Source organism: Proteus sp. fly-1089, assembly GCF_040138965.1.
Taxonomy (GTDB): Bacteria; Pseudomonadota; Gammaproteobacteria; order Enterobacterales; family Enterobacteriaceae; genus Proteus; species Proteus vulgaris_B.
Genome location: NZ_JBEETS010000005.1, coordinates 115,344 through 173,014 on the forward strand (window position 1 = coordinate 115,344; position 57,671 = coordinate 173,014).

Sequence of the window (57,671 nt, forward strand, 5' to 3'; positions counted from 1 at the left end):
ATCATCAAAACGAGCGTCTTACCGCGTGTCTCTTATTACAGATTATTTATCGAAAATAGTTAAAATTAACGATAAATTTCAGCATTAACAGTGAGGTAATCTTCACCAGTTGCGCCAACAACTTTAAAGCCTTTTGCTCCTTCATCTTTTGCGATTTGAGCAATTTTGGTGGTTAAGCCATCTAAAGTATCACTACCTGTGATTGTGATATACTCACCATTGACAGAAGGACTTTTTGATACGCTATCAGCAGCCATTGAACCAAATGAAATAGCACTTAAAGCGAATGTTGCAGCGATTAATGTAGATTTTTTCATAATAAACTCCAATTTAATTCTAATTTTGTAAGATATCGCGGAGTGTGTCTCTGTGATGTGGATCATATTATGCGCTTTAATTTAACTTTAAAATTAGCAATAATTGCTGTTCATTTTCAAAAAAATTGAATGTTATTTTTTAAATTATAAATTTTATTGTCACAAAAATTTCACAACATATTGATATATTTAATAGATTTATTTTTGACATGGTTTAAATTACTCACTTCAAAAACTAAGAAATATTATTTATCAAAAGAAAAAGTAGCACGAAAAGGAAAAAATGATGGCTGACACAATGTGGTCACTCTATATTGTTAGAAATCGTCTTGGCTATCTTTATACCGGGATCACAACAAATGTTGAGCGCCGTTTTCAACAGCATCAGGATGGAACTGGCGCGAAAGCATTAAAAGGAAAAGGACCTTTATTATTAGAATTTTATTGTCAGGTTGGCGATAGGCAACGAGCCTCTCAGCTTGAATACCAATTAAAGCAGTTAAAAAAATGGCAAAAAGAAAAGCTGATCACAGACCAGCCTTCAGACATTGCACTGTATTTAATACAGGATAAATAAAATGAGTTAAGCGGATCAGCTAAACTGGTCAAATAAAGGTGAGTAGTTGACTAAACCGTGGATCTCTTCAACATTGCCATTATCTAACGCATAAAGCTGAAATGCCTCTTCTGTATCAGGCCATTTGCAATGTAAGCCTTGAGATTTAGCAGGAATAAAACCCGATACTTGATAGTATTTAGGATCTCCCAACACTACGACTGCGCCATACCCAAATTCATTTAGGCTATCTAGCCCTTCATTAATCAGTTGGCGTCCAATACCTTGGTTTTGGAACTCTGGTGCAACAGCAAGTGGCGCAAGACCAACCCACTGACAATCTATTCCATCAACATCAACTGGTGTAAAACCGATATAGCCAACTAATTGGCCTTCATCGCTAATAGCCACCATGCCTAATGTTAATAGACCTTCTTCACGTAAATGCCCGACTAAATCAGCTTCAGGGCTTGTCGGAAACACTTGACGTAAAAGGCTATCAATAGCAGGAATATCAACAGGAATTTCAACACGTATTAGCATGAAGTTGAGCTCAGTTCATGGCTGTGCATTTTGTCTTCAGTTTCTTCTTGAAGTCCACTTTTTACAAATTCAGCCAGTTGTAATAAACCAAAACGCAACACAGATGGCATTGAGTCTAATTCAATTGCATCCATCAGGTTCTTAACATATAACCCGAGTTCTGTATCACCCTCAATTTGTAGACGGCGTTGGAAAAATAAGGTGTCAGGATCTTCTTTGCGAGCTGCAATTAAAATAAGATCATTAGCATTACCACTAAAGCTGACATCTTCTTTTTCTAAGCGACTAACCACTAATTTATCATCACGAACACTGATAAACCACTGTAAATGTAAGTCTCTTATCTCTACTTTTAGCCATTTATCTTCTAAAAAGTGTAAATCACCTTCTGCAAGAGATTCACGAAACTGCCAACTTAAAAACTGTTCTAAAATATCGCGTTGCAAAGCAAATGGGGTAACTTGTAAAGGGTAACGTAAAAAACGAGGCCCCTCTTTTACCAAATGGGTACGAATTTTGTTAAACACGTTCGGACTCCTATAAATAAATTTAGGGGCTATTGTGCCAGAAATGAACAGATATTCTGCGATCCTATATCAATATTCTGTTAATCCATTGTTCGCTTTTTGAGTTCATTGATTTTACTTAAGTAAAAAACAAACTTCTCTGCCTTAAATCAAAACCTTTTTTTATCTTACTCATTACAATTTCCGATCATTCTTAATTTCTAAAGGGAAGTGAAGATGGAATTGCTGTGCCCTGCGGGTAATTTACCTGCCTTAAAAGCAGCCATAGATAATGGTGCGGACGCCGTTTATATCGGCTTAAAAGATGATACTAATGCAAGACATTTTGCAGGTTTGAATTTCACAGAAAAGAAGCTACAAGAAGCAGTTAATTATGTTCATCGCCACCAGCGAAAACTACATATTGCAATAAACACCTTTGCTCACCCTAATGGATTTGAACGCTGGCAAAAGGCCGTTGATATGGCGGCATCTTTGGGTGCTGATGCGCTTATTTTGGCAGATATTGCGATGCTAGAATATGCGGCTGAGCGTTATCCTCATATTGAACGCCATGTTTCTGTACAAGCCTCAGCAACCAATACACAGGCAATTGAGTTTTATCAACGCAATTTTGATGTTGCTCGTATTGTTCTTCCTCGTGTTCTATCTATTCATCAAGTGAAACAATTAGCACAAACTAGCCCAGTACCTTTAGAAGTTTTTGCCTTCGGAAGCTTGTGTATTATGGCTGAGGGCCGATGCTATCTTTCTTCCTACTTAACCGGTGAATCACCCAATACGGTAGGTGCTTGCTCTCCTGCGCGTTTTGTACGCTGGCAACAGACACCACAAGGAATGGAATCTCGCCTTAATGATGTCCTGATAGATCGCTATGCGCCTGATGAAAATGCAGGCTACCCAACACTGTGCAAGGGACGCTATTTTGTTGATGACCATTGTTATCATGCATTAGAAGAGCCAACTAGCCTAAATACCCTTTCTCTATTACCTGAATTAATGGCAATGAATATTGCTTCTGTCAAAATTGAAGGTCGCCAGCGCAGCCCCGCTTATGTCACAGAAGTCGCAAGAGTTTGGAGAACGGCAATTGATCAATGTAAGAAAGATCCCCAAAGCTTTAGCACTGATCCTCGTTGGATGAATGCCTTAGGAAAAATTTCAGAAGGAACACAAACAACATTGGGTGCTTATCACCGTAAATGGCAATAATAAGGATAAGAAAATGAAATATGCATTAGGCTCTGTACTTTATTATTGGCAAAAATCTACACTCGAAGCGTTCTATGAAAAAGCAAAACAATGTGATGCTGATATTATCTATTTAGGCGAAACAGTTTGCAGTAAACGCCGAGAAACTAAACCTCAAGATTGGATTAATCTCGCCAAAGAAGTCGCGAAAAGTGGCAAACAAGTGGTTCTTTCTACCTTAGCGTTATTACAAGCACCTTCTGAGTTGAAAGAAATTACTAAGCTGGTTGATAACGGCGAGTTTTTAATTGAAGCCCATGATTTTGGCGTCATCAATATGCTTTATGAGCGCAATCTTCCTTTTGTTGCGGGTCACGGATTAAATTGCTACAACGCTTATGCGCTACGTTTATTGTATAAACAAGGCATGATACGTTGGTGTATGCCTGTAGAACTTTCTCGTGAATGGCTAAGTAACCTTCTAAACCAATGTGAAACATTGGATATTAGGAATAAATTTGAAGTCGAAGTCTTGGCTTATGGACATCTTCCTTTAGCTTATTCAGCACGTTGTTTTACTGCTCGTTCTGAAAATCGCTCTAAAGATGATTGTGAAACTTGTTGCCAAAAATACCCACAAGGCCGTGAAGTATTATCACAAGAAAATCAGCAAGTTTTTGTATTAAATGGTATTCAGACACAAAGCGGTTATTGTTACAACTTGGGTAACGATCAAACATCAATGGCAGATTTAGTGGATATTATCCGGCTTTCACCTGAATCTGACGCTATTTTTGATACCTTGCAACAATTTCGCCAAAATGCAGAAGGCCAACATCCTCTTACAACTATCCATCACCATGACTGTAATGGTTATTGGCGTAAACTAGCTGGATTGGAGTTGGTAGAATAAGTCTTTTATCCACTCTGTTTCATCTATAATAGAGTGGATTTGTCATGTTCTAAGTCAACTACTCTTAGCGTTAGCTGGCGCCTCATTTAAATAAATCTTGAGATATTTCTTGAATTAAAACCTATTTAGATCCACGGTGATGTAACCAATGTTTAAATTGGTGTGTAATATGTCTTAACTCACCATTACGTAGCATACCCACCAGCACACCTAATACCGTATAAATCACACCTAAAACAAGCATCATCACGATATCACCTAATATACTTTGGAATGACAGCCCCATTTGGTTAATCCCTGCCATCGCGTTTACAGCCCATGTAGACGGTAATGCAGATGAAATAGCAAATACCCAATCTGGCATTGCTTGTAATGGCCAGATCGTGCCAGAAATATAGAATACTGGCGTTGTTACAAAGGCTAATGTCAGATAAATCATCTCAACACTGCGTAAGCATTCTGTAATTAATTTACCTAACCCTAGGACCGCTAATAAGAATGGAAATGTCAGCATCCAGACTTGATAAAGTGGAGCCTCTTGGCGATAACCCAATACCCAAGGCCATAATGCAAAGAACACTGCCGATAAGAATAACCAGATCGGAATAAGTGCAGATAATGCCCCTAAATAAACTGCTAATGGTGGTTTTCCTTTTGGTGTACTTCTCACCGCAATACTGACACGCACACAGGCAATTAAAAGGGAGTGTTGCAATAACATAACTAATAGACCAGGAAAAATAATCGCAGCAAAACTAACACCAGGGTTATACATTGCGATCGTTTCACCTTGGATAGGTTTTAGCAAAATCGTTGATTGTTCAATGCTAAAACCAGCATTTCTCAAAATACGACCATTATAAGCATCTAATAGCTGCTGATAAGCCAACATTAATTCTTGCTGAATTTGCCCACTGGCAAGTCGGTTTGTGGCATCACCAAACACAGGAACAGTGACATCTTTACCATTAAGAAGTTTCTTTTCAAAATTCGTTGGCACAATAATGATGGCAAATAGCTCGCGCATGATCATATCGTGGCGAGCTTCATCTAAACTATCGTAATTCTTGATACTGAGCTTTGGTGTTGCATTTAATGAGCGAATAAGAGAGTAGCTCGCAGGGCTGTGATCTTGATTAATGACCGCAACGGGTAGATCCCATAATACGGGTTTAGCATAAACCAAACTCATAACGCAAAGTGACACAATCAATAGCATCCACATCGGTTTTTCTAACATACCGAGTAATACACGCTTAAAGGTTTGGAAATACATTTGCATCATGCAACACCTACCTGTAATTCTAATCGTTTAAAAATACGTTTACGAACTAAGAAGGCGATAGCAAAAGGATAAATCAGCAAGAGCGAACAAACATACAAAATACCTTGTAGTGATACTTCTCTTAAGAAGATATCAAACATCGCATTTAAAGCATGTGTTAAAGGCTCTAGATTAGAGATAATTTGTGCAGGCAATATCATGGAAAGTTCTGGTACCGCCATACCTGAAAAAGCTAAGGCAATACTCACTAACATACCTATCATACTGTATGCAGTGATCGCACTATTGGTAAACGCAAAAAGCAGTAACCCCACACTTTGTGCCGCGATAATATAAAAGAACCCAACAAGTACCATATAGAGTGGATTGCCATTTACTTTGGCACCTGAAAAATGCACCAATGCTGCAAGCTCTATAATTAATAATGTTAAGAAAAATAACGTATAAGGAGAAAGTTTACCAATCAATGCAAACGTAAAAGGCTTAATATTCAACAGCATATTTCCTCGTGACAACGAATAAATCGTGCAGGTCACGACAAATAACTGAAGCATATGGATCGTAGCGGCAAATTGCTGATAATAGATATAACTACCGCTGGCATTAAATAAGCTGTCATAAGAAAGCGTGACTTTTGCCAATGGCGGTACAGGCTTATTCATTTCTTGTGCTAAAACAGTGCGATACTGTGCATTAAGTTCTGCAATAAGGCCACTAAAATCCTGTATCGCGTAACTCCCCGCGGCATAATACAACCCATTGTAATACATCCGTGTAGTGGGTTGCTTTCCTGCTAATACATCACTTTCAAAATGGCGAGGAATGGTCAATATAGCGTAATCTTTTGCACTACCTAACCGCTCCATTGCTGTACGAGGGTTGCCATCTAGTGTATTTAATTGCGCATGGGAGCCAGCATTTAAGTCTCTGATCAGTGTTCTCGATAATGGGCTATTATCGTTATTGATCACTGAAACGGGCAAATTCAGCAATGTACCTTCAGAAAAGTTAGCACTAATTAACGTGAATAACATCAATGGAAACAGCCAGCTCAGCCAGTGAAAAACGGGGCTACGAACTGCCATATGAGTTTCTCGTGAAAATGCGCTACTAAAGCCACGCCAAGCTGCTTTTACTCTCATTATTCGCCCTTATTTATCCCAGCGCCATAACGCACTCATTCCAGGACGTAGTCCCTCAATCGGCGTCACAGGATACAGTCGAATTTCAAACGTTTTTAAATCGAAATCACCCGTTGCTCTTGTCGCTCTTTTTGTTGCGTAGTCACCCATCGGAGCGATATAGCGAATTTCCGCTTCGACTTCTTTGTTGCCCAGAGCAGGAATAATGATAGTAATGCGATCACCTTTGCGAATATCCGCTAAAATATCTTCGCGAAGGTTATAAACAAAATAGGCATCAGGAATGCGAATGAGTGTCGCAAGTGGGCTATTAGCATTAAAAAGCTCACCAATTTCTGCCGGAATTGGCCCAACCTCACCATCAACAGGTGCTTTGACGTGTAAATCGTCTTGTTGGATCTTCAGCTCGATAAGTTGTTGTTCTGCTTGTTGTACCGCAGCCATGTATTTATGACGTAACTCAATGCGATCGCCATTTTTAGCTTCATCTAATTCTGCTTGGGCAGCTCTTACTCGTTGTGATGCAACATCACGACTACGACGTGCATTGTCCAGCTCGGTTGCTGAGACATAACCTTGATTAGCTACTGCGTTAATACGCTGATAATCGCGTGTCGCATTACTAGCTTCTACTTTGGCTTGAGATAACACTGCTTCTAAATTACGAATGCTCTCTTCTCTTGTGCCATGTAGTGACAAATCTAATTGAGCTTGCGCTTGTGCTTTCGCCGCTTCGAGTGCCGCAACTTGTGCATTAAGTTCAGGGCTTTCTAATGTGATCATTAATTGCCCGGCTTTGACATCATCACCTCGCTCTATATGGCGCTCAATTACACGGCCTTTAGCTTTTGAGGCAACAATCACTTCTGGTGCATCGACTTCCCCTTGCAGTAATAAATATTGATTATGCGCGCGGAAAAGTACGGCTAATGCAATTAGTATTAGCATTAATAAAATAAGATAAATGGTTCTTTTTTTCATATAACGATTAGACCTTAATAGTGAAGTAGAACACTCACTGACAGAGTTATATTACACAATAACTCAGAATTTCTTTAAGAATTTTGTGCGCCAGATCACTGATGCAAAGGAATATTTTCTTTGAAAGCGCGATTAAGTTACTCTTATATCAAACTTTATCGCCTAATTAATAGCCCCGTTTTATCTGAACTTTTTATATTAATCAGATGAAAAAGAGAACGGTACTCAATACCTATGTATGAATTTGATCTTATTTTGCTGTTATTACAGCAAATGTGTGTTTATTTAATTATTGCTTGGTTTTTAAGTAAAACACCTCTATTTACGCCACTTTTACAGGTCACGATAAAGCTACCTCATAAGTTGATGTGCTACGTCATTTTCTCTATTTTTTGCATTATGGGTACCTATTTCGGATTGCACATTAATGACTCTATTGCTAACACTCGTGCGATTGGCTCCGTCTTAGGGGGATTACTCGGCGGCCCATATGTTGGCTTTCTTGTTGGCTTTACGGGAGGATTACATCGTTATTCTCTCGGAGGTATGACAGCACTGAGTTGTATGGTTTCTACTATCGCAGAGGGATTAATTGGTGGATTAGTTCACCGTTATTATGTCAAACGTGGCCAAATGCATCGAATATTTAATCCATGGACTGCGGCAGCGGTAACTTTCTTTGCCGAAATAATACAGATGAGTATTATTTTATTATTAGCCCGCCCGTTTAATGAAGCACTTGCCTTAGTTAAGGATATTGCAGCGCCAATGATTGTTGCAAACACTATTGGTGCGGCAATGTTTATTAGAATATTACAAGATAGACGGGCAATATTTGAAAAATACACCAGCGCTTTCTCAGCGCAAGCATTAAAAATTGCCGTTTGCACCGAAGGTATTTTGCGTAAAGGATTTAATCAAGACAATAGCACTCGAGTTGCAAAAGTCATTTATCAAGAATTAAGAGTCAGTGCTGTTGCTATTACTGATAGAGAGAAACTGCTCGCCTTTATTGGCATTGGCGCTGACCACCATTTACCTGGTACCCCTATTTCATCAGAACAATCGAAGCAGGCAATTAATAATAATGAAGTTGTTTATGCTGACGGGAATGAAACTCCGTATCGTTGCACTCTTTCTCCTCATTGCAAGCTAGGATCAACCTTAGTTATTCCGCTAAGAGGTGAAAATAACCAAGTCATTGGGACAATAAAACTCTATGAAGCTAAAAATCGCCTGTTTAGTTCAATTAACCGTACTTTAGGGGAAGGTATTGCCAGCTTATTATCTGCACAAATTCTGGCAGGGCAATATGAGCGAAATAAACAATCACTTTTAGAATCAGAGATTAAACTTCTACATGCACAAGTAAATCCACATTTTCTTTTTAATGCGTTAAATACACTACAAGCCGTTATTCGTCGTGATAGTGAACAAGCAAAACAATTAGTTCAATTTCTTTCTGCTTTCTTTCGTAAGAACTTAAAAAGACCGGAAGCAGTTGTGACATTAAGTGATGAAATCGAACATGTAAATGCTTATTTGCAAATTGAAAAAGCCCGTTTTCAAGATCGTTTACAGATTGATATTCACATTCCAGAAACTTTAGCCAATGCTCGTTTACCGGCTTTTTCGCTTCAGCCGATGGTCGAAAATGCAATTAAACATGGAACATCACAGTTATTAGACACCGGAAAGATTACAATTAGAGCGCACCAAGAGCATCATCTGATCATTATTGAAATCAGTGATAATGCGGGGCTTTATCGACCTCAATCTTCTTCCCATGAATTAGGATTAGGCATGAGGTTGGTGGATAAGCGATTAAAATTACGCTATGGCGAGCTTTATGGTGTTTTAGTCGAATGCCAAGCTGATGAATATACAAAGGTGAAAATTTGCTTACCTCTAGAAAAAAGCATGGATAACGTTACATAACAATGAATATATTAATCGTTGATGATGAGCCACTAGCTCGTGAGAATTTACGTTGTTTACTTGAAGTTGAAAAGGATATTCATATTATTGGCGAATGCAGTAATGCTATTGAAGCCATAGGAGAAATACATCGTAAAAAACCTGATGTTGTTTTCCTTGATATTCAAATGCCTCGCATTACTGGACTTGAAATGGTCACAATGCTAGATCCCGAACATCGCCCTTATATTGTTTTTTTAACTGCATTTGAAGAATATGCGATCCAAGCCTTTGAAGAACATGCTTTTGATTATTTACTCAAACCTTTAGAGCAGGAACGTCTCACAAAAACATTAAACCGTTTACGCCAAGGTAATAAACAAAATATTGATTTATTAACTCCGCCAGAGGAACGCTTAAAATGCATTCCATGTACCGGACATAGCCGTATTTGGTTAATGCCAATTGATGAAGCCATATTTGCCACCTCAAGACTCAGTGGTGTTTATGTCACGAATAATCAAGGCCAAGAAGGTTTTACTGAATTAACACTACGTACACTAGAAACACGCACACAATTAGTTCGTTGTCATCGCCAATATTTAGTCAATATGGATTATGTTAATGAGATTATTTTTGGTGATAATGGGCAAGCTGAACTGATCTTACACAATAACAGCCAAATTCCTGTTAGCCGTCGATATCTAAAACCGTTAAAAGAAGCGATTGGCTTAAGTTAATTAATAAAATCCCATAATAAATGAGTATTTAGATAATTATAAGTATTGTTCTAAATACTCATCAAAAACTTGTTGGTACTGCTTACGGTTAAAAATAAGTTGTTTAATCGGAGTAATTCCATGTTCATCAAGCTCTAGGTCATCTTCTCTATCTAAACCATCTTCATAAGTAATATTATTCCATTGCACATAATCTTTCGTAATATCTAAATCACAAGAAATCACAGAGCAATAATCACAACCACAACGGCAACGATATAGCACCAGCCTATTATTATCTAATTGGGTATAAAGTGGTTTAATACCTAAAAACTGCTCTATTTTGCTACAAATAATTTTATGGCGATCGTAATTAGGGGAACAAGCTTTATCAACCACAATAAGGTCTAAATCAAAGTCTGAAAAGCGCAAATCTGTTTGTTTATTGGATGTACTAATTTAAAATATAAAATCACTCATGAAAGTGATAAAAATCAGTGTGAATTATCACGCTATTTTTTAAATAAAACATTAATATTGGAACCTAATCATGGAGTAGCTCTTTTCTATCAAGCTGCTGTTTTTGAAAATGGTTATGGTGTTGAAAAAGATATTCCTCAAGATTTAAACAAAGCTAAAGAATATGCAAAATGGACTGCTGAAAATGGTAGTAAAGAATATCAAGAATATATAAAAAAATGGGATTACATTTTATTTTCTCTAGAATTAAAGACAAAATTAAAAGAATGTAAAAGAAGTGGGGTAGATGCATCTATATGCATCCGCAGAAGTAATAATGCACTCATGGAATATGCCAATAAAATGTACCCAATGGAATAACTATTTATCTCTACTTTATAAAAAAACCAGCCAACTTTCATTGACTGGTTTTATTTTTTATCATCAACTCAATTTAAAATTAAGTTAATTACCAACTCTTATTGGTTATGAGAACTGCTACGACGACGTGGAGTACCTTCGTTGTTACGACCACGGAAGTTACCGCGCTCGCCACCACGATCGTTGCTACGCTCACCACCGCGGTCATTATTACCACGACGTTGTGGTTGATCACCATTGTTAAAACGACGACCACCTTGTGGTTGACCATCACGACGGCTATTATTACGACGCTCACGGAAAGGCTGAGATTGAGCATCACCCACTAATTGCATATTCAGTGGTTTGTTCATGATACGTGTACGTGTAAAGTGGCCTAATAAGTCAGTTGGCATACCTTTTGGTAACTCGATTGTTGAGTGAGAACCATACAGTTTGATATTACCAATATAACGGCTGCTAATATCGCCTTCGTTAGCAATTGCACCGACGATATGACGAACTTCAACACCATCATCACGACCCACTTCAATACGGTATAAATCCATTTCACCAGCATCACGACGTTCACGACGAGGAGCACGTTCACGATCGTTATCACCGCGACGACGATCATCACGATCGTTAAATTCACGACGAGGGCGACGAACTGGATCAGGTGGCAGGATAAGCGCACGCTCACCTTGAGCCATTTTCAATAATACCGCAGCCAGTGTTTCCATATCTAACGCTTCTTCGCCTTGTGGAGCTAATTTAGGTAACAGAGCGCGATATTGGTCAAGGTTGCTTGTTTCTAATTGCTGAGCAATTTGCTGTGCAAATTTTTCCTGACGACGTTGGCTGATAAGTTCTGCATTTGGCAGTTCTACTTCAGGGATAGTCATCTTCATTGTACGTTCGATATTACGCAGTAAACGACGTTCACGGTTATCAACGAATAAAATTGCACGACCCGCACGACCCGCACGACCTGTACGACCAATACGGTGAACATAAGATTCTGAATCCATAGGGATATCATAGTTCACAACAAGGCTAATACGGTCAACGTCAAGACCACGAGCGGCAACGTCAGTTGCGATAAGAATATCTAAACGACCATTCTTCAGACGCTCTAAGGTTTGCTCACGCAGTGATTGGTTCATATCACCATTCAATGCAGCACTGTTATAACCATTACGCTCTAATGCTTCTGCAACTTCTAATGTTGCATTTTTGGTACGTACGAAAATAATCGCCGCATCAAAATCTTCCGCTTCTAAGAAACGAATTAATGCTTCATTTTTACGTGCACCAAATGTCATCCAGTAACTTTGGCTGATGTCTGGGCGAGTTGTTACGCTGCTTTGAATGCGAACTTCTTTAGGATCATTCATGAAACGACGTGTAATACGACGAATAGCTTCTGGCATTGTTGCAGAGAACAGCGCAGTTTGGTGTTCTGCTGGGATCTTACTTAAGATATTTTCAACATCTTCAATAAAGCCCATACGTAACATTTCATCAGCTTCATCTAAAACTAAACCTTTCAGTTTAGATAAATCTAATGTGCCACGATTTAAATGGTCTAATAAACGACCTGGTGTACCTACAACCACTTGTGGCCCTTGGCGTAATGCACGTAATTGAACGTCATAACGCTGACCACCATACAGTGCAACTACATTTACTTTTGGTAAATGCTTAGAGAAATCTTCGATGGCTTCAGCAACCTGAACAGCGAGCTCGCGAGTTGGTGCTAAAACTAAAATTTGTGGTGCTTTTAATGATTCATCAAGATTGTGTAATAACGGCAGGCTAAATGCAGCGGTTTTACCACTACCAGTCTGTGCCATACCTAAAACATCATTGCCGTTTAAAAGGAAAGGAATACATTGTTGCTGAATTGGAGAAGGCTTCTCGTAGCCTAAGTCATTCAGTGCAGTCAAAATAGGTGCTGATAAACCTAGATCAGCAAAAGTCATATCGGTTTCAGTAGTCATGTCACTGTGCCTCATTCATTATGGCAGCCAGTTGACATAACATACCGCATGGTTTGTCGGTCTTTATCATCTAAAATGTGAACTGGCTCAAATTATATTATTAAACGAACAAACAAGCCCTCATCCTATGCAGATGATGGCTTTCAAACTGATCAGAGAAATGTTCGTCAGCTATTGCTGGTCCGATTCCGCTAGGTCTTCTTGTTGGCCTAACAGTGCTAATTCCAACAATGCGTAGCGGTGCTCAACAAAGTTATGTGCGTTGTTGGCAACCGTCAGCTTGAATAACGCTTCTGCGCTATCCATGTCCCCCAGACTTAGGTAATACTTACCTAAATAGAAGTTAGTTTCACTAAGATGCTCAGCGAGCGAAGTGTTATCGGTTGAGGCTTCATGTAGTTTTGACATTAACGCTTTTTCATTAATGTTGCCTAAATAAAACTCAACTATATTCCATCCCCATTGCCCCGTTTTATCCGCCTGCTGGTATCGCTGTTTTAACTGTTGTTTAGCTAAATCAGTGTTTATCTCTTTTTCGACAAGATATAACCAAAGCGAACGAATGGGGTCATTTGGATCGACCTGATAAAACGCCTGCAGATCATCCTGCGCCAATTTCAATCGGCCACCGTAGTATAAAGCGATACCACGATTAAAACGCGCATTATTGTAAGTTGGATCAAGCTCTAAAACAGAATCAAACGCTTCATAAGCAGCATCATAGTTCGCTGCTTGCGTAAAATAGATACCTAGAAAATTAAAAATTTCTAGCATATCTGGTCTTATTGATAGCGCCATTGAAAAATCATTACGCGCTAAAGCTCGTAAACCGAGACTATCATACAGCACACCACGCTCATATAAAAGCTGTGCGTATTCATCTTCGGTTAATGAGCGACTCGCAAGAATTTGTTCTATACGAGCCAATATCACTTCTTGTTGTAAAGAAGGTTGTAATGGAGTGGCGAAAATCGCATTCTGACGCCATTCTGGACTAGTGCTGCATCCGGAAATAAAGATGAAAACAGCAATAGAACAACTGCGCAGAAATGTTTTCATTTCTCACTCCCAAAGTCAGACCTTTCAACAAAAAGCGTTCTGGACGTCCTACTTGTCAATCATAATAAGTCTCTACCGATACCTATGTCTAGATATCGGTAGTAGAATATCATTAATTCGCAGAATCTTCAGAAGAAGTTTCTGTTGCTTCCTGCTGATTAGCTTGAGCTTCTTTCATGCTTAAGCGAATACGGCCTTGGCGGTCAATTTCCAGCACTTTAACTGGAACTTCTTGGCCCATTTCCAAGTAATCACTCACTTTCTCAACACGTTTATCTGCAATTTGAGAAATATGAACAAGGCCTTCTTTACCGCCACCGATAGCAACAAACGCACCGAAATCTACGATACGAGTTACTTTACCGTTATAGATACGGCCCACTTCAACTTCAGCTGTGATTTCTTCGATACGAGCAATTGCCATTTTAGCTTGCTCATTGCTTGTTGCCGCAATCTTCACAGTACCATCATCTTCAATTTCGATAGTTGTGCCCGTTTCTTCCGTTAATGCACGGATAACTGAACCGCCTTTACCGATAACATCTTTGATTTTGTCTGAATTAATTTTGATAGTATGAATACGTGGTGCGAATTCAGAAATATCAGCACGAGGTTGGCTAATAGCATCTTCCATAACACCTAAAATATGTAGACGTGCGCTTTTCGCTTGGTTTAACGCAACTTGCATAATTTCACGTGTGATACCTTCGATTTTGATATCCATTTGTAATGCGCTGACACCGTTACGGCTACCCGCAACTTTAAAGTCCATATCGCCTAAATGGTCTTCATCACCCAGAATATCGGAAAGAACAACAAAGTTGTCGCCTTCTTTTACCAAACCCATTGCAATACCAGCAACAGATTCTTTAATTGGCACACCCGCATCCATCAGTGCTAAAGAAGCACCACATACAGACGCCATTGAAGATGAACCATTTGATTCAGTGATTTCAGAAACCACGCGAACAGTATATGGGAATTCTTCAATAGTAGGCATTACTGCTAATACACCACGTTTCGCTAAGCGGCCATGGCCAATTTCGCGACGTTTTGGCGAGCCCATCATACCTGTTTCACCAACAGAGTATGGAGGGAAGTTATAATGTAGTAAGAAGGTATCAGTATGCTCACCCATGATATCATCAATATTTTGAGCATCACGCGCAGTACCTAATGTCGCGGTTACTAAAGCCTGTGTTTCACCGCGTGTAAACAGCGCTGAACCGTGAGTACGTGGTAATAAACCTGTGCGGATATCTAATGCACGTACCATATCTTTTTCACGACCATCGATACGAGGTTCACCTGCTAATACACGGGCACGAACAATGTTTTTCTCTAAGCTAGAGAATAGATCGTTGATTTCACCTTCATCTAAGGTTTCATCTTCAGCTAATAACGTTGCAACAACTTCATCGCGAATTGCTTCGATTTGTTCATAGCGTTCTTGTTTTTCAGTAATACGGTAAGCATCACCGATGCGCGCTTGTGCTAATTCTGCAATGCGATCATGTAAAGTTTGGTTAACGGCCTCGGGTGCCCAATCCCATTTTTCTTTACCGACTTCTGCAACTAATGCATTGATATTTTCAATCACAACTTGTTGTTGATCATGGCCAAATACCACTGCACCTAACATTTCTTCTTCTGATAATAAATCAGCTTCTGATTCTACCATCAGCACTGCACCCGCAGTACCTGCAACCACCAAGTCTAATTTACTTACTTTTAGTTCATCAACGGTCGGGTTAAGAACATATTGACCATCGATGAAACCAACACGAGCACCACCGATAGGACCATTAAATGGAACACCTGACAGAGCTAATACAGCAGAAGCACCAATCATTGCAACAATATCTGGGTTAACTTGTGGGTTAACAGAAACAACAGTAGCAACAATTTGGATTTCGTTTAAGAAACCTTCTGGGAATAATGGACGTAGAGGACGGTCAATTAAACGTGCAATTAATGTTTCGCCTTCACCTGGGCGACCTTCACGACGGAAGAAACTACCAGGAATACGACCAGCAGCGTATGAACGCTCTTGGTAGTTCACTGTTAATGGGAAGAAATCTTGACCCGCTTTAACTTTTTTCTTTGCAACAACGGTAACAAAAACAGCAGTGCCGTCCATGTCAACCATAACAGCAGCTGTTGCTTGACGAGCCATCATACCCGTTTCGATTGAAACCGTATGTTGACCGTATTGAAATTTACGAACTGTAGGATTCAGCAAAATAATATCCTTTATCTTATTGTCGCCAGATGTTTAGCGACGATGAATGATCTTTTCTCCGCTACGTCCCCTCGCGACTAATGAAAATCTTTATTTACTACCTAGCAATAAAAACTTTCATTAGCCGCGCGAATTGTCGTAACTAGAGAGACTAAATAACAATCACCACATTAAAACATAACGACTAATATTAAAAATAGCACTTTCTAGTAGAAAAGGGGCCAACAGGCCCCTTTCCACTGAAACTCGCTTGATTAGCGACGCAGACCTAAACGTTCAATCAGTGCAGAGTAACGAGCAACATCTTTACGTTTCAGGTAGTCCAGCAGATTACGACGGCTGGAAACTTTACGTAGCAGACCACGACGGCTGTGGTGATCTTTTTTGTGCTCTGAAAAGTGACCTTGCAGGTGGTTGATTTCTGCAGTCAGCAGTGCAATCTGAACTTCGCTTGAGCCAGTATCGTTAGCATCACGACCAAATTCAGCAACGATTTGTGCTTTCGCTTCAGTACTTAGAGACATAATAAACTCCAATTTAATTAAAATTTTTAGGGTAGCCAATCTCTAATTCAGCTACCCAACTCAGCCACCTAAACAGATAGCCGCATTATTCTACGCTTCAAACACTTTTAGCGCAAGATTGCTATTAAGTGTTATCTTGTGCGCTATAGTCTACAACGACTCTTTTCGGAGCAACTAGGCCATCTTTAATGATAGCAAGACCAATGAATTTTTTTTCATCACCTTCAGTTACTCTCACCCATTCGCCTTCATTGATATCATGATTAACGCGAACAGGCTGTCCCAGCTTGAGATAACCCGCAATAATCGTGGTTAAATTCACGACAGGGAAATGGGCAACAGCGGTATCCATAGGCAATAACAGTGCATCAAGTGCTGTGAAAGGATCTTCTTGTGCAGTTTGTGCATTTTCTATCATCGCTCTTAATTGCTCTAACGTTACCATTCGCTCTTTAGGATAATCTGCAACTTCTAATCGCCGTAAGAAAATAACGTGGGCACCACATTGTAATTTCTCACCGAGATCATCAATGATAGTCCGGATATACGTTCCTTTAGAACAATGAATTTCTAGTTCTAATTCGTCACCTTCCCAGCGAATAAACTGAAGTTCATAAACGGTAATCGGTCTTGCTTCTCGCTCAACTTCTATGCCTTGTCTTGCATATTCATAAAGCGGTTTACCTTGATGCTTTAAAGCAGAGTACATTGAAGGAACCTGCAATGTTTCACCACGAAAGCTCTCTAAGGCATCGTCTAAAGCTTGTTGCGTAAATTGCACTGGGCGCTCTTGGATAACTTCACCATGCGCATCAGAAGTATCTGTTCGTTGGCCTAAGCGGGCAATAACACGATAACGCTTATCCGAATCCAATAGAAACTGTGAAAACTTCGTTGCTTCACCTAAACAAATAGGTAGCATACCTGTTGCTAAAGGATCCAATGCCCCCGTATGTCCTGCCTTACTGGCATTAAACATACGGCGGACTTTTTGGAGTGCGTCGTTAGAGGAAATATCTTGGGGTTTATCGAGTAGCAATACGCCGTTAATCTCACGCCCCTTACGACGACGCCCCATTATTCTTCCTCTTTATGACGACGCTCTTCGTCGTTTTTAACGACATTAGAAACTAAGTTAGACATGCGCATACCTTCAACTAATGAGTTGTCATAAGCAAATGTCAGTTCTGGCACAATACGTAAACGCATTGCTTTACCTAATAATGAACGAATAAAACCTGCCGCTTCATTCAAGGCAGTTAAGCCATCATCAACCATCTCTTCTTCGCTTTTTTCACCACCAGATAAGTTCAAGAAGGTGACAAACACTTTGGCATAAGCCAAATCGCGAGAAATTTCAACGCCAGATACAGTGGCCATTCCAATACGTGGATCTTTCACTTCACGCTGTAGAATGATGGCGATTTCTTTTTGCATTTCCTGAGAAACACGCTGACTACGGCTAAAATCTCTTGCCATTTTATCTCTCCCTGACAATAGGGTATTGCCCTGATTGCCACTATTAATTCAGATCTAAAATCAATGATATCTAAAGAGTATACATGAAGTGGTATTTAACAACCGCTTTCTCTGATTTCTTTCTTTAGAAATAAAATGTTTCTTTGTTGCTATTTTACCCTGTTATCCCACTTTCATAAATTACTGAAAGCCAATCTATTTCGGTTATGTTGAAAAATGAAGAGGAAAATAAAAGAGAATACAGCAAAGAAGGGAATAAGAAGGGAGCCGTTAAGCTCCCTTTTAAAACAAGACGTACTAGATTAATCAATAGAACGTTTGATTTCGATAACTTGGAAGACTTCAATCATGTCGCCAACACGAACATCATTGTAGTTTTTCACACCGATACCACATTCCATGCCGTTACGCACTTCGTTGACATCATCTTTAAAGCGACGTAATGACTCAAGTTCACCTTCGTAGATAACCACGTTATCACGTAGAACACGAATTGGGTTATTACGTTTGATGTTACCTTCAACCACCATACAGCCCGCAATTGCGCCGAATTTTGGTGATTTAAACACATCACGGACTTCTGCAAGACCCATGATTTCTTGTTTATATTCAGGAGCCAACATACCGCTCATTGCCAGTTTGATTTCGTCAATCAGGCTATAAATAACGGAGTAGTAACGTAAATCAACACTTTCTTGTTCAATGATACGGCGAGCAGATGCATCTGCACGAACGTTGAAACCAAGAATAATTGCGTTAGAAGCAGCCGCTAATGTTGCGTCAGTTTCGGTGATACCACCTACGCCAGAACCGATAATTTTCAGTTTAACTTCGTTAGTAGACAGTTTAACTAATGCATCAGTAATCGCTTCACAAGTACCTTGAACGTCTGTTTTCAGAACGATGTTCAGTTCAGAGGTTTTACCTTCTTCCATGTTAGCAAACATGTTTTCCAGTTTAGATTTCTGCTGACGAGCCAGTTTAACATCGCGGAATTTACCTTGACGATATAATGCAACTTCACGCGCTTTCTTCTCATCACGAACAACCGTTGCTTCGTCACCTGCAGAAGGAACGTTAGACAGACCTAAAATCTCAACTGGCATTGATGGGCCAGCAGATTGAACGTCTTGACCTAATTCGTTACGCATTGCACGAATACGACCGTATTCGAAACCACAAAGAACGATATCGCCTTTATTCAGTGTACCTTCACGAACAAGGATAGTTGCCACAGGGCCACGGCCTTTATCGAGATAAGATTCGATAACAACACCGCTTGCCATACCTTCTTTAACTGCTTTCAGTTCAAGAACTTCAGCTTGTAAAAGAATCGCATCTAGCAATTCGTCAATACCTAAACCTTGTTTTGCAGATACATGCATAAACTGAGTTTCACCGCCCCACTCTTCTGGCAGGATGCCATATTGAGACAGTTCAGTTTTCACGCGATCAGGATCAGCTTCGTGTTTATCGATTTTGTTCACAGCAACAACAACAGGTACGTTTGCAGCTTTTGCGTGTTGAATAGCTTCGATTGTCTGAGGCATTACACCATCGTCAGCCGCAACAACCAGAACAACGATATCCGTTACCTGAGCACCACGAGCACGCATTGATGTAAACGCGGCGTGGCCTGGAGTATCCAGGAAGGTGATTTCACCTTTATCTGTTTTAACGTGATAAGCACCGATATGCTGGGTGATACCACCCGCTTCGCCTGATGCAACTTTTGTTGAACGAATGTAGTCCAGTAATGATGTTTTACCATGGTCAACGTGACCCATGATAGTCACAACTGGCGCACGAGATACGGCACTTTCTTCGCCAGTATCACGATCACTCATGACTTGTTCTTCTAACTCGTTTTCACGACGTAAGATAACTTTGTGGCCCATTTCTTCAGCAACAAGCTGTGCAGTTTCTTGGTCTAAAACCTGGTTAATGGTTGCCATAGCACCCATTTTCATCATGGTTTTGATAACTTCAGACCCTTTTACTGCCATTTTGTTAGCAAGTTCAGCAACAGAAATAGTCTCACCGATAATAACATCACGGTTTACAACAGCGGCTGGCTTATTGAAGCCTTGTTGTAATGAGCTACCTTTACGTTTACCTTTCTTGTTAGTACGGCCAGCAGCACGTGCTTCTTCACGATCTGCTTTTTCAGAATGGCGGTTATTTTTCTTAGGACGAGGAGCCTTAGCATTGCGACCACGACCGCGGCCACCTTCAACTTCAGCATCACTTTCATCTTCTGCATCACGAGCATAACGTGATGTTGTTACATGATAGTCTGAGCCTTCAGTTTCTGGTGCTTTAGGTTCAGCAGTCCATTTTTCAGCATTCTCTTCAGCTAAAAGACGTGCTTTTTCTGCTGCAACTCGTGCTTCTTCTTCCGCTTTACGGCGCTGTGCTTCTTCCGTTTTACGCTTCAGTTCAGCCTGTTCAGCATTGCGACGTGCTTTTTCCTGATCTGCTGCTTTATCAGCTTTTGGTTTATCGTTTTGTTTCACTTTATCTTTTTCCGCTGCTTCGCGCTTAGCTAATTCCGCTGCTTCACGTTTTGCTTCTTCAGCTTCACGTTTCGCTTTTTCTTCGGCGTCTTTCTTTGCCTTTTCAGCTTCACGTTTTGCTTTTTCTTCAGCTTCGCGCTGTGCTTTCTCTTGTGCTTCGCGCTGGGCTTTTTCTTCGGCTTCGCGATGCGCCTTTTCTTCCGCTTCACGCTGGGCTTGCTCATCCGCTTGCGCTTTTTCAACGGCGTCACGGTTCACATAAGTGCGTTTTTTGCGGACTTCGATGGCTACTGATTTACTTTTGCCACCTGTACCAGGAACACTTAACGTACTACGCACTTTACGTTGTAACGTTAACTTTTCTGGTTGGTTGGTTGATACGTCTTTATCACGATTCAACCAAGCCAGTAAGGTTTCTTTCTCTTTTTGGGAGACAGAATCAGAGACGGTCTTCTTAATACCGGCATCAGCAAACTGCTGTACCAAACGTTCAACCGGTGTCTGAATCTCTTCTGCCAGTGATTTTACTGTTTCATCTGTCATTCTGTTCCTTCCTGCTCAGTTGTTACGCATCATTCCCAAACCAGCAGATATTACGTGCGGCCATAATGAGTTCGCCTGCGCGCTCACTATTTAAACCTTCAATATCAGTTAGGTCGTCGATACCCTGTTCGGCAAGATCTTCCAGTGTGCAGATACCACGGGCAGCTAGATCAAATGCTAAAGAGCGCTCCAAGCCTTCGAGAGCTAATAAGTCCTCGGCTGGCTGGTTATCGCCTAGGCTTTCTTTTTGAGCCAATTCAATCGTTGTTAGTGCTGCTTTTGCTCTTTCACGTAGAGCTTCAACGGTGTCTTCATCTAATCCGTCAATAGCCAGCAGTTCACTGATTGGCACATAAACTAACTCTTCAAGGGTAGAGAAACCTTCTTCAACTAAAACAGTTGCGAAGTCTTCATCAATGTCGAGATGCTTAGTAAATATTTCAATGGCTGCGTTTGCTTCTGCCTGATGTTTCGCATTCAGTTCATCAGCGGTCATGACGTTTAATTCCCACTTGTCATCACCACGATGTTTTTTCAGTAACTGAGCTGCCAGACGTACGTTTTGACCATTACGGCCAATAGCCTGAGCAAGGTTACTGCTTTCAACTGCAACATCCATTGTACATTTGTCTTCATCGACAACAATAGAAGCAACATCTGCCGGAGCCATTGCATTAATCACGAATTGTGCAGGATTATCATCCCACAAAACAATATCAATTCGCTCGCCGCCCAGTTCACTGGAAACGGCTTGTACACGCGCGCCACGCATACCAACACAAGCACCCACTGGGTCAATACGCTTGTCGTTAGTTTTTACTGCGATTTTGGCACGAGAACCTGGATCACGCGCTGCAGCTTTAATTTCAATGATTTCTTCGCCAATTTCTGGCACTTCAATGCGGAAAAGTTCAACCAGCATTTCAGGGCGAGAACGCGTCACGAAAAGTTGTGCACCACGAGTTTCTGTACGTACATCGTATAATACACCGCGTAAACGGTCGCCTGGACGGAAGTTTTCACGCGGCAACATATCTTCGCGTAAAATAACAGCTTCTGCGTTATTTCCTAAGTCTAAGGTGATGTTTTCACGGTTTACTTTCTTCACAACACCCGTGATAATTTCGCCTAATTGTTCGCGGAATTGATCAACAACCATCGCTCTTTCAGCTTCACGTACTTTTTGTACGATAACTTGTTTTGCAGTTTGTGTTGTTATACGGTCGAAAGTAACTGATTCAATCTGATCTTCAATATAACCACCTAGTTCGATACTAGGATCTTCATATTGAGCAGCTTCAAGTGTAATTTCACGAGTAGGCTGAGTCACTTCATCTACAGCGACCCAACGACGAAATGTATCAAAGTCACCTGTTTTACGGTCGATACATACGCGAACATCAATTTCTTGCTCGTATTTTTTCTTAGTTGCTGTCGCTAGTGCGGTTTCCAGTGCTTCAAAAATCTTTTCACGAGGAAGAGATTTTTCGTTAGAGACCGCTTCCACAACAGCCAGAATCTCTTTGTTCATCCTAGTTGCCTCTTCAAAACTTAAAAGTGGGGTACCAGGTTAGCTTTCTGGATGTTGCTCAGTGCGAACACTTCGTCTTTACCATCCACAGTAACCGTGATCATTTCGCCAGCGACAGACTTAATAATGCCCTGCCATTTACGGCGGTTTTGCATTGCAATTCGTAATACGATAGCGGCTTCTTCACCGATAAATTGCTCATAATGCATTGCAGTGAATAAAGGTCGTTCTAAACCAGGAGAAGAAATCTCAAGGTTATAAACTGTTTGAATTGGATCTTCAACATCCAGTACAGCACTGACCTGGTGGCTAACATCAGCACAATCATCAACAGTGATACCGTCTTCACTATCAATATAGATGCGCAATGTTGATTCTCGGCCACGAATAAACTCAAGACCGACAAATTCAAAGCCTAATGCTTCTACTGGTGCTGAAATCATCGCTGTTAATTTTTGCTCTAATGTGGACAAACCCACCCCCAAGGCATAAAAAAAGGGCCTATAGCCCAGTATTCTATTCTCTGATAACAAAAAACCCCGAAATTCGGGGCTTTATGCAACTGGACCCTGTAACTTGCCATTCGAGAATAACCTCTTCTTACAGCACATTCCACTCAGGATCATAATCGGTTCAAAAGATGATTAATGAGAAAAGTGCTGTATTATTAGAAGTGGTTGCGGGGGCCGGATTTGAACCGACGACCTTCGGGTTATGAGCCCGACGAGCTACCAAGCTGCTCCACCCCGCGTTCGAAAAACGTGGCAAATTTTACGCTGATAACAAGCAAAACGCAAGCTATCTGGAATAATGGTGCCGAGAACGGGACTTGAACCCGTACGCCCGTTTTATAGGCACTACCACCTCAAGGTAGCGTGTATACCAATTTCACCACCTCGGCACTTTAATGAGACTGTTATTGCGTAAATATTAACAATCTCATTTAAATATTTACTTAGTTTACTGCGGAATATCTGTATTTGCTGGCGCTACAGGCGCTGCCAATTGCTCAGCTTTTTTAGCTTCTTCTGTAGTCTGCTCGATAGACATCCATTTGCTGTCTTCACGCACAGTTTTATTGGCACTTAGATTACCTAAAATAAGGGCAAGTACAATAAAAGCTGTCGCTAAAACAGCGGTCATACGGGTCATGAAATTAGCTGAACCGCTTGAACCAAATACTGTACCGGAAGCACCTGCACCAAAAGAAGCGCCCATATCAGCACCTTTACCCTGCTGTAACAGGATCAAACCAACTAGCCCTGTTGCTACAATGATAAGAATAACAATGAGTGCCGTATACATTTGCGTTACCTTTTCTATGGAACTTATCGTATTAACGATAACCTTCGATTGCTTCACCCGCTTTAGTTCAAGACCTTACTAAGCGGGTGTGAATACTAACCAAAGCTGAACTGACAAGCAAGGTTATTTTGCTACAAAGTGATTGATTGAAGAAAAAATCATCAATTAGCCTACGTGCTTCACAGCGTCGGCAATACGATTAGCCATCGCTGTAACTTGTTCTTCATTTTCGCCTTCAACCATCACTCGAATTAAAGGCTCTGTGCCTGATTTACGTAACAGTACACGTCCTTTACCTGCAAGTTCTTCTTCAACCGCTTTAGCGACTTTCTGAACTTCAGGTGTTTGTAATGGATCATGACTTCCAGTGAAGCGAACATTCACTAAAACTTGAGGTAATAGTTTCATGCCACTGCATAAATCATGCAAGCTCATATGGTTACGAACCATTGCACTTAAAACTTGTAAGCCTGCAACAATACCGTCACCCGTCGTTGTTTTATCCAATAAAATAATATGACCTGAGTTTTCAGCACCTAAACGCCAACCTTTTTCTTGTAATTTTTCAAGCACATAGCGGTCACCCACTTTAGCTCGTACAAAAGGAATACCTAGTTGTTTAAGTGCAATTTCCAATCCCATATTACTCATCAGTGTACCAACGGCACCACCACGTAATTGGCCTTGGCGCAACGCTTCTCTTGCAATAATATAGAGAATCTGGTCACCATCAACTTTTAAACCTTGATGGTCAACCATAATAATACGGTCACCATCACCATCGAATGCTAAACCAACGTCTGCACCTTCTTCAAGTACACGTTGTTGCAACATACGAACATCGGTTGCACCGCATTCAGCATTAATATTAATACCTGTTGGTTCACAACCAATCGTAATAACTTCTGCGCCTAATTCACGAAATACATTAGGTGCAATGTGGTATGTTGCACCATGTGCGCAATCAACAACCACTTTTAAGCCATTTAGGTTATTTTCGTTAGGGAATGTGCCTTTACAAAATTCAATATAACGACCTGCCGCATCCACGATACGATTTGCTCGACCCAACTCTGCTGATTCAACACAAGTAATTGGCTTTTCCATTTCGGCTTCAATGGCTTCTTCTACTTCATCTGGTAATTTTGTGCCATCAATAGAGAAGAATTTGATCCCATTATCATAATAAGGGTTATGAGAAGCTGAAATCACAATCCCTGCTTCAGCACGAAATGTACGTGTTAAATAAGCAACCGCAGGTGTTGGCATTGGTCCCGTAAATGAAGCTGATAATCCCGCCGCGGCTAAACCTGCCTCTAATGCAGACTCCAGCATATAGCCTGAAATTCGAGTGTCTTTACCAATAATGATTTTACGAGAGCCATGACGTGCTAATACTTTGCCCGCAGCCCAACCCAGTTTTAATACAAAATCAGGTGTAATTGGACTATCACCTACTTTTCCACGGATACCATCTGTTCCAAAGTATTTACGTTCGCTCATTCATTATTTTCCTTTGCAGAAAGAGTCGCTTGTACGACTTTCATCGCATCAACTGTCTCTTTAACATCGTGTACACGAATAATTTGTGCGCCTAGCATTGCCGCAATAACAGCACAGGCCACGCTACCAGCAACACGCTCTTGTGGTGGCACATTCAATAGTTGTCCAACCATTGATTTGCGTGACATCCCAGCAAGTATAGGTAGACCAAAGTGATGAAGTTCACTTAAGTGTGCTAATAATTGGTAATTATGCGCTAAATTCTTACCAAAGCCGAACCCTGGATCAAGAATAATTTGATTTTTTTCAATACCAGCATCAACGCAACGTTGAATATTTTCTCGTAAAAAACAATCCACATCTATCATCACATTCTCATAATGTGGTGATTGTTGCATAGTTTTAGGGTCGCCTTGCATATGCATAATACACACAGGTAAACCCGTTTTAGCTGCGGCTTCAAGCGCTCTTGGTTCTTGTAAAGAGCGAATATCATTGATAATTGAAGCCCCTACATTTGCCGATTCAGTAATCACTTGAGCTTTGGATGTATCAACAGAAATCCAAACATCAAAACGCTGACGAATTGCTTCAACAACAGGAACAACACGCTGTAACTCTTCATCTATAGAGACATCATTTGCACCAGGTCTTGTCGACTCACCACCTATATCGATGATAGAAGCCCCTTCAGCAATTAATTTTGCTGCGTGGTTAACCGCATCATTAAGTGAATTATGAGTGCCACCATCAGAGAAAGAATCCGGAGTGACATTCAAAATCCCCATAACTTGAGGTGTTGATAAATTAAGCTCTCTTCCTCTAGCAATTAATTTCATTTCATTGATACCTTCATAAAAAAACCCCAGAAACCTGGGGTTTGTATTTATAGCTTACTCAATATGTATAACCCAATGAGGATTAGTGAGTATTTTTATCAGAAGGCGTATCACTTTCTGACTCAGGCTTATCTTTTGGCTCACTTGCCACATGCGTTTGTGTCGGCTGGGCTGTAGTTGTTGCATTACTATTGCCATTATTGCCTTCCCAACCAGCAGGTGGGCGAACATCACGACGATTCATCAAATCATCAATTTGAGGCGCATCGATAGTTTCATAAGTCATCAGTGCATCTTTCATTGAATGAAGAATATCAAGATTATCCATTAAGATCTGACGAGCACGAACGTAGTTACGATCAACAATAGCTTTAATTTCTTCATCAATAGTACGAGCAGTTTCATCAGACATATGCTGCGCTTTCGCAACAGAACGACCTAAGAATACTTCACCGTCTTCTTCTGCGTACAGTAATGGCCCTAATTTTTCAGAGAAGCCCCACTGTGTCACCATGTTACGTGCAATATTTGTTGCTACTTTAATGTCGTTAGATGCGCCTGTAGAAACATGTTCAACACCATAAATGATTTCTTCTGCTAAGCGTCCACCATACAGTGTTGAAATTTGGCTTTCTAATTTCTGACGGCTAGCACTGATTTGGTCACCCTCAGGTAAAAAGAAAGTCACACCTAATGCACGTCCGCGAGGAATAATCGTCACTTTATGTACAGGATCATGTTCTGGTACTAAACGTCCAATAATCGCATGACCGGCTTCATGATAAGCTGTTGATGCTTTTTGTTCTTCCGTCATCACCATAGAACGACGTTCAGCACCCATCATTATCTTATCTTTTGCTTTCTCAAACTCGACCATTGAAACAACACGTTTATTACCACGAGCAGCAAATAAAGCAGCCTCATTAACTAAGTTAGCTAAGTCTGCACCAGAGAAACCTGGTGTACCGCGTGCTAAAATTGCAGGATCAACATCTGGCGATAAAGGTACGCGACGCATATGGACTTTAAGAATTTGTTCACGTCCACGAACATCAGGTAAGCCTACAACCACTTGACGGTCAAAACGGCCTGGACGGAGTAACGCAGGGTCTAAAACGTCAGGGCGGTTAGTTGCCGCAATAACGATAATCCCTTCATTTCCTTCAAACCCATCCATTTCAACAAGCATTTGGTTCAGTGTTTGCTCACGTTCATCATGACCACCACCTAAACCAGCACCACGCTGACGCCCTACGGCATCTATTTCATCGATAAAGATAATACAAGGCGCGGTTTTTTTAGCTTGTTCGAACATGTCACGAACACGTGAAGCACCAACACCCACAAACATTTCAACGAAATCAGAACCTGAAATGGTGAAGAATGGAACTTTTGCTTCGCCTGCAATGGCTTTCGCTAATAACGTTTTACCTGTACCAGGAGGCCCCACCATCAGAATACCTTTAGGGATTTTACCTCCTAATTTCTGGAAACGACCTGGATCACGTAAATATTCAACTAATTCGCTTACTTCTTCTTTTGCTTCATCACAACCAGCAACATCAGCAAAGGTTGTTTTGATTTGGTCTTCTGTCAACATGCGAGCCTTACTTTTACCGAAAGACATCGCACCTTTACCGCCACCACCTTGCATTTGGCGCATAAAGAAAATCCAAAGACCAATAAGTAATAGCATTGGGAACCAAGACACAAAAATTTGAGTCAGAAGGCTTTGACCTTCAAGTGGTTCACCCGTTACTTTTACATTACGGTTCATTAAAGTGGTCAGCAGGTTATCATCACGCATAGGCATATACGTGCTGTACTTTGAGTTATCTGTTTTAGTTACATTAATATCATAACCACTTATGCTGACCTCGCGTAATTGGTTATTAGTTAACTCATTGATAAAGGTAGAGTAATCCACCTTACGACTATTCGAATCGCTGGGTCCGAAGCTCTGGAATAATGACATCAAAACGACTGCAATAACTAGCCAGAGGATCAGGTTTTTCGCCATGTCACTCAAGGGATTAACCTCATATTACAACTGTGTTAACAAATAGCTTTAGGGTACTAAAGTTTACGCCCTGTGGCTACAATATATACCTCACGAGAACGAGACCGCGAAGCGTCTGGTTTACGAACTTTCACTTTCGTAAACAGGGAGCGTATTTGCCCCAGGTACTCATCAAAGCCTTCTCCCTGAAACACCTTGACAATAAAACTTCCCCCGGGAGCCAGTACATCACGACACATATCAAGCGCTAACTCTACTAAATACATGGATCGAGGAATATCGACCGCGGGTGTACCGCTCATGTTTGGAGCCATGTCAGACATGACAACCTGGACTTTATTTTCACCTACTCTATCAAGCAATGCCTTCAACACAAGTTCATCACAAAAATCGCCTTGAAGGAAATCGACTCCGACGATAGGATCCATAGGCAAAAGGTCACATGCGATGATTCGACCTTTACTTCCTAACTGCTGTACAACATATTGAGACCACCCTCCTGGGGCTGCTCCTAAATCGACAACGGTCATACCTGGTTTAAAAATATTGTCACTTTGCTGAATTTCTTCCAGTTTAAACCAAGCACGAGAGCGAAACCCTTTTTTCTTTGCTTGCTGAACATATTTATCACTAAAATGTTCTTGTAACCAGCGGCTAGAGCTTGCAGAACGTTTCTTATTGGCCATTGCGTTTTCCAACTATCATACACTTAGCTATCAAAATTTTTACTCTTTCACTCATTTAACCTCGTCTTAACGACATTTTATGGTGATAAGTGAGAGATGGCGTTAGAATAGTGTGTTTTCAATCCCAACAAAGCAAAAATTAATGATGACTCTTAACAAAAAACAAATTCAACACCTGAAAGGGCTCGCTCATCACCTGAATCCAGTCGTTATGATTGGTAACAACGGGCTGACTGAAGGCGTTCTTGCAGAAATTGAACTCGCTCTGGCACACCATGAGCTTATCAAAGTCAAAATCGCAGGCGAAGATCGAGATGTTAAAAACTTGATCGTTGCAGCGATTGTACGCGAAAGCGGTGCACAGAATGTACAAGTAATCGGAAAAATTCTTGTTCTTTATCGTCCTTCAGAAGCACGCAAGATTATTTTACCGAAATAATACTTGTATTTTTATATAAAAATGCCATAAGTAACTCTATGGCAAAAAAGGCCTTTTAAGGCCTTTTTTATATTACCACAGGATAGCAGCCTAGTTTTCTATAGAAACGTAAAATTATAAATTAAATGTATTCTACGTTTAAAACTTCGTACTCAACTTGTCCACCCGGTGTTGTGATAACGACAACATCATCTAACTCTTTACCAATTAATCCACGCGCAATCGGTGAATTTACAGAGATTAAGTTAACTTTAATGTTTGCTTCATCATCACCCACGATGCGGTAGGTCTGCTCTTCTTCAGTTTCAACATTTAACAATGTCACTGTTGAACCAAAAATAATACGGCCATTGTTATTCATCTTAGTAATATCAATAACCTGAGCATTTGATAATTTTGCTTCAATTTCTTGTACTCGCCCTTCACAGAAACCTTGTTGCTCTCTTGCTGCATGATATTCTGCGTTTTCTTTTAAGTCTCCGTGCTCACGCGCCTCTGCAATAGCCGCGATAATTTCGGGACGACGAACACTTTTTAAATATTCCAGCTCTTCGCGTAGTTTTTCCGCACCAAGAACGGTCATAGGGATCTGATTCATGTGTTAATACCTCAATACTATTCCTAATAAAAAATAGGTATCATCCTGATTTTTTATACTAACAACACAGAGAAAAGGATCTATTTACTCTTCTCAAGACAAAAAAAGACACAGGCAACCTTAAATTGGGCCTGTCTCTACATATATTCGGTGAATAAGGAAAGACGTTTATTCCCTTATTCATGCTGTTGGGAAGCAAACTTAGCCCCCAGACCTAAAACTAAATCTAACACAACAGACGCATTGCTTCACGCCTTATCTCTCTTTATAAATCAATAAACAGATATTTTCTGATAATGCAGTAATCACTCGTTATATCGTTTACTTTTGCCCTCATTGCCCTTTAGTATTAGCCTCTGGCAATCAATACTGTAACGTTTGTACGCTATAGTCACGGACAGAGAAATTATGCGCTTATTATCAACATTTCGACGGATACTTTACACATTAAGTATCATCAGTTTTTCAACCCAAGCGATACCCGTTGAAAACTATACATCCCTTCTTCCTGAAGGAACACAAGTGGGTTTGATTACCCAGCCTGTGGGCGCAGCTTCTCCTAATCTCAATTATCATGCAGATCAATTAGCTCTTCCTGCCAGTACTCAAAAAGTAGTTACAGCCTTGGCTGCATTACTTCAATTAGGGGGTGATTACCAATTCACCACAACAATGGAGACGGAAGGCAAAATAAAAAATGATCAACTCAATGGAGATTTGATCTTTCGTTTCAGCGGTGATCCAACATTAACTCGCCAACAGTTAAGAGGAATGGTCGCTGTATTAAAACAATCCGGCGTCACTAAAGTTCATGGCGATTTACTGATTGATACTTCTGCTTTTTCGAGTCATGACAAAGCGCCAGGTTGGGTTTGGAATGATATGACTCAATGTTTTAGTGCACCACCTAGTGCCGCAATTGTTGATAAAAACTGTTTTTCTGTCTTATTGCAAAGTGGCAATAAAGATGGCGATATTGCAACAATACGCAAAGCTTCATTTTACCCAGTTACCGTTTTAAGCGAAGTTGAAACCTATGAGAAAGGCTCAACTCGCACACGTTTTTGCGAATTAGATGTCACTGTCCGTGATTTAAATACCTATGTGATAACAGGATGTATTCCTAAACGTGACGATGCAGTGCCTTTAATGTTTTCTATTCAAGACGGTGCGCATTGGGCAGGCACAATTTTAAAAGAAGAGTTACAAAGAGCTAATATTGAACTTGATGGTTATATAAAACGCCGCTCTTACGTTAAAGCACCTGTTACTGTATTAGCACAAACACAATCTAAGCCTCTACATAATTTGCTCACTACAATGTTAAAAGAGTCTGACAATATGATTGCAGACACTGTATTTAGAACCATTGGACGTGAATATTATGGTGTTGCAGGAACGTGGCGTTCAGGCGCGGAAGCAACTCGTACGATTTTAAAACAAAAAGCAGGAATTGACTTAGGTAATACAGTAATGGTTGATGGTTCAGGCCTTTCTCGCCATAACCTCATTTCACCTGCAATAATGATGCAAGTCCTTCAATATATTGGCCAACATGACAGTGAACTCAACTTTATTACTATGCTTCCCCTCTCTGGGCATGATGGAACATTACAATACCGTGGTGGTTTTCATGAAGCGGGTGTTGATGGCAAAGTTTCTGCCAAAACGGGTTCTCTAAAAGGGGTCTATAATCTTGCAGGCTTTATGACGACAGCTAATGGGCAAAAAGTTGCTTTTGTTCAGTATATCTCAGCATATTCACCACCAACGCAAAATCGTAATGCAGGGCGCGCCTATTTAGTACGTTTCGAAACTAACCTGTATAAAGATATGTACAATAACCGTTAAGTCTATAATATCAGATAAAATAAAACGCCTGATTAATCAGGCGTTTTTTTATTTTATCATGATAATAATGATAATTAACGTTGGTAGATAAACTCTATACCATCATCATCTTCTTCATCCCAATCATCATCATCATCTTCTTCAAAATCAGGGTTTTCAAGCTGTTCTTTGTGGTAATCATCCCACATAAAGTCAACTTTTCCTGGCTCTGCAACTGTCGCCACTAAATCTTGCTCACGTGGTGTTACGTTCAGGAATTCCATGATATTCCAGCAAAGTTTTTTCACACCTTCTTGGTTAATGGCCGCTATCATGTAATAGTTTTCATCCCAACCCAGTGCTTCAACAATCGCTTTTGCCTTCTCTTTTGCTTCTTCGGCATCAAGAAGATCCACTTTATTGAATACTAACCAACGTGGTTTTTGTGCTAATTTTTCGCTGTATTTTTCTAATTCAGAGACAATAATTTGCGCGTTCTCAACAGGATCTGATCCATCAATAGGATCGATATCGATCAAGTGCAATAACACACGACAGCGTTCTAAGTGTTTTAAGAATTGGATCCCAAGACCTGCACCATCAGCAGCACCTTCGATTAACCCAGGAATATCAGCAACAACAAAGCTTTGATGATTATCCATACGCACCACACCTAAGCTCGGTACTAAGGTGGTAAAAGGATAATCGGCAACTTTAGGTTTTGCTGCTGATACTGCACGAATAAACGTTGATTTACCCGCATTCGGCATACCTAGCATACCAACATCGGCTAATAACATTAGCTCTAAGAGAACTTCTCGAGATTCACCCGGAGTACCCATAGTACGTTGGCGTGGAGCACGGTTAACCGAAGATTTAAAGCGAGTATTACCTAAACCGTGAAAGCCGCCTTTAGCGACCATCTGTTTTTGGCCGTGAACAGTTAAGTCAGCAATAATTTCATTGGTGGCTAAATCACGGACACGTGTTCCAACAGGAACACTAATTGTAATGTCTTGACCACGCTTACCGGTACAGTCACGACTGTGACCATTTTCACCACGTTCTGCGCGATAAGATTTTGTAAAACGGTAATCAATTAGAGTGTTGAGGTTTTCGTCTGCAATCATGTAGACATCACCACCATCACCGCCATCACCACCGTCTGGTCCCCCATTAGGGATATACTTTTCGCGACGAAAGCTCACACAGCCGTTACCACCATCGCCCGCGACGATCAGGATCTTGGCCTCATCAACAAATTTCATGATTTTACTCCGTATAGTAGCCATTAACGTGCTGGATGGCCGAAATTACCCAGAGATGGCCTTTTTTAAATATAAAAAGCCCCGCAACAGACTTGCAGGGCTTTTGACTCGGTGATTAAAGGACCGGTAATTATTCAGCTTCGATGCTGATAAATTTACGGTTGTTTGGACCTTTAACTTCGAACTTAATTTTTCCGTCAGCTAATGCAAACAGGGTGTGGTCACGACCACAACCAACGTTAGTACCTGCATGGAACTTAGTACCACGTTGACGAACGATGATGCTACCTGCTAATACAGCTTCACCACCGAAACGTTTAACACCCAGACGTTTTGCTTCGGAATCACGACCGTTACGAGTCGAGCCGCCAGCCTTTTTATGTGCCATTGAACTACTCTCCTAAACCTTAAGCGATACCAGTGATTTTAACATCAGTAAACCACTGACGGTGGCCCTGTTGTTTACGGCTATGTTTACGACGACGGAACTTAACAATCTTAACTTTCTCGCCGCGACCGTGAGCAACCACTTCCGCTTTAACTTTAACGCCCGCAAGGATTGGAGCGCCAATTTGAATATCATCGCCATTAGCGACCATCATTACAGTGTCAAACTCGATTGTTTCGCCAGTAGCTACTTCAAGTTTCTCTAAACGAATAGTTTGACCTTCGCTGACTCGGTGTTGTTTACCACCACTTTGGAAAACCGCGTACATATAAACTCCGCTTTCCGCACACTCCCAATATGTATAATTTGAGTGCACAATTAAAATATTCACATAGGGCGCGAATTCTACGCAAATTTAGTGCCGATGACAAGTACAGATCGCAAACTAGCGTTAAAAAAAAGAGTTTTTTATGCGATATTTATTTCAGCCATTTTTAAAGTACAATCTAAATTATAAGAGAGTAAAATCTATGGCATGATCATTTTTTATTAATAATAACGCGCTCATTGGCGAGCCAAAGTCGAAAAAACATGAATTTAGAATCTATTATAAAACTAACATCCGCTGATATGGCTGCGGTAAATGAGGCAATCCTTTACCAGCTTAATTCAGATGTTTCTTTGATAAACCAACTTGGTTACTACATCATTAGTGGTGGTGGTAAAAGGATCCGACCAATGATCGCAGTGCTCACTGGACGAGCATTGGACTATCAAGGTGACAAACATATCTCGGTCGCAGCGCTTATCGAGTTTATTCATACTGCAACGTTGTTACATGATGATGTTGTTGATGAATCTGATATGCGCAGAGGAAAACAAACGGCAAATGCTGTCTTTGGAAACGCAGCAAGTGTGCTTGTTGGTGACTTTATCTATACACGATCTTTTCAGATGATGACGGATCTTGATTCAATGCGTGTATTAAAATTAATGTCTAGCGCCACTAACGTGATCGCCGAAGGTGAAGTCTTACAATTAATGAATTGTAATGATCCTAACATTTCTGAAGATGACTATATGCAAGTTATTTACAGTAAAACAGCGCGCCTATTTGAAGCAGCTTCTCATGCGTCAGCCATCCTTTCTGGAGCAACACCTGAGCAAGAAAAAGCATTCCAAGATTATGGACGTTATCTTGGTACTGCTTTCCAGCTCATTGACGATCTGCTTGATTATGATGCTGACAACAGTCAGTTGGGTAAAAACACAGGCGATGATCTTGATGAAGGCAAACCTACGTTGCCATTACTTCATGCCATGCATAATGGTAATGAAGAAGAATCTCAATTAATTCGCCAAGCTATTGAACAAGGTAATGGTCGCCATTTATTGGATACCGTTTTAAAGACCATGAAACAAAGTGGATCTTTGGAATATACCCGCCAAAAAGCAGAAGAAGAAGCAGACAAAGCAATTGAAGCTTTATCTATCATACCTGATTCACCTTATAAAGAAGCGCTTATTGGGCTTGCTCACGTTGCTGTACAACGTCAATCGTAACCCTAATAACACTACCCCATTAATGGTATAGAAAAGCCAGCCAGAGCGACTATGTCGACTCTGGTGGGTTTTTTAATTTATTGAGTACTTCTTCATTTTCTCGCTCAATTGCATCTTGATTATCAGCATCAATATAGCTAATGAGCTTTGCTAACCCTTCTCGAAGTACAAACTTCACAATTTTTTCACGTTCTGATTTAGTTAATTGATAATACGCTTCAACCCAAATCAAAAAAGCATCCTGACGCTTTGATAAATACTCGGCGGGAGGTTCATGTGCGGCTAATACACCAATAACCTCATCAGGTAGGCTTTTCACTGAATACTCGACAGCTTTCCCCTGCACACCTCGTTTACGGCGATTTTCCCACCCTTCACGACGCGCCATCAAGTTCACTCCCTGCGGTGAGTTAGGTAACCCCGCAAGCCCCACTAATTCTTTCGCTGTATACCATTCTTTTTTCATGATCTCATCTCACATTCAACTAAGAGGTTAGTCAGATAGATATCTGTTGCGGATAACGCAATAATAGATTCTTTAAACTCGCCTAATCATTGACGAGTTTTTCTAAAAAACTTCTAATACCATCCCGCAATATCAGCTCTGTTAATGTTTTTTGTTCACCATCATTTAGTTGTTGGAATGCTTTCACCCAGATAACGAGTGGCTCCTCTTTTTTATTTAGTTTGTAATGTGCTAATGGTTCATAAAGTTCCAGAGCAATTAAAGTTTTATCTGGTAAACAAGAATAATGATATTCAACACCATTACCTTGCTTATTCTTTATCTTTTGTTTTTGCCAAAATTCACGTTTAGCTTTTGCATTTACACCTTGTGGTGATTTAGGTAATCCACCTATACCCGTCAATTCCTTTGCCGTATACCACTCTTTTTTCATTATGTTTCTCTAAAATTGTTATCAACTTCAAAAAAGAAATTATTAAGAAAAAAATCAGAAATCTTTTTAGAAAAATAATGTTATTTTATTTTCTAAATAATCAGTTTAAATGCTTTAAGACATTTCTAATAAACTGTTATTTATACCACTAACACAGCAATTAATTTTATAGAAAAAGGATTAAAAATGATTTCAAGGAAATCTGATTGGCATCCTGCCGATATTATTGCCGCACTTAGAAAACGAGGAACAACACTTGCTGCCATCTCTCGCCAAGCAGGGTTAAGCTCTTCAACACTCGCTAATGCACTGTCACGCCCTTGGCCTAAAGGAGAAAAAATCATTGCTGATTATCTTGGTGTTGCCCCTTCTGAAATTTGGCCAAGCCGTTATTTTCATCCTGAAACAGGAGAATTACTTGAACGAAAGATACGTGACAAAACTAATAATTAACTAATAATTACATGCATTATAATTAATAAAAAAAACCGCTGATACTATATCAGCGGTTTTTATTTAATTTTGCATTATTTTTATAGCAAAAAAAGTATATCTTTATTTATTAATAAATTCTTCACCAAGAATTATATCTTTTTTCAATACGTCTAACATGCCATTAAGAGATTGTTTTTCAAAATCACTTAATTTACCAATAGATAAATATTCCTCTACACCGTTTTTACCTAAAAGAATAGGTTGTGCAAAGAAACGGGCATATTCTCCGTCACCTTCTGTATAGGTACATTCAATAACATTTTTCTCGCCATTTAAAGCGCGAATTAATGAAAGACCAAAACGAGCGGCTGCTTGTCCCATTGATAATGTTGCTGATCCGCCACCAGCTTTTGCTTCTACAACTTCAGTACCTGCATTTTGGATACGTTTTGTCAGTGCTGCGACTTCATCATCTGTAAATGATACACCAGCAACTTGAGAAAGTAGCGGAAGAATAGTGACACCCGAATGCCCACCAATAACAGGAACATTGGTTTTCTGAGGATCTTGGCCTTTTAATTCAGCAACAAAAGTATTAGCACGAATGATATCAAGTGTGGTGATACCGAAAAGACGTTTTTTATCGTAAACACCCGCTTTTTTAAGCACTTCAGCAGCAATAGCAACTGTCGTATTTACAGGGTTAGTAATGATACCGATAAGTGCTTTAGGGCAATTTTGTGCTACTTTTTCAATTAAGTTACGCACAATACCTGCGTTAACATTGAAAAGATCTGAACGATCCATACCAGGTTTACGTGCAACACCCGCAGAAATCAGAACAACATCAGCGCCTTTTAATGCAGGAGATGGATCTTCGCCGGCAAAACCTTTTACAGTCACTTGAGTTGGGATATGGCTTAAGTCAGCTGCGACACCCGGTGTGACGGGAGCGATATCATATAAAGAGAGTTCACTACCAGCTGGAAGCTGATTTTTAAGAAGAAGTGCCAGTGCCTGACCAATACCACCCGCTGCACCGAGAACTGCTACTTTCATTCTGATACTCCTTAGTTACGAGATAGTGGAACGCCTTAGAGAGACTCACTATTACGCAATACACCTTTTGAAAAACAATTATTTAACAGCAATATTGCATAATAAGGCATTTACAGTGGAAAATAATACTTGGGTTATTCTAAACAAATTGCTTATCTGTTAATGAGATAGCGGGCACTCTTTTGATAAATAATTCCAATAAATTGGGTAAAATGTTAAGTGGCTCTATCTCCTTACGATAATCATTTAAGCTTATCATTTATTTAACAAATATTTCACTTTCTTAAATTATCACATTCAAAGTCGATAAATAAAATTTTTTTGTAGTACATTCTACTTTACAATTTTCAGTAGATTACCTCTCACCTTTCATCGTCTTTTGTTGCATAAAAATTCACTCCTCTGCATAATACGCAGGTTATTGATAACTCACTAAAGGTGAACTATGCGCGTTCCTTCTAAGCAAGAAGACTTGGTTAAAGCGTTTAAAGCCCTGCTGAAAGAAGAAAAATTCAGTTCACAAGGCGAGATTGTGACGGCATTGCAAGAGGCTGGATTTGATAATATTAACCAATCCAAAATCTCTCGTATGCTAACAAAATTTGGTGCAGTAAGAACACGAAACGCCAAAATGGAAATGGTATATTGCCTTCCAACTGAACTTGGCGTGCCAACAGCAAGTAGCCCATTAAAAAATCTGGTACTCGATATCGACCATAACCATTCGGTTGTGGTGATAAGAACGAGTCCAGGTGCGGCACAACTTATTGCACGTTTATTAGATTCATTAGGCAAAGCAGAAGGGATCCTCGGCAGTATTGCAGGTGATGACACTATTTTCTCAACACCAGCGCCTGGATTTTCAACAGAAGAGTTGCGAGATGCGATCCTAAACCTGTTTGATCAGGAATTATAATCTCTTTACTCTAACGTCCTAAAATAAGCCACTAAACATTCAGTGGCTTATTTTTATTTATTACTAATACTGATCCTCTGATCCTTTAGGCTGAGCTAATTTTTTAAGCAGCTTTTCATGTATCCCACCAAAACCACCATTACTCATAATTAAAATATGATCGCCCGCTTGGGCTTCTTTCGCAATCATATCCACTAATGCATCAAGGTCAGTACTCCAACGAGCTGGTTGTACGCAATGCTCTGCAATATCACTCACTAACCATTGAATATTCGGTGGCTGGAATAGAAACACTTCATCAGCTCGACCTAATGCTGGAGCGATATCATCCTTGCTAATTCCCATTTTCATGGTATTTGAACGAGGCTCTAACACCGCAATAATACGCGCGGTTCCACCGACTTTACTGCGTAGTGCTTCAAGCGTTGCTAAAATCGCCGTAGGATGATGTGCAAAATCGTCATAGACACTGATCTGGTTTACTTCGCCACGTAACTCTAAGCGACGACGCGCATTAACAAACTTATCTAATGCTTCACAAGCGTCAGCAGGTAAAACACCAACATGATGCGCAGCAACTATTGCCATTAAGCCATTTTGCATGTTGTGTTCACCAGAAAGCCCCCAACACACTTCTCCAACCTGCTCGCCTTTATGAAACACCTCAAAATGACTACTGTCATTAGTGAGTTTTTTAGCTTGCCAATCGCCTGTTTCCCCCGTGAATTCTTGTTCGCTCCAACATCCCATTCCAATGGTCTGTTTTAAATTCATATCGTTGTCAGGCATGATGATTTTCCCACTGCCAGGAACGATACGAACTAAATGATGGAATTGTTTTTGAATTGCCGCTAAATCGTCAAAAATATCGGCATGGTCAAATTCAAGGTTATTTAAAATCAGTGTGCGAGGTGAGTAATGTACAAATTTAGAACGCTTATCAAAGAAAGCGCTATCATACTCGTCAGCTTCAATCACAAAGAAAGGGCTTTCACCTAATTGCGCTGAAACTTGGAAATTACCGGGCACACCACCAATCAAAAAACCCGGCTTATAACCACAATCTTCTAAAACCCAAGCTAACATACCTGCCGTTGTTGTTTTGCCATGGGTTCCTGCAACCGCTAATACCCAACGTTCTGGTAAAATATAATCATGTAGCCATTGAGGGCCTGAAGTATAAGGCAGACCTTTTTCAAGTACAGCTTCAACACAAGGATTTCCTCGTGTCATTGCATTACCAATAATCACCATGTCAGGAGCAGGTTCTAATTGTTTAGGGTCATATCCCTCAATCAGTTCAATTCCCTGATTTTCTAATAAGGTACTCATTGGTGGATAGACATTAGCATCAGAGCCTGTGACTTTATGTCCCTTCGCTCGAGCTAAAATGGCAAGACTTCCCATAAAGGTGCCACAAATACCAAGAATATGAATGTGCATGAATTTCTGTCCAATAGCATGAAGTTGGTCACTATTCTAACGATCAAAAAGCAGATAAGGAACGGATTAACCTTTGAATCATTCGATTCTTTGGCTAAACTTGCCACCACCAAGGAGATTTTCCTCCTTTTTTACTTTACCCACTCACATTCAGGACCTGCGTCATGAAAACATTAGGCGAATTTATCGTCGAGAAACAACAAGATTTTCCCCATGCAACTGGCGAACTTACTGCATTGCTTTCGGCAATTAAGCTTGGGGCTAAAATTATCCACCGTGATATTAATAAAGCAGGGTTAGTCGATATTTTGGGTACTAACGGTGTTTCTAATGTTCAAGGTGAAGCCCAGATGAAACTGGATCTTTACGCGAATGAGAAACTAAAAGCGGCATTAAAAGCACGTGGTGAAGTTGCGGGTATCGGATCAGAAGAAGAAGATGATATTGTAATCTTTGAAGGTGATCGTGCTGAAAATGCTAAGTATGTTGTACTAATGGACCCTTTAGACGGTTCGTCGAATATTGATGTAAACGTTTCCGTCGGGACAATTTTCTCTATTTACCACCGTATTACGCCTATTGGCCAATCTGTAACATTAGATGACTTCTTACAACCTGGTCATCGTCAAGTTGCAGCTGGCTATGTCGTTTATGGCTCATCAACCATGTTAGTTTATACAACCGGTTGTGGTGTTCACGCCTTTACATATGACCCTTCTTTAGGTGTATTCTGCCTATCTCATGAAAGTGTACATTTCCCACCAACAGGAAATATGTACTCTATCAATGAAGGTAACTACATCAAATTCCCATTAGGTGTCAAAAAATACATTAAGTATTGCCAAGAACAAGATGCAGCCACTAATCGCCCTTATACCACTCGTTATATCGGTTCTTTAGTCGCTGATTTTCACCGTAACTTACTAAAAGGCGGCATTTATATCTATCCAAGCACTGCAAGCCACCCTACTGGTAAATTACGTTTACTCTATGAATGTAACCCAATGGCGTTTTTAGCAGAACAAGCTGGCGGTAAAGCAAGTAATGGTAAAGAACGTATTCTTGATATCGAACCTAAAGAGCTTCACCAACGTATGCCTTTCTTTGTAGGTACTAAATCGATGGTTGAGCAAGCTGAAAGTTTTATGGCGCAATATCCAGACGAAGAATAATTCATTGGTCTAGCACCAACATAGATAAACCGGGCTTCTTTTTCGTCCGGTTTTTTCATCTTTGAAAATAGAACTTCTTTTTATTTACTGCTTATTTTTACGTCATAACGCAACATGTTCGGCAAAAAACGGGTATTGTTAAAAACTTTTCGCTATACTACAGGCCACGTAAAATTAATTTTTTTATAGGAAATTTTTTATGAGCCTGAATCATGTTCCTGCTGGTAAAGAACTACCAGAAGATATCTATGTTGTTATTGAAATCCCAGCAAATGCTGATCCTATCAAATACGAAGTTGATAAAGAAAGTGGCGCACTGTTTGTTGACCGTTTTATGTCAACCGCAATGTTCTACCCATGCAACTACGGTTACATCAACAACACATTATCTTTAGATGGTGACCCAGTAGACGTTCTGGTTCCAACTCCATACCCATTACAACCAGGTTCAGTTATTCGTTGCCGTCCTGTTGGCGTACTGAAAATGACTGACGAATCAGGTGAAGATGCAAAACTGGTTGCAGTACCACACACTAAACTGAGCAAAGAATACGATCACATTAAAGATGTGACTGATTTACCAGAACTGTTAAAAGCACAGATCAAACATTTCTTTGAGCACTACAAAGATTTAGAAGCTGGCAAATGGGTTAAAGTTGACGGTTGGGAAGGTGTAGAAGCTGCTAAAGCTGAAATTCTGTCTTCTTTCGAACGCGCTAAAAAATAATTCTGACGCTATCAGAATAACTAAGTAAGTTATTATTTAATAATTTACTGATGAAAAAGCTCTTCATTTTATTGAAGAGCTTTTTATTATGGTACTACTCTTTTCTTCAAACACATTATAAGCAATCCACCACTTATCAATGTAATAGCAATGGCGACTATCATTAATGTATAAACCACTGAAACATCCCCTGTTGAAAAAAATAAAAGTCCTCCCACAATCGGTAAGATCAATTGATTCAATAAGATGATTAGAGATGACACACTTGCTAATTGATTGAGAGGAATAATCTCAATTCTAAGCATTCTTAAAATATTTCCTGAAAAGACTTTCCCAATAATTGAAATTGCATAACTGATAAAAAACAAGATCATGGAACCTTGAAAAAATACTAGGAAAGAAGAGCTGATAGCAATAATCAAAATTGAAATAATGGTGAGTGGCCTTCTACTTATATATTTACTTAAATAGCTATATAAGTATGTACCTAATACACCACAGATCCCCGCTGCAATATCAATAAAACCATAATATTTTATAGGTAATTTCATAGAGCGATCAATTAACGCTGTACTACTAGATTCAATTAACCCATCAAACATATTGTTACCAAGAGCAACAAAAATAGAAAATAGAATTATCGGTGATGATATAATGTAAATAATCAACTTATTAGAAAAAGTTACTTCTTCAGAATTTTTTTCATTAATTTTCTTTTTTTCCTTATAAAGGAATAGAAAGAAACAAGCATTAATAAAATAAAACATAACAGGTATAACAAGTAAATATTTATAGCCATAATCAATAAAAAAAATGCCAATGAGAGGGCCGATGATCATCCCTAAGAAATCCATTCTAGACATCATATTAATATGGTGTTCTTTATTATTACTTATCGATGCTACGATTTTTTCATACGAAATAAGCGTTTGAGAGTTTCCAATCGAAATTAAACTTCCAACTAATCCAAAACTTACTGCTATCATCATTTCAGACGTAAAATCTGCATATAATAAAAATAAGCATCCTGTTATTTTAAAACCATCAGAAATAATAGATATAGGACGAACACCTAGGCTATCTATATATTTACCAAGCAGAGGAATTAAAAAAATCCGAGGTAACCACCATAGTGCGTATGTCAATCCTGCATATTCAATACTCGTTGTTAACTGATAGACAATAACAGGGGTAAGAAAAACCATTAACCCATCAGCAGTTAATACAAAAAAAAGCATATGAAAAAAGACAATACGCATAATGAATACTAAACCTTTTCTTTAATTAACACTTTAATTGGCTGGTTATTTTCATCATAAACAATAATTGATTTTGGCGTATGATGAGTGGGCTTGTGTTTCATTAACTCTTGTTGTTTAGAAACAAGGAATTGATAATAGCTTAAATCTGCTGCTATTTTATTAACGCGATAAGATTGATAATTTTTATTAGCAATTTTCCAATCAATCACATCATGACCTGGAATATATTCTTTTTCTTTGTCTAAATAGATAACCGGCCGATTAACAGTAATAATATTCGCCATATTAAATAAAGCATGGGCAACACCACAGGGGATCACTAATTCAATATTTGGTGCAGGATTAAAAACAATTTTATCTTCATAAAAAAGCGTGGGTGAATTTTCACGCATATCCACCAGCTTAACAGTAATTTCATGAGATATATCGCCTAAAAAAGTTAAATGATCTTCTTGCCCTAAATGTAATCCATAAGAGTCAAAATCATAATCCTCATGACCATGCTCGACCAGATACATAGGGGATTGTCGCGTTAATGGGACAATCCCACTCTCTTTGCCAGTAAGTAGAGTCGCCATTTCACAAAATTCAACGCCTAAAATAGTCGATGTAGGTAATTGTTGTTTTTGAGCATCTGCCATTTTCTCTCGCAACCTTAAATTAATCTCATCACCATTATCTAAGCGGATTTTGCGGGTTTCAGAGTGTAGAAATCGATGTTGACTTAACCATTGTTGTTGTATCTCTGCAATCCGATGATAGACCAGCGCAGAGGCTTCTTCTGTCATTGGTTCATAGCCTTCAATCTCATTAATATCGACATTTTCAGGGAGATTTATCACATCATTATTAGGTGACCAATTTAATGTTTCACTTGCTAATTGCTCGATTGTGGGTAAAAAAAGAGAATAGCTATTTAAGGTAAAAACATTCTCTAGATGAGAAAAAGTATGAGCGACCCCAGGGGGAATAATGAGTGTTCTTGCGGATGATGGCGTTATCTCAAAACTTAATTCTGATTTAAATGTTGGTGAGTTTTTACGACAATCAATAAATTTAGCTAATATTTTTTGTTTTTCATCACCTAAAAAAGTTAATGTATCTTGTTGACCAAGATGAATACCGTACTGCCCATATTTAAATTCACTTTTACCATGGTAAACAATATTAATAGGATAGGTTGTTGCGAAAGGAATAACATAAGACTGCTGTTTTCCATTATTTACTCGCCAGCGAGCAACCCAATATAATCCTACGATATTAATATTTTTATTAAATTCATTAATATCCTTATTCACTACTGCCTCCTATGCAGTTAAAAAAGCAGCCTTATGGCTGCTTTTTTTATTAAATACTGACAATTTCAATATCATACCCAAGTAACTTTGCACTTTTTTTTAATGCATCTAAATTAGTTGTATTTAATTTTAAATACTTATCATCGGCGGGTGCGTTTTTAATACCGGCAAGATAGGCGAGTTTATCTAATGCATCTGTTGTTACCGTTTTTGTTTGTAATATCATATCAGTAAAACGATGATTTACTATATTATGTTTTACGTCTTTTGGTGGATTATTATAAAGTTGATTAATATCATTTAATTTATCCATAAAATTACCTTATTTCACTATATTAATAATAGGATGGTTATCTCTGTTCCTCTTAAGCAAAACTGTTTTAACATTAAATTTATTTTGTTGTCAATCAGGCCTACTATTAATAATATTCATGTCATTATATATAAAAATAAAATAAATAATTGCTGACTTAAATTTCAAAGTAAAAATAATATAAATGTTTACGAGCATTAGAAATATGACTGTCTCTACTATAAATAATAAAATAGTAATAAAAATTAAAGCTTGTTATTAATTTTATAGAAATTATATTTTCACTAAAAATAAAAAGCGCGATATAAATATCGCGCTTTTTTATCATTACTGAGTCATCTATCGTAATAGCTAAAATTTGCCAATTACTCTTCTTCGTGACGTTTTAACCAATCTCCGCTTTTGATTTCTCTCAACCCATCAACTGGCTTTTGATAAAGATAGATCCAAGCACTGCCATAAGGCGTTGAAATCAATTGTCGCTTGTAATCCTGATCATTCTTTTTCAATTCATCAAGTTCTGTCAAGATAGAGGGAGTTATCCGATAGACTTCACACTCTATCTCTCCTTCACCTTCAATAACCGCAGGATAAAACCCTAAATCATAGAGTTTGTACCCCACTAACGTATGCTCACCTAAAAGTTGTGCATATGTCATCCAGTGATGGTTACCTTGGTTTTGCCGTAAACTTCCATAAACAATAATTCGCATATAATTTAAAACTCAAATTGATAAAGCAGATCTATTGCCTGATTCATACCAGACACTGCTTGTAAATACAACCTGGGCATCAAGCGATAACGTAAGGTTAACGTCGCTAGCGAATCAAATATACCCACTCCATACTTCACTTGTAGATCGTTCGTTATCTTACCGCTGACCACGACTTGTGAGTTATCTCCCACACCTTGTGTATCAAGCGCTAAATCCGAAACACCAAAGGTTTCACCTATGCGCCCTACAAGCTGGCCACTCTGACCAACGCCTAATCCTATCAACATTGCTGTCATTTGTGATGAATCAGCATCACCACTGTCTAGACCTTCGCCTCTTAACAAATAAGATAATGCTTCTTGTTGTGTTTTAGCAGGCTCAGAGAAAATTTCCACTTTAGGCTGGTCAGCAAGCCCTGTTACTCGAACCCCCGCAATCACATTATCTGCAGTATTATCTGGATTACGAATAGCCTCGATATTTAAGTAAGGTTGATCAACGGGTCCAGAGAACAAGATTTGGCCCTTACGGACTTGTAAGTCTTGCCCATAGGCTTTGAATTCCCCTCTTGGAATATCAACTTGCCCATTTAAACCTAGTCCTTGTTTATTCTGATTGACTTTAAGTGTTCCCGTCAATCTTGCTTTAAGCCCAAATGCGTCCAGCGTCACATCATCACCAATATTAATCGCTAAATTGCTTTGAATTGGAATCGATGCCTCTTTTGGTGCTATAGGTTGTAAGTTTTTATCTAGCATCACTTCATCAGAAGATGCCGATACTGCTGATTCTGGTAATTCTTGAACCACAATACGAGCCCAAGGGATATCAATACGACCATCTAATTTCAGTAAATGAGGGCTAGCCTCAAAGACGAGATCAGGATTAACATCAATACGCACCATTGGAGGTAATGACACTCGTAGTTTATTACCATTAGCGGCTACCACTGCGCGCCATTCATCTAGCTGACGCCAATCTGCATTCCCAGTAAGATTTAAGTAACCTTCTGGTGTCTCAATTCTGCCGCCTAAGTCCGATGTTGCTCCATTGAATCGAACATCAACATTACCTTTCGTAATATCAAATGGGATCCAATGCCCGACCACTTTTAATTGATTAATCCCGAATTGACCAAATAACAGCGGCGATTGAGCACTTCCTCCTAAACGTAATTGAGCACCAATATTCCCTTGAGCAATTTCACCTTTACCTAAGAACGGTTTGATTAAATCTAATGTCAAATTATCAATATCAACCGTACCTGATAGTTGGCGCTTTTTCTCAAGATCGGCAACATGTACGTTACCTTTAAAATCACCATTACCTGCAATGCTAATCAGCCATTGCAATGTGGCTTTACCATTATTCATACCTGCATTTAAGGTAATAGCATCAAAATCAATAGGTAAAATCGTTCCTTCAATATTCTGTTTTACCGCAACACCTTGCCCTTTTAGATTGACAGATGCTTTCGGTAAGCCACCTTTTGAATTCCATGTTGCAGTGGCATCCCCTGTAAATACGCCTCGAACAGAAGTTTCAGGTGGTAAGAACGGCTTTATCATTGCTAAATCAAAACGTGTTAGCGTAATTGCAGCAGTTCCACTTTCACCCACAGTTATCGCTTTAGGAACACAGACTTGTGCATTTGGGTTCACCCAGCAATGAGAGCCAATCGTAATCTCTTGCTTTTCTGCCAACAAATTCAGCGCCATTGCTTTATTTAAACGCCACTCACCCACAGGGGTATCAAAAGCCGTATTATTTAGCGTTCCTTTCCACTGTTGTTTCTCCTTATCGAATGATCCTGCTAATGTCAGCCCACCAGAAACAGGTTCGCCATCCATTTTCAACGTGAGTTTATGTTGTTTTTCTGTACCTGCTGCATCTAACGTTAAATTACGGATAATTAAATCTGCTTGTCTTAACTGACGTGCAGTAATAGCCAGTTTGCCACCAATCTCTTTATCAGACTGAACATCGCCTTTAATCGTAATAGATCCAACACTCACTTGATCTTGCCATTTAATGCCCTGAGCGTTGATATCAGCAATAATCTTCGGTGCATTAATGTCACCTCGAATATTCACCTTACCTTTTACAACACCAGCAAGTCCTGGCACTAAACCATTTAATCCTGGTGCATTAATATTGGCATCTAATGCCCACTTGTCACCTAGATGTCCTTCGATATCAAGCTTATTCTTACCCAGTATCAGATTTAATTGAGGAATATTCCATTGCCCAGAATCATTACCATAGGCATTCCCTCTCGCCTTGATAAGATTATTTTTAATATTGCCATCTAACGTAATTTCAGGAACACGTAATTGCCAACTTCCACCATACAGGCTTCCCGTTGTAGCAATACGCCCATCTAATTTGGCAGGCATATCAGGATACTGTTTTGCGGTATTAATTCCTGAAATAGTGAGCAATGCATTCCAACTAATTGCTTTACTCCAATCAGCCACTCCTGTGATATCAGCGTGGCCTTGTAATGCAGCTAAACGCAAGCGTGTTAATTCTATTTTTTCTTCATTACCTTTTGCATCCAACATTAATTTCGCAGGCGGGACCTCCTGGCCTTGGATATCAGAACGTAATGAAAGGGTGTAATTATCTGTCTGACCATTGAGACGCAGTCGAGTGTCATTAAGTTGATACTGTACATCCCCAGTTAATGGCCAACGTACTGTTTGACTCTCTAAGGTCAGTTTTAATGGAAGATGTGGCTTGGCTAGCTCAGCCTGTGCATCAAGTGTAGCAGTTACTGTTCCAGTTAAAGAAAGTGCTAATTTAAGCTCTTCGAGCAACGCACCTTGTAAAGAAAGTGTCGCTTTTTGATCTTTAAAATCTTCCAAGCCCACAACATCACGAATGGTAGCGTTGATATCTAAATTAACAGGCCATTGTTTATCAAGCGTGATCCCCCCTTTTAAACTGACCTCACCTTCTGGCGCATCAACACGTAATTTAGTGAGATTAACTTGCTTACCTTGAGTATTCGCTTCAAAAGATAATTGATTGATAGTAACTGGGGCATCCCCACTCACTTGTAATTGCTTACCTTCAATACCTTCAATATTGATATCTACAGGAATAATAATTTCAGGTAATTCAGCCAATAATGGCTTAGCAAAGATCGTTTTAATTGTGTCTGCTAATGCCTGTTCTTTTTCTTCTGGTGTTTTAGGTTCAGCTTTAGGTTTTGCAGTTACGACTTCTTTTACATCTTGGGTAACCGCTTCAACACTACCTTCTTCCGGAGTCTTAGGTAACGCCACCAGCAAATCATTAATAACAGTTGGATTTAATGTGACTTGGCGACCTTCCCACTGTGCACCTGTTTTAAACTCATCCAGCGAGATTGCCATATCGTCAATCTTCACATGCGTATTTTCTAATGAGAGCGAGTTTAAATAGATAGGTAACGGAGCATTAAGCTCAGTTAAAGGATCTGATGGTGGGGTTTCTTCAGAGGGTGGGAAAGCACTAGTATCAACATTAACAACCACATCGCGTGTCGCCAATGTATCAATGCAAACTTGTTTATCCGTTAGGCATGCTAAACGTAATCCTAACGATAACTCACCCACATTCACATCAACTCCGGGCATTTGATATTCAACACCCGTTAAACGCAGATCTTTCCAGCCACCATTAACATCTTTGATAACTAAGCCTGGAACCCAGCGAGCCGCACTATTAATGGCAAAATGCAAACCTGATTGTGTTCCTAAGATCCAAGCTACAGCACCAAATGTAAGCAAAATAATGATAAGGAGTGTTAACGCAATCCATTTCAACCACTTTTTTATCATAACTCTGCTCCTAACCCGATATAAAACTGGAGTCTACGTTTATCAACGTCACTCACAGGTAGTGCTAAATCAAATTTAATTGGCCCAACAGGTGATGCCCAACGTACACCTGCACCAGCACCGGTTTTAAAATCGCTGCGAGTAAAATCATTAACGGCTTCACCACTATCAATAAAGACAGCACTCCACCAATTACCCGTAACGTTATATTGATATTCTACCGATCCAACGAGCATCCTTGATGCCCCTGTTAAATTACCTTTACTATCTTCTGGTGAAATACTTTGGTATTTAAAGCCTCGAACACTTCTATCACCCCCTGCAAAGAAACGTAATTCAGGAGGTACTCGTTCAAAAGCATTGGTTTCAATCCAACCAAAATTGCCTCTTACAACAAAGCGGTGCCCTTCCCATGGTGTACGTATCCACACCTGTTGCGCTTGGAACGCAGCAAACTCAACATCTGAACCCCATATTTTATTGGAGTAGTCTAATGAGTAACGTTGGCTATCTCCCCAATAAGGCATCATACCGCCACGTTGACGTACTCGACTGGCAGTTACACCGGGATAAAGCAACATGGTGGTATTTGTGACTTCACCTTGGGTAAAGTGGCTGAGACTCCAACGTGTATTCACACTGTATTGCCAGCCTGTAGACATATCCCAGTTACGAGACACATTTAACGTTGTGGTATCAGAGCGAGTATCATTTAAATCAGTACGTTTAAAACCACCTTGAACACCATAATATTGCTCTAATGGATTGACCTTAAGTGGAATTTTATAGTTTGCTCCAATAGATTGTTCAGGCTGAGAAACACTAATGTTGGAGGTTAAACTATGGCCACGCGAATTCATCCATGGTTTATCCCACTGCATATTAAGGCGAGGACCAACATCAGTGGCATAACCACCACCAAGCTCTACATAGTTACGAGAACGAGGTGTTACAACTGCGCTCATCGGTAAAAGATGAGAACCTTCAGCCCGTGCTTTTGCAATATCAGGAGTAACAACCGCAGAGTTAAACCATCCTGTTGCGGCTAAGCGTCGGTTGAATTCAGCCAGATCTTCAGAGGCGTAATACTGTCCTTCTTTAAAAGGAACAATATTTTGTAAATAGTCTTCGCGGATTTGAGAGCCAGTATAATTTACTTTGCCAAAACGATAACGTTCACCACTATTAAAGACAAAATCCCAATATGATGCATGGTTATCTAACGAGACGCCTAGCTGGCTTTTATCCATTTCTGCATCAAAGTAACCACGACGGATAGCAAGTCCTGTTAATGAACCTTTGAGCTTTTCATAATCACCATGGTTTAAAACACTATCAAGAGGAGGAGTATTTTCTTTAATTACTTTTGCGTATTGTTCGTCTGTTTTAGCACCACCTTCAAGAACAATATCGACCCCTTTAAGTAAAATAGGAATGCCTGGTTCAACTTTAGCGGTTAATACAGAGCGCGTTGGTGGTGTATTTTCTTGGTAAGAAAATGTCACACTAGGCTGATAATAGCCTAAAGGGCGAAGTCCTTCTTGAATTGCTTTTTCAACACGCGCACGAAAACGCCCGTCAGGTGCAACTTCTTCTGTTGTAATGTTTGATAGCTGGACTCGCGCATTTTTTTCGAGTTGCCCTTCTAAACCTTCTACTTTTAAACGCAAACTTGCCCCATAAGCAACAGGTGCGATAAAAGACAGACAGAGAACGTAGATAACGGAGTATCTCGGCACGTTTTCTCCTCAATATGATTTAATCCATGTGATAAATTGACGACAAACTGTTTTAAGCTTTATTGTAGATTTAGTTTATAACAATATTAAGCCTTTACCATAGTAAAGCGTTTACAAATATAAAAAATGGAGTCTACCTTGCAACATAAAGCTTACCAACCAGAGAATGCCTTAAGGGGTACCTCGACACCATTAGAAATATCTGCTAATCATGCAGTAAATGGGCATTCTATTAATGACATTCCTGAAAAGATGAGTGTCGCTTATTTTGCCATGGGTTGTTTTTGGGGCGTAGAACGTCTGTTTTGGCAACAACCCGGTGTTTACTCAACAAGTGCAGGTTATAGCGGCGGTGTAACAGAAAATCCAACCTACCAACAAGTTTGCCAAGGTTTAACTGGCCATAGTGAAGTGGTGAGAGTTGTTTTTGATCCCACAATAATTAGCTACCAACAACTTCTAGCTCTTTTTTGGGAAAATCATAATCCATCACAAGGTATGCGCCAAGGTAATGATATTGGCAGCCAATACCGCTCTGCCATTTATACTGTTAACGCAGAGCAATATAAACAAGCCATTGAGTCAAAAACACGTTATCAACAAGCAATGAATGCTCAAGGTGCAACAACGGAAATTACGACAGAAATACAGCCAGCTGGCCCTTTTTATTTTGCTGAAGATTACCACCAGCAATATTTACACAAAAACCCACAAGGTTATTGTGGATTGGGCGGGATTGGTATCTGTTTTCCACCTGAAAAGTAACACTAGCAGAAAATAGTAGGGCGATGATATAATTACGCCCTCTTATCTATCTTTGTGAATAATTTCATCACAATATATTGATTTATCTTCTATTTTTAACACTCTAGTATTGCCCTTTGGATTGAATACTCGGGGTGATGTGAGCCTTATATGCTTAATAGTTTACTCATTGTGCTTTTGCTTTGTGCCATCAGCGCCTTTTTTTCGCTGTCTGAAATTTCTCTTGCCGCCTCTCGTCGAATTAAACTCAAACAACTCGTTGATGAAGGTAATATTAACGCTGCCCGCGTCTTAAAAATGCAAGAAATGCCAGGCATGTTTTTTACTGTCGTTCAAATTGGATTAAATGCAGTTGCCATTTTGGCGGGTATCGTTGGCGAATCTGCATTCTCTCCTTCACTAAAAAGTTTCTACCTACAATTTTTTGAAGAGCCTCTAGCTCAACAACTTGGATCTATCTGCTCTTTTATTATTGTCACATCAATGTTTATTTTACTGGCTGACTTAACCCCAAAACGTATTGGTATGATTAAGCCTGAAGCCATCGCATTAAGAATTGTGAATCCAATGCGTTTCTGCCTTGCCTTTTTCCGTCCTCTGGTATGGTTATTCAACGGCATGGCTGATCTCATCTTCAAGCTGTTTAAAATCCCGATGGTCAGAAATGAAGATATTACTTCTGATGATATCTTTGCCATTGTAGAAGCCGGCGCTGTTGCAGGGGTTTTACGTAAACAAGAACATGAACTTATTGAAAATGTCTTTGAATTAGAATCACGTACCGTTCCTTCAGCAATGACTCCTCGGGAAGATGTGGTTTATTTTGATCGCGAAGAAACTGAAAACGATATTAAAGAAAAAATTGCCACCCAACCCCACTCTAAATTTTTAGTTTGTGAAGGTGATATCGACCATATTATTGGTTATGTGGATTCTAAAGAACTTCTTAATCGAGTTATTAATGGACAAAGCCTAAATCTCAATGAAGGTGTTCATATCCGCAAAGCGCTCATTATTCCTGATACATTAACACTCTCAGATATGTTAGAAAGTTTTAAAACATCAGGTGAAGATTTTGCCATCATCCTCAATGAATATGCCATGGTAATGGGCGTTATTACGCTAAATGACGTGATGACAACATTGATGGGCGATTTAATTGGACCAGGACAAGAAGAGCAAATTGTCAGTCGTGATGAGCATTCATGGTTAGTTGAAGGTGGTACACCAATTGATGATGTGATGCGCGCACTTGATATTGATGATTTCCCTGATTCAAGTAATTACGAAACTATTGCTGGTTTTATGATGTTTCGCTTACGCAAGATCCCAAAACGTACAGACTATGTGAAGTTCTCAGGGTATAAGTTTGAGGTTGTCGATATTGATAATTATAAAATTGATCAATTACTTGTGACAAAAATTGATGATATTCCTCCCGTTAAACCCGTCTTACAAGAGCATGTTCCTGTTACACAGACAACAACGACGGAAGTAGAAATCAAAAAAGATGAAAATAAAATTGCAGATTAGTAACTAAATGAAATTAATAACTGAGTCTTATCTGAAAACTCAAAGAGAAAGACTCAGTTATCTATCAGATAAAAGTTAACCCATTTCAGCCTTAAGCAAAATAACCTGCTGGTTTACTTCACTCATAACATTAAAATGTAGCTTATCTTTTATTTTAGGCAGTAAAATTTTGCCGTAATCAAATTCAAATGCACCCATTCCTTTGATGTAAAACCGTCCACGAAATAACGTCTTAACGTAGAGAGCAATTTTTTCAGGGTTATAGCGATTGAAGATTTTCATCTTTCAGTTAGTCTCCCATGCTCGTTGTTGAGTTTAATAAGTCATAAAGACTTATCTTTATATATCAAATTTAAAGACCTAATTATAAGTACTAGGTTCAACTTATTTAAATTTCTTATCTATTTTTACATTTATTGACAGTAAAGAATATAAATCAAGATAACGTAAGCAATATCTTACCCACTCAATGTTAAATAAATGTATCAAAAATGCAGTATTATTCTTCACTAGCTTCTATGCTTAAATAGAACCTAACGTCATCTCAATCATAGGACAATGGCTATGCACAAACTCACCTTAGCTGCACTTTTACTTAGCACATCAACATGGGGATTTGCTCATAACATCACTGAAAATACCGTACTACCAGCAGTCACCATCAATGACAAAGGTGAACTGCTTTATGACACAACTAAAGATAAGTTTAGCTACCAAAATTGGAACAGTGGTCTGCTTAGTGGAAAAGTACGAACAGTTCAGCATATAGCAGGACGTAGTAAGGCAAAGGAGATGAATGCACCGTTTATTGAAGCGGTTAAATTGGCCAAATTCCCGCAAGCGAGTTATCAAACAACGACAATCATTAATACAGATGATGCCATATTTGGTACCGGTCCCTTTGTACGTGGCAGTGTTGAAGACAGCAAAAAAGAGTTTCCTTGGTCACAATTTATTGTTGATGCTGATGGTATTGCACAAAAAGGATGGGGATTAGAAAAAGAGAGTTCAATGATTGTCGTACTTGATAAACAAGGTAAAGTCCGCTTTGCTAAAGAAGGTGTTTTGAGTGGTGCTGAAATAACGATGGCAATTAATCTTATCAACGATTTAATAAAAGAGTAATTTTCTGTGTCAGAGCCCTCATGAAACAAAGGGCTCCAACTTCATTTTATTACACTAAAATATTGAAACTCTAAACCCCGGGTTAATCAGAGACTCTTTAGGAGAATAATCCAACGTTATGCCTTTCCAATCTGTGACATGTGCGCCAGCAGCAATCGCTATGGCATGACCTGCCGCCGTATCCCATGTATGTGTTGGTCCAAAACGAGGATAAAGCTGTGCTTTACCTTCCGCAACAAGACAAAATTTTAGGGATGAACCAACGGCGACCGTTTGATGTTCACCTAGCTGTGATAAATATTCTTTTAACTCGTCATCTTGATGAGAACGACTGATCACTATCACAGGAGGTTCTGCTCGACTTGCATGAATGGGTAATCGCTGCCCACACTCCTCTTTCCACGCTTTTTTATTGGCAGCTGCATATAACACATTTTGCACTGGTGCATAAACTACCCCTAAAACAGGAATGCCTTTTTCGATTAAGGCGATATTCACCGTAAACTCACCATTTTTACTAATAAATTCTTTAGTACCATCTAGTGGATCAATTAGCCAATACCGCTCCCAATGACGGCGAACTTCCCATTCAGGTGGATCTTCTTCAGATAATTGAGGTATATCAGGAGCAATAGAAGCAAGTCCTATTTTGATAATTTGATGAGCTGCTAAATCTGCTTCTGTAACAGGTGAATTATCACTTTTCTCCTGCACTTGAATTGGCTCGGATTGCTGATAAATCTGCATTATCGCCATACCGGCTTGGCGAGCTAATTTGCTGACTTGTTCTAACATAATGCACCTCTCTTATTTCTATAAGCATGATCACTTCTCTTATAAAAATCAATTACCCTACGATCTCTTTAGTTTAGTATAGAGACAAAAATAGCCGGCAAAACCGGCTATTTTTTACTCTGATTTACCGCAGAATAAGAAATTATAAAATTTCTAATAATTCCACTTCAAATACTAATGTTGCGAATGGAGGAATAGCCGCACCTGCTCCGCGTTCGCCATAAGCTAATTGATAAGGGATATAGAGTTCCCATTTAGAGCCTACTGGCATTAATGTTAATGCTTCAATCCAACCTGCAATAACGCCATTTACAGGAAATTCTGCTGGCTGACCACGTTGAACAGAACTATCAAATACAGTGCCATCAATTAAACGACCAGTGTAGTGAACACGAACATGATCAGTTCGTGCAGGGATCGTACCTTCACCCGCTGTCAGTACTTTATACTGTAAACCTGATTCTGTAACTTGAACGCCTTCATTTTTCACATTTTCTTCTAAGAAAATTTTACCAGCATCAGCCAGCTCAGCTTGACGTTCTTGACGAACAGCTTCAGCACGTTCATGCATAGTACGTAAGGCATTGTGTAATGTTTCAACAGGTACAGAAGGCGCATTACCTTCTAATGCATCGGTCAAGCCAGCTAACAGTGCTGCGGGCTCTAATCCTTGAAGACCTGATTCAGTCAGTTGTTGACCGACTTGCAGACCAATACCGTAACTTGCCTGTGATTCGATAGAATCAAATGATGGTTTTGACATGAAAAATACCTGTTTTTTATGAAAGTTAGTCCCAAGAATAACAGTGGTAAGGTACAGCGTAAACCTTCTGTCTTGAGTAATGGGAATTATTCATTAAAAACCTAAACAATTGACTCTATTTATCCTATTTTTAGCACTTTTTTAGTGTGATTTGTCATACTTATTTTCACAACATCACAACACAGGCATATACTTATAAATAGGCTCAAAAATGCCTAAATCTATAAATATCAATATATATACTCTAAATAATTCAAGTGGTAGTCAGGTGGGAGTGCATAGAAAACGATGTCATTCGTCTCACTAAGCATAGTCAATCCTCCTGAAGTTTGAAGTATGACAAGTATAGATGTGTTCAGAGAGGTATTAAGTGAAGATAACGACAAACCCCTATTTCCGCGAACAAGGCTATATTAATGGCCTTTGGTGTAACGCTAAAAATAACGACACGGTTGATGTCATTGATCCCGCAACTGGCACACTTCTGGGTACTGTTCCTAATATGGGAACACAAGAAGCAATAATGGCGATTGATGCTGCACAAAAAGCCTTACCCGAATGGCGAGCACTAACAGCCCATCAACGTAGCGCATTATTACAAAATTGGTTTAACTTAATCACTGAAAACAAGAGAAAACTTGCTGAGTTAATGACATTTGAGCAAGGAAAACCTGTTGCTGAAGCTGAAGGCGAAATTACTTATGCGGCTTCTTTTATTGAGTGGTTTGCTGAACAAGGTAAAAGAACCAACGGTGAAATCATCCCCTCACCTTCTGCTGATAAACGTTTGATGGTGATAAAACAAGGTATCGGCGTTTGTGCCGCCATCACACCTTGGAATTTTCCTGCTGCTATGATCACCCGTAAAGCCGCACCGGCATTAGCCGCGGGTTGTACTATGGTAATTAAACCAGCCAATGAAACACCTTATACCGCACTAGCTTTAGCTGAATTAGCAACTCAAGCCGGTATTCCCGCTGGTGTTATTAATATTGTCACTGGTGATGCTATTAAAATTGGTGAAGTCTTTACCTCTGATAATCGTGTTCGCAAATTAAGTTTTACTGGTTCTACGGGTGTTGGACGTTTATTAATGCGCCAATGTGCTGATAGTGTCAAAAAAGTCTCTTTAGAATTAGGCGGTAATGCACCATTTATCGTGTTTAATGACGCAGATATTGATAAAGCGGTTGAAGGAGCCATGGGTGCTAAATTCCGTAATGCAGGGCAAACTTGTGTTTGTGCTAACCGATTCTATATCCATAAAGATGTTTACCAACAATTTAGTGAACGTTTTGTCACAGCTGTTAAAAAACTTAAAGTCGGTAACGGTTTTGAAGAAGGAGTCACTATTGGGCCTCTGATTAACCGTAAAGCTATTGAAAAATCACAATCATTGCTTGCCGACACACTAAAACGGGGTGCAACACTGCTTTGTGGTGGAGAACGTGATAAAGCAGGTGAAAACTTTTTCCAACCTACTGTTATCGGCAATGTTCCGGCTGATAGCCATATTCTTGAAGAAGAGATCTTTGGCCCTGTCGCACCTTTAGTTATTTTTGGAAATGAAGATGAAGTGGTGCATTTAGCCAATAACACTATTTATGGTTTAGCTGCTTATTTTTACAGTGAAAACCC

General features: G+C 39.6%; 55 protein-coding genes and 2 tRNA genes (1 of these 57 only partly in view). 17 read left to right on the forward strand and 40 right to left on the reverse strand.

The window, feature by feature from the left end:
- Nucleotides 1–65: 65 nt before the first annotated feature.
- Entirely contained in the window at nucleotides 66–317 is a 252-nt protein-coding gene (locus tag ABN080_RS12505; RefSeq protein WP_115351203.1) for a YdgH/BhsA/McbA-like domain containing protein, read from the reverse strand.
- A gap of 286 nt (nucleotides 318–603) precedes the next feature.
- On the opposite strand from ABN080_RS12505, the gene ABN080_RS12510 reads away from it, so the two are divergent.
- Nucleotides 604–894: a GIY-YIG nuclease family protein gene (locus ABN080_RS12510; RefSeq protein WP_196554277.1), complete on the forward strand. Its 291-nt coding sequence runs from the start codon at nucleotides 604–606 to the stop codon at nucleotides 892–894.
- Between the two features lie 15 nt (nucleotides 895–909).
- On the opposite strand, the gene ABN080_RS12515 is transcribed toward ABN080_RS12510, so the two are convergent.
- Nucleotides 910–1,416 carry a GNAT family N-acetyltransferase gene (locus ABN080_RS12515; RefSeq protein WP_196554276.1) on the reverse strand — a complete coding sequence of 169 codons (507 nt, stop codon included), beginning with the start codon at nucleotides 1,414–1,416 and terminating at the stop codon, nucleotides 910–912.
- On the reverse strand, nucleotides 1,410–1,943 hold the full coding sequence (gene ubiT / locus ABN080_RS12520) for a ubiquinone anaerobic biosynthesis accessory factor UbiT (protein WP_072069553.1): 534 nt from the start codon (nucleotides 1,941–1,943) through the stop codon (nucleotides 1,410–1,412). Before ubiT ends, ABN080_RS12515 begins: the two co-directional genes overlap by 7 nt.
- Nucleotides 1,944–2,159: 216 nt before the next feature.
- Here ubiT and ubiU point away from each other — a divergent pair, with 216 nt between their 5' ends.
- The gene (ubiU, locus tag ABN080_RS12525; protein WP_340894810.1) at nucleotides 2,160–3,155 is read left to right on the forward strand and encodes a ubiquinone anaerobic biosynthesis protein UbiU; all 996 of its coding nucleotides are present in this window, start codon (nucleotides 2,160–2,162) and stop codon (nucleotides 3,153–3,155) included.
- A gap of 13 nt (nucleotides 3,156–3,168) precedes the next feature.
- Entirely contained in the window at nucleotides 3,169–4,047 is an 879-nt protein-coding gene (locus ABN080_RS12530) for a U32 family peptidase (protein ID WP_196554275.1), read from the forward strand.
- 121 nt (nucleotides 4,048–4,168) lie between these two features.
- On the opposite strand, the gene ABN080_RS12535 is transcribed toward ABN080_RS12530, so the two are convergent.
- The 3 genes from ABN080_RS12535 to ABN080_RS12545 are packed head-to-tail and all read right to left on the reverse strand — an operon-like array spanning nucleotide 4,169 to nucleotide 7,455.
- Nucleotides 4,169–5,329 carry an ABC transporter permease gene (locus tag ABN080_RS12535; protein ID WP_164525868.1) on the reverse strand — a complete coding sequence of 387 codons (1,161 nt, stop codon included), beginning with the start codon at nucleotides 5,327–5,329 and terminating at the stop codon, nucleotides 4,169–4,171.
- On the reverse strand, nucleotides 5,329–6,474 hold the full coding sequence (locus ABN080_RS12540; protein WP_072069557.1) for an ABC transporter permease: 1,146 nt from the start codon (nucleotides 6,472–6,474) through the stop codon (nucleotides 5,329–5,331). Before ABN080_RS12540 ends, ABN080_RS12535 begins: the two co-directional genes overlap by 1 nt.
- 9 nt (nucleotides 6,475–6,483) lie before the next feature.
- Nucleotides 6,484–7,455: an HlyD family secretion protein gene (locus ABN080_RS12545; RefSeq protein WP_072069558.1), complete on the reverse strand. Its 972-nt coding sequence runs from the start codon at nucleotides 7,453–7,455 to the stop codon at nucleotides 6,484–6,486.
- 234 nt (nucleotides 7,456–7,689) lie between these two features.
- Here ABN080_RS12545 and ABN080_RS12550 point away from each other — a divergent pair, with 234 nt between their 5' ends.
- Both ABN080_RS12550 and btsR read left to right on the forward strand, forming a co-directional pair.
- Nucleotides 7,690–9,393 carry a sensor histidine kinase gene (locus tag ABN080_RS12550; RefSeq protein ID WP_072069559.1) on the forward strand — a complete coding sequence of 568 codons (1,704 nt, stop codon included), beginning with the start codon at nucleotides 7,690–7,692 and terminating at the stop codon, nucleotides 9,391–9,393.
- A gap of 2 nt (nucleotides 9,394–9,395) precedes the next feature.
- Nucleotides 9,396–10,112, forward strand: coding sequence for a two-component system response regulator BtsR (btsR, locus tag ABN080_RS12555; RefSeq protein ID WP_072069560.1), 717 nt, complete (start codon nucleotides 9,396–9,398; stop codon nucleotides 10,110–10,112).
- 36 nt (nucleotides 10,113–10,148) lie between these two features.
- Here btsR and ABN080_RS12560 read toward each other — a convergent pair whose 3' ends face one another.
- Entirely contained in the window at nucleotides 10,149–10,490 is a 342-nt protein-coding gene (locus ABN080_RS12560) for a hypothetical protein (RefSeq protein WP_349441197.1), read from the reverse strand.
- Between the two features lie 39 nt (nucleotides 10,491–10,529).
- On the opposite strand from ABN080_RS12560, the gene ABN080_RS12565 reads away from it, so the two are divergent.
- Complete coding sequence (locus tag ABN080_RS12565) at nucleotides 10,530–10,931, forward strand: hypothetical protein (RefSeq protein WP_349441198.1); 402 nt, start codon at nucleotides 10,530–10,532, stop codon at nucleotides 10,929–10,931.
- Nucleotides 10,932–11,029: 98 nt separating this feature from the next.
- Here the strand turns inward: ABN080_RS12565 and ABN080_RS12570 are convergent, their stop codons facing one another.
- The 16 genes from ABN080_RS12570 to rlmE all read right to left on the reverse strand — a co-directional run bounded on the left by ABN080_RS12570 (nucleotide 11,030) and on the right by rlmE (nucleotide 29,160).
- The gene (locus ABN080_RS12570) at nucleotides 11,030–12,913 is read right to left on the reverse strand and encodes a DEAD/DEAH family ATP-dependent RNA helicase (RefSeq protein ID WP_072069562.1); all 1,884 of its coding nucleotides are present in this window, start codon (nucleotides 12,911–12,913) and stop codon (nucleotides 11,030–11,032) included.
- A gap of 171 nt (nucleotides 12,914–13,084) precedes the next feature.
- Nucleotides 13,085–13,972, reverse strand: a complete 888-nt coding sequence (nlpI, locus tag ABN080_RS12575) for a lipoprotein NlpI (protein ID WP_197269641.1) — start codon at nucleotides 13,970–13,972, stop codon at nucleotides 13,085–13,087.
- A 112-nt stretch (nucleotides 13,973–14,084) separates the two neighbouring features.
- The gene (pnp, locus tag ABN080_RS12580) at nucleotides 14,085–16,214 is read right to left on the reverse strand and encodes a polyribonucleotide nucleotidyltransferase (protein ID WP_349441199.1); all 2,130 of its coding nucleotides are present in this window, start codon (nucleotides 16,212–16,214) and stop codon (nucleotides 14,085–14,087) included.
- Nucleotides 16,215–16,468: 254 nt separating this feature from the next.
- Complete coding sequence (rpsO, locus tag ABN080_RS12585) at nucleotides 16,469–16,738, reverse strand: 30S ribosomal protein S15 (protein WP_023583571.1); 270 nt, start codon at nucleotides 16,736–16,738, stop codon at nucleotides 16,469–16,471.
- Between the two features lie 124 nt (nucleotides 16,739–16,862).
- Nucleotides 16,863–17,816 carry a tRNA pseudouridine(55) synthase TruB gene (truB, locus tag ABN080_RS12590; protein ID WP_349439526.1) on the reverse strand — a complete coding sequence of 318 codons (954 nt, stop codon included), beginning with the start codon at nucleotides 17,814–17,816 and terminating at the stop codon, nucleotides 16,863–16,865.
- On the reverse strand, nucleotides 17,816–18,217 hold the full coding sequence (gene rbfA, locus ABN080_RS12595) for a 30S ribosome-binding factor RbfA (RefSeq protein ID WP_072069566.1): 402 nt from the start codon (nucleotides 18,215–18,217) through the stop codon (nucleotides 17,816–17,818). The genes truB and rbfA overlap by 1 nt, the downstream gene beginning before the upstream one ends.
- 302 nt (nucleotides 18,218–18,519) lie before the next feature.
- Nucleotides 18,520–21,276: a translation initiation factor IF-2 gene (gene infB / locus ABN080_RS12600; RefSeq protein ID WP_072069567.1), complete on the reverse strand. Its 2,757-nt coding sequence runs from the start codon at nucleotides 21,274–21,276 to the stop codon at nucleotides 18,520–18,522.
- Between the two features lie 22 nt (nucleotides 21,277–21,298).
- Nucleotides 21,299–22,807 carry a transcription termination factor NusA gene (nusA, locus tag ABN080_RS12605; RefSeq protein ID WP_006535691.1) on the reverse strand — a complete coding sequence of 503 codons (1,509 nt, stop codon included), beginning with the start codon at nucleotides 22,805–22,807 and terminating at the stop codon, nucleotides 21,299–21,301.
- A gap of 20 nt (nucleotides 22,808–22,827) precedes the next feature.
- Nucleotides 22,828–23,280 carry a ribosome maturation factor RimP gene (gene rimP, locus ABN080_RS12610; RefSeq protein WP_196554270.1) on the reverse strand — a complete coding sequence of 151 codons (453 nt, stop codon included), beginning with the start codon at nucleotides 23,278–23,280 and terminating at the stop codon, nucleotides 22,828–22,830.
- Between the two features lie 201 nt (nucleotides 23,281–23,481).
- Nucleotides 23,482–23,558 (reverse strand) — tRNA-Met (locus ABN080_RS12615).
- Between the two features lie 60 nt (nucleotides 23,559–23,618).
- Nucleotides 23,619–23,708: transfer RNA gene (locus ABN080_RS12620), tRNA-Leu, on the reverse strand.
- A gap of 59 nt (nucleotides 23,709–23,767) precedes the next feature.
- Nucleotides 23,768–24,112 carry a preprotein translocase subunit SecG gene (gene secG / locus ABN080_RS12625; RefSeq protein WP_036914692.1) on the reverse strand — a complete coding sequence of 115 codons (345 nt, stop codon included), beginning with the start codon at nucleotides 24,110–24,112 and terminating at the stop codon, nucleotides 23,768–23,770.
- 165 nt (nucleotides 24,113–24,277) lie between these two features.
- On the reverse strand, nucleotides 24,278–25,615 hold the full coding sequence (gene glmM, locus ABN080_RS12630) for a phosphoglucosamine mutase (protein WP_197269645.1): 1,338 nt from the start codon (nucleotides 25,613–25,615) through the stop codon (nucleotides 24,278–24,280).
- Complete coding sequence (gene folP, locus ABN080_RS12635; protein WP_349441201.1) at nucleotides 25,612–26,454, reverse strand: dihydropteroate synthase; 843 nt, start codon at nucleotides 26,452–26,454, stop codon at nucleotides 25,612–25,614. Before folP ends, glmM begins: the two co-directional genes overlap by 4 nt.
- Nucleotides 26,455–26,536: 82 nt before the next feature.
- Nucleotides 26,537–28,483: an ATP-dependent zinc metalloprotease FtsH gene (gene ftsH / locus ABN080_RS12640; protein ID WP_072069571.1), complete on the reverse strand. Its 1,947-nt coding sequence runs from the start codon at nucleotides 28,481–28,483 to the stop codon at nucleotides 26,537–26,539.
- Nucleotides 28,484–28,530: 47 nt separating this feature from the next.
- Nucleotides 28,531–29,160 (reverse strand): 23S rRNA (uridine(2552)-2'-O)-methyltransferase RlmE, encoded by a 630-nt coding sequence (rlmE, locus tag ABN080_RS12645; protein WP_349441202.1) that lies wholly within the window; start codon nucleotides 29,158–29,160, stop codon nucleotides 28,531–28,533.
- Between the two features lie 145 nt (nucleotides 29,161–29,305).
- Here rlmE and yhbY point away from each other — a divergent pair, with 145 nt between their 5' ends.
- On the forward strand, nucleotides 29,306–29,599 hold the full coding sequence (gene yhbY / locus ABN080_RS12650; protein ID WP_036914752.1) for a ribosome assembly RNA-binding protein YhbY: 294 nt from the start codon (nucleotides 29,306–29,308) through the stop codon (nucleotides 29,597–29,599).
- Between the two features lie 121 nt (nucleotides 29,600–29,720).
- Here the strand turns inward: yhbY and greA are convergent, their stop codons facing one another.
- Nucleotides 29,721–30,197, reverse strand: coding sequence for a transcription elongation factor GreA (gene greA, locus ABN080_RS12655; RefSeq protein WP_072069572.1), 477 nt, complete (start codon nucleotides 30,195–30,197; stop codon nucleotides 29,721–29,723).
- A 408-nt stretch (nucleotides 30,198–30,605) separates the two neighbouring features.
- On the opposite strand from greA, the gene dacB reads away from it, so the two are divergent.
- Complete coding sequence (gene dacB, locus ABN080_RS12660) at nucleotides 30,606–32,048, forward strand: serine-type D-Ala-D-Ala carboxypeptidase (RefSeq protein ID WP_072069573.1); 1,443 nt, start codon at nucleotides 30,606–30,608, stop codon at nucleotides 32,046–32,048.
- 74 nt (nucleotides 32,049–32,122) lie between these two features.
- Here dacB and cgtA read toward each other — a convergent pair whose 3' ends face one another.
- The 3 genes from cgtA to rplU form a co-directional block, all read right to left on the reverse strand.
- Nucleotides 32,123–33,295 carry an Obg family GTPase CgtA gene (gene cgtA, locus ABN080_RS12665; RefSeq protein ID WP_109408496.1) on the reverse strand — a complete coding sequence of 391 codons (1,173 nt, stop codon included), beginning with the start codon at nucleotides 33,293–33,295 and terminating at the stop codon, nucleotides 32,123–32,125.
- Between the two features lie 130 nt (nucleotides 33,296–33,425).
- Nucleotides 33,426–33,683 (reverse strand): 50S ribosomal protein L27, encoded by a 258-nt coding sequence (gene rpmA, locus ABN080_RS12670; RefSeq protein ID WP_006535706.1) that lies wholly within the window; start codon nucleotides 33,681–33,683, stop codon nucleotides 33,426–33,428.
- Between the two features lie 19 nt (nucleotides 33,684–33,702).
- On the reverse strand, nucleotides 33,703–34,011 hold the full coding sequence (gene rplU, locus ABN080_RS12675) for a 50S ribosomal protein L21 (protein ID WP_036939370.1): 309 nt from the start codon (nucleotides 34,009–34,011) through the stop codon (nucleotides 33,703–33,705).
- Nucleotides 34,012–34,274: 263 nt separating this feature from the next.
- Here rplU and ispB point away from each other — a divergent pair, with 263 nt between their 5' ends.
- Nucleotides 34,275–35,246, forward strand: a complete 972-nt coding sequence (gene ispB / locus ABN080_RS12680) for an octaprenyl diphosphate synthase (protein ID WP_072069575.1) — start codon at nucleotides 34,275–34,277, stop codon at nucleotides 35,244–35,246.
- Nucleotides 35,247–35,295: 49 nt separating this feature from the next.
- Here ispB and ABN080_RS12685 read toward each other — a convergent pair whose 3' ends face one another.
- Together ABN080_RS12685 and ABN080_RS12690 are read right to left on the reverse strand one after the other, a co-directional pair.
- Nucleotides 35,296–35,712 (reverse strand): DNA-binding protein, encoded by a 417-nt coding sequence (locus ABN080_RS12685; protein WP_036939375.1) that lies wholly within the window; start codon nucleotides 35,710–35,712, stop codon nucleotides 35,296–35,298.
- An 82-nt stretch (nucleotides 35,713–35,794) separates the two neighbouring features.
- Entirely contained in the window at nucleotides 35,795–36,145 is a 351-nt protein-coding gene (locus ABN080_RS12690) for a DNA-binding protein (RefSeq protein ID WP_072069576.1), read from the reverse strand.
- Nucleotides 36,146–36,331: 186 nt separating this feature from the next.
- Between ABN080_RS12690 and ABN080_RS12695 the strand changes: the two genes are divergently transcribed.
- Nucleotides 36,332–36,598 (forward strand): helix-turn-helix domain-containing protein, encoded by a 267-nt coding sequence (locus ABN080_RS12695; RefSeq protein ID WP_072069577.1) that lies wholly within the window; start codon nucleotides 36,332–36,334, stop codon nucleotides 36,596–36,598.
- Between the two features lie 102 nt (nucleotides 36,599–36,700).
- Here ABN080_RS12695 and mdh read toward each other — a convergent pair whose 3' ends face one another.
- Nucleotides 36,701–37,639, reverse strand: a complete 939-nt coding sequence (gene mdh / locus ABN080_RS12700) for a malate dehydrogenase (protein ID WP_072069578.1) — start codon at nucleotides 37,637–37,639, stop codon at nucleotides 36,701–36,703.
- A gap of 445 nt (nucleotides 37,640–38,084) precedes the next feature.
- Between mdh and argR the strand changes: the two genes are divergently transcribed.
- Nucleotides 38,085–38,555 carry a transcriptional regulator ArgR gene (gene argR / locus ABN080_RS12705; RefSeq protein ID WP_006535714.1) on the forward strand — a complete coding sequence of 157 codons (471 nt, stop codon included), beginning with the start codon at nucleotides 38,085–38,087 and terminating at the stop codon, nucleotides 38,553–38,555.
- A 63-nt stretch (nucleotides 38,556–38,618) separates the two neighbouring features.
- Here the strand turns inward: argR and mpl are convergent, their stop codons facing one another.
- Nucleotides 38,619–39,998, reverse strand: a complete 1,380-nt coding sequence (gene mpl, locus ABN080_RS12710) for a UDP-N-acetylmuramate:L-alanyl-gamma-D-glutamyl-meso-diaminopimelate ligase (RefSeq protein WP_349441203.1) — start codon at nucleotides 39,996–39,998, stop codon at nucleotides 38,619–38,621.
- A gap of 164 nt (nucleotides 39,999–40,162) precedes the next feature.
- Between mpl and fbp the strand changes: the two genes are divergently transcribed.
- Together fbp and ppa are read left to right on the forward strand one after the other, a co-directional pair.
- Nucleotides 40,163–41,170, forward strand: coding sequence for a class 1 fructose-bisphosphatase (gene fbp / locus ABN080_RS12715; protein WP_023583589.1), 1,008 nt, complete (start codon nucleotides 40,163–40,165; stop codon nucleotides 41,168–41,170).
- 199 nt (nucleotides 41,171–41,369) lie between these two features.
- The gene (gene ppa, locus ABN080_RS12720) at nucleotides 41,370–41,897 is read left to right on the forward strand and encodes an inorganic diphosphatase (RefSeq protein WP_072069581.1); all 528 of its coding nucleotides are present in this window, start codon (nucleotides 41,370–41,372) and stop codon (nucleotides 41,895–41,897) included.
- An 86-nt stretch (nucleotides 41,898–41,983) separates the two neighbouring features.
- Here the strand turns inward: ppa and ABN080_RS12725 are convergent, their stop codons facing one another.
- The 6 genes from ABN080_RS12725 to tamA all read right to left on the reverse strand — a co-directional run bounded on the left by ABN080_RS12725 (nucleotide 41,984) and on the right by tamA (nucleotide 51,052).
- The gene (locus ABN080_RS12725) at nucleotides 41,984–43,156 is read right to left on the reverse strand and encodes an MFS transporter (RefSeq protein ID WP_349441204.1); all 1,173 of its coding nucleotides are present in this window, start codon (nucleotides 43,154–43,156) and stop codon (nucleotides 41,984–41,986) included.
- 8 nt (nucleotides 43,157–43,164) lie between these two features.
- A complete protein-coding gene (locus ABN080_RS12730) occupies nucleotides 43,165–44,457 on the reverse strand; it encodes a dTDP-4-dehydrorhamnose 3,5-epimerase family protein (protein WP_349441205.1) in 1,293 nt (430 codons plus the stop codon).
- Nucleotides 44,458–44,506: 49 nt separating this feature from the next.
- Nucleotides 44,507–44,770 carry an XRE family transcriptional regulator gene (locus ABN080_RS12735; RefSeq protein ID WP_349441206.1) on the reverse strand — a complete coding sequence of 88 codons (264 nt, stop codon included), beginning with the start codon at nucleotides 44,768–44,770 and terminating at the stop codon, nucleotides 44,507–44,509.
- 365 nt (nucleotides 44,771–45,135) lie between these two features.
- Nucleotides 45,136–45,483 (reverse strand): gamma-glutamylcyclotransferase family protein, encoded by a 348-nt coding sequence (locus ABN080_RS12740; protein ID WP_196554262.1) that lies wholly within the window; start codon nucleotides 45,481–45,483, stop codon nucleotides 45,136–45,138.
- Between the two features lie 5 nt (nucleotides 45,484–45,488).
- Nucleotides 45,489–49,313 carry an autotransporter assembly complex protein TamB gene (tamB, locus tag ABN080_RS12745; RefSeq protein ID WP_502935116.1) on the reverse strand — a complete coding sequence of 1,275 codons (3,825 nt, stop codon included), beginning with the start codon at nucleotides 49,311–49,313 and terminating at the stop codon, nucleotides 45,489–45,491.
- Entirely contained in the window at nucleotides 49,310–51,052 is a 1,743-nt protein-coding gene (gene tamA, locus ABN080_RS12750; protein ID WP_072069587.1) for an autotransporter assembly complex protein TamA, read from the reverse strand. The genes tamB and tamA overlap by 4 nt, the downstream gene beginning before the upstream one ends.
- Before the next feature lie 126 nt (nucleotides 51,053–51,178).
- Here tamA and msrA point away from each other — a divergent pair, with 126 nt between their 5' ends.
- On the forward strand, nucleotides 51,179–51,817 hold the full coding sequence (gene msrA / locus ABN080_RS12755; RefSeq protein WP_196554261.1) for a peptide-methionine (S)-S-oxide reductase MsrA: 639 nt from the start codon (nucleotides 51,179–51,181) through the stop codon (nucleotides 51,815–51,817).
- Between the two features lie 150 nt (nucleotides 51,818–51,967).
- A complete protein-coding gene (gene paeA / locus ABN080_RS12760; RefSeq protein WP_166540291.1) occupies nucleotides 51,968–53,350 on the forward strand; it encodes a polyamine export protein PaeA in 1,383 nt (460 codons plus the stop codon).
- 75 nt (nucleotides 53,351–53,425) lie between these two features.
- On the opposite strand, the gene ABN080_RS12765 is transcribed toward paeA, so the two are convergent.
- The gene (locus ABN080_RS12765; RefSeq protein ID WP_036939412.1) at nucleotides 53,426–53,632 is read right to left on the reverse strand and encodes a DUF1107 domain-containing protein; all 207 of its coding nucleotides are present in this window, start codon (nucleotides 53,630–53,632) and stop codon (nucleotides 53,426–53,428) included.
- Between the two features lie 282 nt (nucleotides 53,633–53,914).
- Between ABN080_RS12765 and ABN080_RS12770 the strand changes: the two genes are divergently transcribed.
- Nucleotides 53,915–54,475, forward strand: coding sequence for a YtfJ family protein (locus ABN080_RS12770; RefSeq protein WP_349441208.1), 561 nt, complete (start codon nucleotides 53,915–53,917; stop codon nucleotides 54,473–54,475).
- A gap of 54 nt (nucleotides 54,476–54,529) precedes the next feature.
- On the opposite strand, the gene cysQ is transcribed toward ABN080_RS12770, so the two are convergent.
- Both cysQ and bamJ read right to left on the reverse strand, forming a co-directional pair.
- Nucleotides 54,530–55,270, reverse strand: a complete 741-nt coding sequence (gene cysQ / locus ABN080_RS12775) for a 3'(2'),5'-bisphosphate nucleotidase CysQ (protein WP_072069591.1) — start codon at nucleotides 55,268–55,270, stop codon at nucleotides 54,530–54,532.
- Nucleotides 55,271–55,412: 142 nt separating this feature from the next.
- On the reverse strand, nucleotides 55,413–56,033 hold the full coding sequence (gene bamJ / locus ABN080_RS12780; protein WP_072069592.1) for a BamJ family beta-barrel-assembly machinery protein: 621 nt from the start codon (nucleotides 56,031–56,033) through the stop codon (nucleotides 55,413–55,415).
- Between the two features lie 370 nt (nucleotides 56,034–56,403).
- On the opposite strand from bamJ, the gene ABN080_RS12785 reads away from it, so the two are divergent.
- On the forward strand, nucleotides 56,404–57,671 hold the 5' portion of the coding sequence (locus ABN080_RS12785) for an NAD-dependent succinate-semialdehyde dehydrogenase (protein ID WP_349441209.1). 181 nt of this gene lie beyond the right edge of the window; 1,268 of the gene's 1,449 nt are visible here — the first part of the coding sequence; the start codon lies at nucleotides 56,404–56,406; its stop codon lies beyond the right edge, outside the window.

Excerpts from the sequence above, each read along its gene's own strand:
- ABN080_RS12505 (WP_115351203.1), bottom strand. The coding sequence starts at position 317 with ATGAAAAAATCTACATTAATCGCTGCAACATTCGCTTTAAGTGCTATT.
- ABN080_RS12510 (WP_196554277.1), top strand. The coding sequence starts at position 604 with ATGGCTGACACAATGTGGTCACTCTATATTGTTAGAAATCGTCTTGGC.
- ABN080_RS12515 (WP_196554276.1), bottom strand. The coding sequence starts at position 1,416 with ATGCTAATACGTGTTGAAATTCCTGTTGATATTCCTGCTATTGATAGC.
- ubiU (WP_340894810.1), top strand. The coding sequence starts at position 2,160 with ATGGAATTGCTGTGCCCTGCGGGTAATTTACCTGCCTTAAAAGCAGCC.
- ABN080_RS12530 (WP_196554275.1), top strand. The coding sequence starts at position 3,169 with ATGAAATATGCATTAGGCTCTGTACTTTATTATTGGCAAAAATCTACA.
- ABN080_RS12535 (WP_164525868.1), bottom strand. The coding sequence starts at position 5,329 with ATGCAAATGTATTTCCAAACCTTTAAGCGTGTATTACTCGGTATGTTA.
- ABN080_RS12540 (WP_072069557.1), bottom strand. The coding sequence starts at position 6,474 with ATGAGAGTAAAAGCAGCTTGGCGTGGCTTTAGTAGCGCATTTTCACGA.
- ABN080_RS12545 (WP_072069558.1), bottom strand. The coding sequence starts at position 7,455 with ATGAAAAAAAGAACCATTTATCTTATTTTATTAATGCTAATACTAATT.
- ABN080_RS12550 (WP_072069559.1), top strand. The coding sequence starts at position 7,690 with ATGTATGAATTTGATCTTATTTTGCTGTTATTACAGCAAATGTGTGTT.
- btsR (WP_072069560.1), top strand. The coding sequence starts at position 9,396 with ATGAATATATTAATCGTTGATGATGAGCCACTAGCTCGTGAGAATTTA.
- ABN080_RS12570 (WP_072069562.1), bottom strand. The coding sequence starts at position 12,913 with ATGACTACTGAAACCGATATGACTTTTGCTGATCTAGGTTTATCAGCA.
- nlpI (WP_197269641.1), bottom strand. The coding sequence starts at position 13,972 with ATGAAAACATTTCTGCGCAGTTGTTCTATTGCTGTTTTCATCTTTATT.
- rpsO (WP_023583571.1), bottom strand. The coding sequence starts at position 16,738 with ATGTCTCTAAGTACTGAAGCGAAAGCACAAATCGTTGCTGAATTTGGT.
- truB (WP_349439526.1), bottom strand. The coding sequence starts at position 17,816 with ATGGGGCGTCGTCGTAAGGGGCGTGAGATTAACGGCGTATTGCTACTC.
- rbfA (WP_072069566.1), bottom strand. The coding sequence starts at position 18,217 with ATGGCAAGAGATTTTAGCCGTAGTCAGCGTGTTTCTCAGGAAATGCAA.
- infB (WP_072069567.1), bottom strand. The coding sequence starts at position 21,276 with ATGACAGATGAAACAGTAAAATCACTGGCAGAAGAGATTCAGACACCG.
- nusA (WP_006535691.1), bottom strand. The coding sequence starts at position 22,807 with ATGAACAAAGAGATTCTGGCTGTTGTGGAAGCGGTCTCTAACGAAAAA.
- secG (WP_036914692.1), bottom strand. The coding sequence starts at position 24,112 with ATGTATACGGCACTCATTGTTATTCTTATCATTGTAGCAACAGGGCTA.
- glmM (WP_197269645.1), bottom strand. The coding sequence starts at position 25,615 with ATGAGCGAACGTAAATACTTTGGAACAGATGGTATCCGTGGAAAAGTA.
- folP (WP_349441201.1), bottom strand. The coding sequence starts at position 26,454 with ATGAAATTAATTGCTAGAGGAAGAGAGCTTAATTTATCAACACCTCAA.
- rlmE (WP_349441202.1), bottom strand. The coding sequence starts at position 29,160 with ATGGCCAATAAGAAACGTTCTGCAAGCTCTAGCCGCTGGTTACAAGAA.
- yhbY (WP_036914752.1), top strand. The coding sequence starts at position 29,306 with ATGACTCTTAACAAAAAACAAATTCAACACCTGAAAGGGCTCGCTCAT.
- greA (WP_072069572.1), bottom strand. The coding sequence starts at position 30,197 with ATGAATCAGATCCCTATGACCGTTCTTGGTGCGGAAAAACTACGCGAA.
- dacB (WP_072069573.1), top strand. The coding sequence starts at position 30,606 with ATGCGCTTATTATCAACATTTCGACGGATACTTTACACATTAAGTATC.
- cgtA (WP_109408496.1), bottom strand. The coding sequence starts at position 33,295 with ATGAAATTTGTTGATGAGGCCAAGATCCTGATCGTCGCGGGCGATGGT.
- rpmA (WP_006535706.1), bottom strand. The coding sequence starts at position 33,683 with ATGGCACATAAAAAGGCTGGCGGCTCGACTCGTAACGGTCGTGATTCC.
- rplU (WP_036939370.1), bottom strand. The coding sequence starts at position 34,011 with ATGTACGCGGTTTTCCAAAGTGGTGGTAAACAACACCGAGTCAGCGAA.
- ispB (WP_072069575.1), top strand. The coding sequence starts at position 34,275 with ATGAATTTAGAATCTATTATAAAACTAACATCCGCTGATATGGCTGCG.
- ABN080_RS12685 (WP_036939375.1), bottom strand. The coding sequence starts at position 35,712 with ATGAAAAAAGAATGGTATACAGCGAAAGAATTAGTGGGGCTTGCGGGG.
- ABN080_RS12690 (WP_072069576.1), bottom strand. The coding sequence starts at position 36,145 with ATGAAAAAAGAGTGGTATACGGCAAAGGAATTGACGGGTATAGGTGGA.
- ABN080_RS12695 (WP_072069577.1), top strand. The coding sequence starts at position 36,332 with ATGATTTCAAGGAAATCTGATTGGCATCCTGCCGATATTATTGCCGCA.
- mdh (WP_072069578.1), bottom strand. The coding sequence starts at position 37,639 with ATGAAAGTAGCAGTTCTCGGTGCAGCGGGTGGTATTGGTCAGGCACTG.
- argR (WP_006535714.1), top strand. The coding sequence starts at position 38,085 with ATGCGCGTTCCTTCTAAGCAAGAAGACTTGGTTAAAGCGTTTAAAGCC.
- mpl (WP_349441203.1), bottom strand. The coding sequence starts at position 39,998 with ATGCACATTCATATTCTTGGTATTTGTGGCACCTTTATGGGAAGTCTT.
- fbp (WP_023583589.1), top strand. The coding sequence starts at position 40,163 with ATGAAAACATTAGGCGAATTTATCGTCGAGAAACAACAAGATTTTCCC.
- ppa (WP_072069581.1), top strand. The coding sequence starts at position 41,370 with ATGAGCCTGAATCATGTTCCTGCTGGTAAAGAACTACCAGAAGATATC.
- ABN080_RS12725 (WP_349441204.1), bottom strand. The coding sequence starts at position 43,156 with ATGCGTATTGTCTTTTTTCATATGCTTTTTTTTGTATTAACTGCTGAT.
- ABN080_RS12735 (WP_349441206.1), bottom strand. The coding sequence starts at position 44,770 with ATGGATAAATTAAATGATATTAATCAACTTTATAATAATCCACCAAAA.
- ABN080_RS12740 (WP_196554262.1), bottom strand. The coding sequence starts at position 45,483 with ATGCGAATTATTGTTTATGGAAGTTTACGGCAAAACCAAGGTAACCAT.
- tamB (WP_502935116.1), bottom strand. The coding sequence starts at position 49,313 with ATGATAAAAAAGTGGTTGAAATGGATTGCGTTAACACTCCTTATCATT.
- msrA (WP_196554261.1), top strand. The coding sequence starts at position 51,179 with ATGGAGTCTACCTTGCAACATAAAGCTTACCAACCAGAGAATGCCTTA.
- paeA (WP_166540291.1), top strand. The coding sequence starts at position 51,968 with ATGCTTAATAGTTTACTCATTGTGCTTTTGCTTTGTGCCATCAGCGCC.
- ABN080_RS12765 (WP_036939412.1), bottom strand. The coding sequence starts at position 53,632 with ATGAAAATCTTCAATCGCTATAACCCTGAAAAAATTGCTCTCTACGTT.
- ABN080_RS12770 (WP_349441208.1), top strand. The coding sequence starts at position 53,915 with ATGCACAAACTCACCTTAGCTGCACTTTTACTTAGCACATCAACATGG.
- cysQ (WP_072069591.1), bottom strand. The coding sequence starts at position 55,270 with ATGTTAGAACAAGTCAGCAAATTAGCTCGCCAAGCCGGTATGGCGATA.
- bamJ (WP_072069592.1), bottom strand. The coding sequence starts at position 56,033 with ATGTCAAAACCATCATTTGATTCTATCGAATCACAGGCAAGTTACGGT.